Below are 55,595 nucleotides of genomic sequence, written 5' to 3' on the forward strand. Positions count from 1 at the left end.
GCAGCGCCTTCGCCGCCCGCAGCCCCCGGCGCGCTCGCACCGCCCGTGCCCGCAAGCGCGCCCACGCCCGCGCCGCCCGCCACCTCGCCGTACACGAGCGCCTCGGCCATGGCGCGCGCCTGCGCGTCGGACACCGCCACGTCGTCGCGCGTGGCGCTCAGGCGCTGCATGATCAGCCGCCGCGTCTCCTCGTCGGGCGCGAAGTCGGCCAGATCCGGCAGGTCGGCCACGGAGCGCAGGCCGAACTTCTCCAGAAAGCCGCGCGTGGTGCCGTAGAGCACGGGGTTGCCCGGCGTGTCGGCCGTGCCCACCTCGCGCAGAAGCCCCTTCTCCACCAGCGAGTTGATGGAGCTGTCGGAGTTCACGCCGCGCACGCTCGCCACGCCCGCGCGCGTGACCGGCTGCGTGTAGGCCACGATGGCGAGCGTCTCCATGGCCGCCGCCGACAGCTTGCGCGTGTCCCACGACAGCACGTACTTCTCGACCAGCTCGTGGTAGGCCGGGTGCGTGAACAGCCGCCAGCCGCCCGCCACCTCGCGCAGCTGGATGCCGCGGTTCTCGAACTCGAGCGCGTCGCGCAGGCTCACGAGCGCGTCCTCCACCAGCGCGACGTCGCACTCGAGCATCTCGGCCAGCGTGATGGTGCCCACCGGCTCGTCGGTGACGAAGAGCATGGCCTCGACCGCGCCTCTGACCTGGTCAGCTTGAAGTCCTTGGAACATGGGGGCTACTCCTCTCCCACCGACGTGAGCGCGTCCTCGCCCACCAGGCTCAGCTCGCCCGAGCCCTCGATGTAGTCGATTGCGATGTCGCCGAACGTCTCGGGCTGCTCAAGCCGCACCATGGAGCGCTTGTACAGCTCGAGGATCGCCAGAAACGTGACGACCACCACCTCGGGCGGCGTCTCGGCGCTCACCAGGTCCGAGAAGCGCAGGTGCTTGCGGTTCACGATGCGCTGGTGGATGGCGCGCACGTGCACCTCGACCGGGATGGGCTTCGCGGCGATGTGCTCGCTCTCCAGCAGGAACACCTCGCGGCGCGCCATGGCGCGCGCGGCCAGAAGCCCGAGCGCGTCGATGCTCACGCCGGCCAGGAAGTCGGGCATGAGCCCCAGAAAGCTCGCGTCGGGCCCGAAGGGGCGCACGTGCATGCGGCCCTCGGCGACGAAGCGCGCGTGCAGCTCGCTCGCCGCGTTCTTGTACTTCTTGTACTCCACCAGCCGCTCGACGAGCAGGTCGCGCGCCTCGGAGGGCGCGAGCTCCGCCAGCTCGTCGTCGAGCTCGGTGCGGTCGCGCGGGATGAGGCTCTGCGCCTTGATCTCGAGCAAGGTAGAAGCCACCAGCAGGAAGTCGCTCGCCACGTCCAGGTCGAGGCTGTCCATGTGGGACACCTCCTCGAGGTACTGGTCGGCGATCTCGGTGATCGAGATCGCCCCGATGTCCACCTTCTGGCGGCTCACGAGGTAGAGCAGCAGGTCAAACGGCCCCTCGAAGCTGTCAATGCGCACCTTGTACGACATGCGGCCCCCAAGCCCCCCCTAGGCCACGCGGAACGGGAACATCAGGTTCGCCAGGTTGCACGCCGTGAGGTCCAAATACCAGGAGAACGGGTTGAAGTTGAACACGTACGGGACCACCACGACGGCGATCATGAAGATCGGGAACGCGTAGCGCTGGATCTCGTAGTACTTCGGCAGATACTGGCGCGGGATGGCGAGCGCGAAGATCGACGAGCCGTCAAGCGGCGGGATGGGCAGCAGGTTGAAGAACATGAGGTACAGGTTGATCAGCGCGAACATGGGCAAAAACATCAGGTAGAAGTACTGGAACGCCTCGTTTTCCAGAAGGCTCGGCGCCACGCCGAAGAGCGCGTGGGCCACAAGCGCCGCCGCGCCCGCCATCACGAGGTTCGCGCACGGGCCCGCGAGGCCCACGATGAAGTCACCCTTGCGCGGGTCCTTGAAGTACGTGGGGTTGTACGGCACCGGCTTCGCGTAGCCGAAGATGGGCCAGTTGAGCACCATGAGCATGAGCGGCAGAAGCACCGTGCCGAACGGGTCGACGTGCTTCGCGGGGTTGAGCGAGAGGCGCCCGGCGCGCTTGGCCGTGGGGTCGCCGAGCTTGTAGGCCGCGAAGCCGTGCGCCACCTCGTGCAGCACAATCGCCGGCGCGAAGCTCAAGATGGAGCAGATGATGTAGATGAGGTAGTTGGTATCCATGGGGCATAAGTCTAGTCGATGCGCGCGGATGCGGGAACGCGCGCGGGCGCGCATGGGCGAAAATCACACAAGCCCGGGGAAGCCCTGCTGGCGCAGGGCCTCGAAGACCGCGATGGCGGCGGCGTTCGACACGTTGAGCGAGTCGAGGCCCGCGCGCATGGGGATGCGCACGCAGCGCTCGGCGAAGCGCTCGATGAGCGCGGGGTCGAGCCCGCGGCTCTCGCGCCCGAACACCAGGTAGGCGTCAGGCCCGAAGCTCGCCTCGGCATAGCCGCGCGTCGCCGCGCCCGTGAACAGGTGCAGCTCGTCACGTTCGTGTGCCTCGAAGAACGCCTCGGCGCAGGGCCAGCGCTCGATGTCCACGTCGTTCCAGTAGTTGCAGCCCGCGCGCTTGAGGTTGCGCTCGGTGGCGTGGAAGCCCATGGGCTCCACGAGGTGCAGCCGCGCGCCCGCGCACGCGCAGGTGCGCGCGACGTTGCCCGCGTTCTGCGGGATCTCGGGCTCGACCAAGACGACGTTCAGCATCAGGCCCGCTCCGCCTGGCGAGCCATCTCCTCTTCGAGCTCCTCGTTGAGCATGAACCACTCCTCCTCGGCCTCGGCGATGCGCACCTTGAGCTTGCCGTGCTCGGCGACGGCGTCGGACGAGGCGCTCTCGTTGATGTAGAAGTCGGGGTCGGCCATGAGCTCGAGCAGCTCGGCCATGCGCGCGTTGTCGCGCTCGAGCTGCGCGTCGAGCTCGGCGATGCGGCGGCGGTGGTGCTTGAGCGCGGCGTAGGCACGGTTGCGCGCCTCGGCCTCGCGGCGCTTCTGCTCCTTGGACTTCGGCGCGCTCGTCTTCGGGGCCGTGAGCGAGGCGTCGACGGCTTTGGGAGCGCTCGCCTGCGCACCCGCGCCCGAGCCGGCCGAGCCCGCCTTGCCAGCGGAGCCCGCGCCCGCCGAGCTCGCCTTGCCGGCCGCGCCCCCCTTCGCGCCCGTCACAGCCTTCGCGCTCCCCTTCGCGCCCGCGGCCCTGCCGGCCGCGTCGCCGCGCGCGGCGCCCCCCTTCGCCGTGCCCTCGCCCTCGAACACCTCGTCCACCAGCGAGCGGTCAGCCGGGTCGGGGTTGTCGAGCTGCCCCGACTTGTACAGGTAGTAGTCGTAGTCGCCGTCGTAGTCGGTGATCTTGCCCGGCGTCACCTCCACGATGCGGTTCGCCACGCTGCGAATGAGGTGGCGGTCGTGCGTGATGAACAGGATCGTGCCCTCGAAGTGCAGCAGCGCCTGCTCGAGGATGTCGGCGCTCGATATGTCGAGGTGGTTGGTGGGCTCGTCGAGGCAGAGCAGCGGCTTGGGCGCCACGAGCATCTTCGCCAGCGCCAGGCGGCTCTTCTCGCCGCCCGAGAGCACGCCCACCTTCTTCTCCACGTCATCGCCCACGAACAGAAACGCGCCCAGAAGCGTGCGCACCTGGCTGATCGACCAGCCCGGCGCCACGCGGTCGAGCTCCTCGAACACGGTGTTGCCCGCGTGCAGCTCCTCGAGCTGGTGCTGCGCGTAGTAGGTGTGCGACACGTGCACGCCGTACTCGATGCTGCCCGCGTCGGGCGCGAGCACGCCCGCGATCATCTTGAGCAGCGTGGACTTGCCCGCGCCGTTGGGGCCCACGAGCGCCACCTTGTCGCCGCGGTACATCGTGAAGTCGGCGCCGTCGTAGACCTTCTTCTCGCCGTAGTGCTTGCGCAGGCCCTGCGCGCGCACCACCATGTCGCCGGTGCGCGGCGGCTGCTGGAAGTTGAAGCGCACCGTCTTCTTCTCCTCGGGGATGACGATGCGGTTCTCCTTGATCTTGAGGAGCTTCTTCTCGCGGTCCTGCGCCTGCTTGGCCTTGGTGGCCTTGTAGCGGAACTTCTCGACGAACGCCTCGAGGTGCGCGATCTCCTCGTCCTGCTTGGCCTTCTCGGCGCGCAGCCGCTCGATGCGCTCGGCGCGGGCGCGCAGGTAGGCCGAGTAGTTGCCCTTGTAGAGGATGACCTCGCCGTTGTCGATCTCGGCCACGCGGTCCACCATGTTGTCCATGAACGCGCGGTCGTGGCTGACCACGATGACCGTGCCCGCGTACGAGCGCAGGAAGCCCTCGAGCCACTTCACCGACTCCAGGTCGAGGTGGTTGGTGGGCTCGTCGAGCAGCAGCACCTCGGGGTTGCGGATGAGCAGCTTCGCCAACGCGATGCGCATCTGCCAACCGCCGGAGAACTCGCTGGTCAGGCGCGTCATGTCCTCTTCCTTGAAGCCCAGGCCGAACAGCACGCCGCGCACCTTCGCCTCGATGACGTAGCCGCCGAGCATCTCGAACGCGTCGCGGGCGCGGCCCGCCGCCGCGAGCTGCTGGGGCGTGGGGCTCTCGCCGAGCTCGGACTCCAGCTTGTGCAGGCGGCGCTCGGCCTCGAGCACCTCCACCTGCGAGGACATGACCTCGTCGAAGATGGGCTGCACGCCCATCTCGATGGCCTCCTGCTCGAGGTAGCCCACGCGCGCGCCCTTCGCGAAGAGGATGCGGCCCTCGTCGGGCTCGTCCTCGCCCGAGATGATGTTGAGCATCGTGGTCTTGCCCGCGCCGTTGGGGCCCACGAGCGCCAGGCGGTCGTACTCCTCCAGGCGGAAGGTGACGTCGCGGAACAGCTGGCGTCCGCCGTAGGACTTCGAGATATGTTCGGTCTGCAGGATCATGGAGCTGCCTCTGCTTGGTTGGTTCGTTGGCTGGCCAGGCGACGCGGCAGCATGCCGGCACGCCAGGCTGATTTTCGTCGTAAAGGTTGATTATAAGGGTTTTTCGGCGAATGCGAAGCAGACCGTGAGGGCAAGGCCCACCTCCCCCTTCCTCTTCGACGTGCGCAAACGCGCTACGATGCTTTACCATAAGGCGTCGAGAAGAGAAGGCGCCCGCCCGCGCAAAGAGCGCGCGGGCGGGCGCGCACGGGTTGGCGTGGTTCCCGCAGTACGTGAACGCCGATGCGTTCGCCACGCTGCGCGAAGACTGGGGCGCCAACGTCGTGTGCCTGGCGATGCACACGGCCGAGAGTGGCGGGTATTGCACGGACGGCGACCGAGCGGCGCTCCTCGCCCTCGTCGACGCCGGCGTGCCCGCGTTCGTGAGCGAGTGCGGCATCACCGACGCCTCGGGCAGCGGGCATATCGACGGCAACTCGGCTGCAGCGTGGCTCAACCTGCTGAACAGCCGAAACGTGAGCTTCGTCGCGTGGAGCCTCTCGAACAAGAACGAGACGTCCGCTCTCATCGCGCCCGGCGTGCAGGCGACGTCAGGCTGGGCGGAAGCCGACCTCGCAGACGCCGGCCGCTGGTTCAAAGAAGCCCATCGCAAGCTCATGAGAACGAGCAAGCCGGGGCAAGGAGCATTTGCTTGCGACCAAACGCGCCCCGCGCTCACCGTCTCTCACTTGCGGCGGTATAATCACCAGCATGATCAAGCCGAGGGGAAAGATAGTCATCGAGCCCGGCACCAACGTCTGGGAGCACGAGCTGAGAACCGCCGAAGCATTAGCCGCGGCAGGCTATACCGTTATGTTCGTCAAGAAAAGCGAAGTCGATTACGAGAAAACTGCTGACACCCTGATCAACGGAATCCGCTGGGAGTTCAAATCCCCGACCGCAGACAACCTCAAGACCGTCGAGCGAAATCTAAAGCGTGCCCGATGGCAGTCAGGAAACATCGTATTCGACTGTCGCCGCATGAGGAAACTGCCCGACCATGCAATAGAACGCGAAGTACGGAAGCAAGCGCATGCGATACCCCACATCGCAAAACTGCTCTACGTTAACAAGCAGGGCGAAATCATTGACATAAAGTAGACTCGCATCGTATGATAATTCGCATAAAGCGCCGGAAAGGTACGTGAGTTACCTACTCTGGCGCTTTAGCTTTTACAGCCGTCCTACAGAACGGCTTCCGCTATCATGCGGCTTATTTTGTTGACATCCGCTCCGCGTTTGAGATTGATCTTCACGTGGCCCGCGCGCGTCCACAGCTCAACTTCCGCGCTGAGGTCGAGATGCCCTGCGTTCTCAACGCTCCACATATCCACCGACCTCCACGGCAGCGAGTACGTCTCGACCTTCTTGCCCGTGAGACCCTGCGCGTCGCGCACGATGAGGCGTTTGGTGGTGAAAACAGCTATGTCTCGAATCGTCTCAAATGCCGCAACCGCCTGCTCGCCTTCAACGAGCAAGTCCTGCGCGCGCGACGGACTCACCTCGCCCATAAACGTCCACTCCGCAAACCTTGCCAGCTCGTTTGCCATCCCCTTCTCCCTCCTTTATGATGTGCTGCGTTCTCGTGATGTGCTTCAACGCTTAGCTTTTCGAGCTTTCTCCATCCGTCTTAATCTTTGACTTTTGACGCTCTGACCTCTGCATTTTACGTATTGCCCTTCGATGATCGTCGGTCGTCTTCTCCGGCCTGAAAAGCCTGTCGATCAGCGCCTGAGCAATTTCCGAATTGGAGAGCTTTTGGCCAGTTCCGTTTTTTAACGAGATACGCAGCTTGTTTATTACGTCATCGCTCAGAATATGATCGGCAAGATTCTCGCCCGAAAGGGCTATTCGGCGCTGATAGTAGTCTTCTATCTCATGTTTTCTATTGGCCTCTTCGGAGAATAGGTACAGGAGATCGACTTTCTCCGCAGGCTTCATATTCTTGTCGGATATTCTGACCGTGAACACGTGCTTGGTAACGGGTATTTTCCCCTCAAGAGACGTTCTGTATGCTTGCCATTCATCGCCATTGGTCAGTATGATCCAATCTATGCCCTCATCGACAGCATACTGGCGCGCTTGATTCAAATGCGTCTCTTTGAGTTTGAGTCCGATTTGCTTTACCTCAACAACGAACACCGCCTCTTGATCCGTCTTGACCACATAGTCAGCATATCTCGAGCCGATCATCTGCTCAGCCGTAACATTCTCGAACTTATCCCAGCCAAGCTGTTCGCAGAGCATATCCGAGACGATCTTACGAGTGTCCGCCTCTTTATACTCGTCGCGAATCCCGCGCTCAACTATACCCGACATGCGCCTGAGACCCTTCTTTATACGCTCTTTAGCTTTGTCTTGGTATACAGCCATCATGTCCTCCTAATCCAAATGGCCTATACAGCTTGATCGGTTTTCGCTTCGCTTCTTTCACGGTCTCGAATTTCACAAGAGCATGAAATGCCCGATGCCTTGTGTCATCACAGCATTACTGGGTTAAAACCGCAGCTCCCGGGCGATGGCACGAGGCCCATGACGTCTAGCAGATTGCGAGATCGTATCTGCAAACTCGATACGCACGAGTACAAATATCGCAATCGAGAGACGTTGCTTTTTCACGCCACCGCGCGGGCGAGCCCGCCCTCGAGCTGGCCCTAGTACACCATGCCCATGGCTTCGCGCACCTCGTCGAGGGTGGCGTTCGCCAGCTCGTTGGCGCGGCGGTTGCCCTCGGCGAGCACCTCGCGGATGAACTCAGGCCGCACGGCGAGTTCCTCGCGGCGCTCGCGAATGGGGGCCAGGTAGGCGTTCACGGCCTCGGTCACGTACTTCTTGAGCGCGCCCGAGCCGTCGTTGCCGATCCCCTCGGCGATCTCCGCCTCGGTGCGGCCGGTGCACAGCGCCGCCGTGGTGAGCAGGGCCGACACGCCGGGGCGATTCTCCTTGTCGAACGTGATGAAGCGCTCGGAGTCGGTCTTGGACTTCTTGATGAGCTTGGCGGTCTCCTCAGCCGTGGCCGACAGCGCGATGGAGTTGCCGTAGCTCTTCGACATCTTGCGGCCGTCGAGCCCGGGGATCTCCACGGCGTCGGTCAGAAGGCCGTGCGGCTCGGGGAACACGCGACCGTAGCGCTCGTTGAAGCGGCGCGCGATCTGGCGCGTCTGCTCGATGTGGGGCAGCTGGTCCTTGCCGACCGGCACGATGTTGCCCTTGCAGAACAGGATGTCGCACGCCTGGTGCACGGGATAAGTGAGAAGAAGCCCCGTGAGCGCATGCCCGCTCGCCTCCTGCTCGGCCTTCACGGTGGGGTTGCGCTGCAGCTCGGCTTCGGTGACGAGCGACAGGAACGGCAGCATGAGCTGGTTCAAGGCCGGGATGGCCGAGTGCGTGAAGATGATGGTCTTCTCCGGGTCAATGCCGCAGGCCAGATAGTCGATCACCATGTTGTGCACGTTGTCGGCGATGTGCTCGGTGGTGTCGCGGTCGGTGATCACCTGGTAGTCGGCGACGATGATGCGCGTGGTGATGCCGGCGTCTTGCAGGCGCACGCGCTCGCGGATGGTGCCGAAGTAGTGGCCCATGTGCAGGCGCCCCGTGGGGCGGTCGCCCGTGAGCATGGTGTACTTCTCGGGATGCACGGCCAGGTCGGCCTTGATCTCGTCGCTGATCTTCTTGGAGGCCAGGAAGGTGTCGGATGTCATGTCGGATGCCATGTCTGTCTCTCTCTTTCGCCAACGCACGCGACGTCTGGCAGCCGCGCGCGCATGAGTTCAAACCCGGCGAAATAGTATAGCATCGCCGCGCGCTCGCCGCGCCGACGCGCCTTGTCCCGACGCGCCTTGGGTAAAAAATCGCGAGAAAGTGGAGAAAGGGGCTTGCGCTCGAGGTGAAGTGCCGTTATCATAATCAAACGCCGTTGAGATACGGCAGCATATTCGGTCGCTTGGCTCAGCGGGAGAGCATCGCCTTCACACGGCGGGGGTCACAGGTTCAAATCCTGTAGCGACCACCATAAACAGCACGGGCCGGACATTCCGGCCCGTTTCGTTTTCTACGCGCTTCACCCCTCAACGCAGAGATCAGGCTATGTTTCAAAAGAGCGGCCTAGTTAATTTGGCTGAGCCAGAAGATGAGTATTCCCATCCAAAGGAGCACCATGAACACTGCCATGCCGCAAAGGAAGGGGCGAATTGTCTTTCGGCTAACTCCGTGAACAAGACCGAGGTCGAAGAGCTTGTCGCTGAATGCGTAAAAAAGCATGAACAGCAGGTTGCAGCCCAGCATGATGAAGGAGAGAGGGAGCATCTCCCACGGCGAACCGAAGCGGTCAACCTGACCTTGCGCGTTCCAATGCATCGGTATTTCGATGCCCGGCGGGAACTGCGCGATGGCGACAAGGGAGGCAATAGCGGGAGCCGCAATGACAGCTATCCAAAACAGGGCCATGAACAACTTCTTGACGCCCCTGTTCGCCCTCGCATTCATATTCGGACCTCCTTGCCTGCTTGTAAGTAACCATACACTCAGCTTGTACACGAAATTACATTTTGAATGCTTGCGCAAGCTGTCGAAAAGGAAAAGCGCCTGCGAAGCTTGACTGGTGCACTCCGCACTCGGGGAACGTCTACGAGCCTACGGCGTCTGCTCAACCGCCGGATGGTCGGAAGAAGCGGCATCGAGCTCCCGTACGCTCTTAGCAAGGCCAAGCGTAACAGCCAGCAGAAGAATGAAGGCGCCGTCGATCTGGAAGAAAAGCGGCGTGCCGGTGACTTCGGCGACAACGCCTCCGAGCGCCGTGCCTGCGGGGATGGCCAGGCCGTTCATGGCCGTGAAGAGCCCCATCACGCGGCCGAGCTTCTCGTCGGGGATGTTCTTCTGCAGAAGCGTCATGAGGGGCGCGTTGAACCACGCGCAAGCGATGGCCAGCACGCCGATGCACGCCACGAACGCCCAGTAGCCGCCCTCGGGAATGAGGCCCGCCGTCACAGCGCCCGCCCCGACCACGAACGCGGCTACGACGATTACGCGCGCGAGCTTCCTGCGCGGGTTCACGGCCATGAGGACCACCGAGCCGACGAGCAGGCCCACGCCCATGACCGCGGCGATGAGCGACGCTGCAAACCCGTCTCCCTTGAAATGGCCGTACACCATGAGGGGCATCAGCGAATCGATCGGCCCGTACGCCAGCATGCCGAGCGACACGCCGATGGTCAGCACGAGCAAGCCGCGCTGGCCCGCCAGGGTGGCTGCGCCTTCCCTGAGGCTCGCCCACGCCCCCGCCTGCTCACGTGTCCCGTGGTCGCGCGGAATCACCGCAAGCAGCATCGTGACGCCGGCGGCCGCAGCGCCGAAGCCGCCGAGGAGGAGCACGTATTGAAGGCCGAGGCTCGTGTACAGCAGGATGCCGAGCGCCGGGCCCGCGATCATCGAGATGCTGCCGAGCAGCGTGTCCATGCTGTTGATGCGCACGAGGTGGCGTTCGGGCACGAGCAGGGGCATGGTCGCGTTGTAAGCCGGCGTGCGGAACCCCGACACGAAGCCGAACGCGGCGCAGTACAGCGCGACCGCGGCGAAGCTCGGGCCGGCGATGAAGGTCCAGGCTGCTAGCGCCAGGCTGGTCAGCGCCATGAGCGTGTCACAGGCCACGATGATGGCCTTGCGGTTGAGCTTGTCGGCCACGACGCCCCCGAACGGCGAGAGCAGGCCCATGGGCAGAAACGCCAGCACGTAGAGGAACGCGAGGCTCAAAGGAGAGCCCGTCGTCTCGGTCGCGTACCAGATGCCGGCATAGCTGGCGGCGTTGCCCGCGAACATCGAGACGGCGTATCCGCTCCAGATGAGCGCGACGCGTCCGAGCCAATCGGCGGGCAGCGCGTGCCCGCCGGCCGTGAGGTTCGCCGTTAGCGCAGCTTGCTTCGAAGGTTCCATGCTGGCGCCTGCCCCCGTTCGTCTTTTCGTTCGCTCTCAGCCCCCCGTTGACCCACTTGCAAAGCCAACAGGCGGCAGACCGGCAGGCCGGCAAGGTCCGGCGAAGGGAATGCTTTTTCCGGTTTCTCTCCGATCATGCCGCCAATCCAGCCCACGATCTGATACAGTTGGCAGAGCAAAAAGTGACCGCTCGTTCACTATACATGAAAAGCGGCCGTACGTACACCCAGATTTGCGAGGAAAGCAGCGGCCAGAGACACGAAGCAACGGATACTCGACGCGGCGCTCGTCATGGAGCAAGAATCGCCATCGAAAAATGCGGTAGGGTTCTCGCCGAGCAAAGAGGAAGGAATTCGCACTATGGATGTGAATTACGAAACGAAGCCGTCAATGACCTTCATCGGATACCATACGGAGATTCGCCCGGAGGAAGGCTACCAGAAGTGTCCTGAGTTCTGGGACAAGGAGTACGCTGCAAAATACGCAAGGCTTTGGCAGACCATGAAGCCTGAGACGGAAGTTGAAAAGGCGATCCTGGAGAACGGGATCGGCATGTTTGCCATCTGCGCAGAATCCGAAAACGGATTCGAGTATTGGATTGCGGGAATGTATCAGGGCGGTGATGTGCCGCAAGGATTAGAGCTGTATTCCTTCCCCGCAAGCGACTGGGCCGTTTTTACCGCAAAGGGGCCGATGCCCGGCTCGCTGCAGACCCTGAACACTGCAGTATGGCGGGAATGGTTCCCGAACGACGGCCAGAAGCATCGCGCGAACGGAACGGCTACCCTCGAGGTCTACCCTGCCGGCAACCCTCAGTCTCCGGATTACGAATGCGGCATTTGGGTTCCCGTCCAGGGGATGGACGAGGACGCCGATGGGCAATTAGCGGGTCAGAGCGTTATTCGCCCTGGTCTTTTTCTTTGATTTTAAAGCCAAGGGTTAGAAAGGGATGAATTGCTCTCAAAGGATTATCCGCAAAGCTCCACTTCTTCCAGGTAATTCACGCCGGCATCTTGGCAGAGTTTTGCGAGTTTTTTATCGAGCGTCATCAGGGTCGCACCCTTACGACGAGCCAGGCAAAAATAGAGCATGTCGTATACGGGGTGCTTGCGTCTTATCGCCTCAAGGAGCGCCTCGTCGCCGAGTTCCTCAATGGGGACATAGGTATCAACATAGCCGATGGCGATAGCTGCTCGCTTTTGCGCGCATTCCTCAGACATCATTTGAGCAGTGACGTACTTCCAAAATGAATTGCGCACTTCGACGCGAAGCAAGTCGCAGCTTATCAGCTGCTCCCCTTCTTCGAGCAGGGCACGAAGCGCTTCGCCTTTTGGCGTGCTGTTTGCTATTTCGACAGCAGCGCTGGCATCAAGCACGATCACGTTGGGCCTCCGTTTTCCGAATCGCATCCAAATCCCCAACGGCTTCCAGGATTCGATCGGCACGCTCTTCACGCATTAAGCGAATGAGCTCTGCAGCATCGGGAAAACTGGCTGGAATATCGGCTGGCCCAAGTTCGTCAATTCGGTCGTTGAGAGCCCGCCTTCGCTTTGCGCGCTTCCGGCGCTCGCGATCCTCGTCCTCGCTGAGAAGGTCGGCACCATAGGGAGCCGCCCAGAGCGCATCCTTCACAGCCTGTTGAGCCTTGTGCATGCGGAGGAATTCCCTGAGGCCGTAGATGGTCTGCTGGGAAACGCTTCGACACTCCTTGGCTGCGCACTCGCGCAATTCCTCATAGAGATCGTCAGGGAAATCCTTCACTTGCAATGCAGGCATGCTTTTTACCTCCGTTTAACATCCATTTTGCATGAATTATAGATGCTGCACGAGACGAGCACAAGCGAAACGACGTGACCTCGTCACGTCAGGGCTTGACCCGAAAGCACTACAATGGAGACGCCATTACCCTGCCCATTGTAAAACAGTCGTGAGGTGCACTGACCACGGAAAGCCTGGCAAGTCAGCAAGCCGGCAAGGTCCGGCGAAGGGGACGCTTTTCCGGTTTCTCTTCGCTCATGCCGCCAATCCAGCCCACGATCTGATACAGTTGGCAGAGCAAAAAGTGACCGCTCGTTCACTATACATAAAAAGCGGTCGTACGCACAACCAGATTTGCGAGGAAAGCAGTGGCCAGAGACACGAAGCAACGGATACTCGACGCAGCGCTCGTCATGTTCGCGCAACGCGGCTACGAGGGCACGAACATGCGCGAGCTCGCGCAGGCGCTCGGGTTGGGCAAATCGGCCCTCTACAAGCATTACGCCAGCAAGGAGGACATCTGGGCCTCCATGCTCGACGCGCTCGAAGCCCACTACTCCAAGAGCTTCGGCTCCAAAGACAACCTGCCTCCCGTTCCAAGCTCGTGCGACGAGCTCGTCGAGATGTCGATGAAGATGGTCGGCTTCACCATCCACGACGAGAGGATCGTGCTCACGCGCAGGCTCCTCCTTACCGAGCAGCACCGTGACGAACGTGCGAGGGCACTCGCCTCCGAGCACTTCCTGAAAAGGCTTGAGCGCATCTTCACGCACGTGTTTGCGGGTATGATGGACAAGGGCCTGCTGAAGCGCTGCGACCCGCAGCTCCTTGCCCTCGCGTACACCGCGCCCGTGTCGGCGCTCATCATGGAGTGCGACCGCTACCCGGAAAAGGAGCCCGAGATCACAGAGCGCATCCGCACGTTCGCGACCCGTTTCGCCGAAGCGGCCAAGGAGCAGGGGAAATGAGCGAGAAGTATATTGCAGAAACAGGAAGGTGGAAAACGTGGGCGAGTTCCTTTCCGCCGCCCTTCCGCTGGTGTTGACGGGGATCGCGCTGGCGGTTTTGGCGGCAAGCTGCAGCACGAAAGAGCGTCGCAGCCGGGTTAGCGGCGTGAATGTGGCCATGGGGGCGTGTTTTGGCCTGTTGCTGGGCGTGGCGCTGAATTACTGCGGCTTGTGGGAAGACCATGCCATCGGATTCGCCTTCGGCCCCCTGTGGGGCATGGCGCTGGGCGCGATCTACAAAGGTGACCGAACGCGGTGAGCGGCTGGGCGCTATGGTGCGGGACGCCTCAAGCAACAAGGGCTCAAGCCGACAGGCGTCTGGCGTTCCCAAAGCACTCGTCCTCGCCTTCAGCGTCCCTCGCGCGTTGGTGCTTCCCAGCTTCTCGCGAGGCGCACAAGCAGAACCGCCCCGATGGCGAGAAGCACGACCAGAACAGCTACCTCCATGCCGCAGGGCATGAGCACCGACGAGCCGGGAGCCACATCCCGGATCATGAGCGCCTCTTCCGTCGCCCACGGCGCAAGCACCATCCCGAGCACGGCGAACAGCGGCAACGCCTTCAGCAGCGCGGACACGTAGTTGTCGCTGAGCTGCGAGAGGAAGAGCGCGCCCGCAGCGGCAACGAGCCCCCAAGCCACCGTCAGCACCGCGAGAGCCAGCAAGTACTGCCCGTATGTCACGCTCAGCCACGGCACGTAGAAGTGGTTCGCGTAGTTGAGAAGCGGACAGCTCGCAAACGCCAGCGTGCCACTGAGCGCAAGCGGGATGCCCCACGCCGCCACGTTCGCCAAGGCGAGCAGCGCTGCTGACGACATGCCTGCCGCAATCTGCGTGCGCACGCTTTCGCACCCCGCGCGCGACGTTCGCTGGATGACGCGCATGCCGTGCAGCCGATCACGCGTCATCACGGGTATGAGCAGCAGAATCACGCTCAGCACCGTCCACGACGCCAGATGCCCCGCGTAGCTCATGACGCGCTCGAGCATGCCGTGCGGCAGGAACCCGCGCTCGCCTCCTTCGTACGCCGCGAGCATGCGTTGGTCGACGGCAGCCGCTCGCGGCCCAACGAGGCCGCCGCTCCATGGCGCATCGGCGACGTCCGACGCCTCGGCAGCACGCGCAGCAGCAGCCTCCTCCGTCATGTCATAGGATTCCATGAACAACTCAAGCTGCTGAATCGTCGGATAGCTCGTCTCCGAAGCCAACACCTTGGCAAGGTCCGCGTCACGCGGGAAATCCCCCTCGGACGGCCGCTCCGACAGAGCGGCCCGATACGCTGCGTAGCTACCAATGTCCGCTTCAACCGCCTCTGGCAAGTCGGCCACCTGATCGTCGAACGCAGCGATCTCCCTTGCCAGCCGCACGTCGAGCTGCGCGCGCTCCTCGGGCTCCATGGTGGGACCGAACTCCTTGAGCCAGCCTTCGGCCAACGCAGCATCAGCCTGGAAATAAGGGCCGTTGTTCAGGTGGCGCAGATCAAAGCTCGCGACCGTCACCCAGTATGCCAAGCCAAGCGCCGCGATGACCACGACCAAACCCGGACGCCATATCTTGCGCATCTCGCAGAGAAACAGCCTCATGCCATCACGCCCCCTTCTCAGCCCGTCCAGGCGAAGGAGAAGTCCTTCTCCGAGCTATCGTCATACAGATACAGAAACACATCCTCCAAGCATGGCTCGACGGGAACGGCACCGGCAGGCGGACACACCGCGTCTGCGCCGCCTTCGTCACACGCGATGCGCGTGACGACGTGCCCGCCGCGTTGGCGCTCGCTCAAGACCCGCCACCCCGACGGGAGCGGCGCAGGCGAAGCCCGCCCCAGAACCCGCCTCAACGCAGACGGGAGCGGCGCAGGCAGGGGCATCTCGAACACCCTGCCCGCCGCCCGCGCGCATACGCTCGCCGGAGACTCGCAGGCGAACACTCGACCGTCCTTCAGCAAGATGATCTCATCGGCGATGGCCTCCACGTCGGACACGACGTGCGTGGACATGATGACGATGCGATCATCTGCAACCGCGCGCACAAGATTGCGGAACCGCACGCGCTCGCGCGGGTCGAGGCCCGCCGTGGGCTCGTCAAGCACGAGAAGCTGGGGGTCGCAGAGAAGCGCCTGGACAATACCCACACGGCGCAGCATCCCACCCGAGAACTCACACATCTTCCGATCAGCCACGCCCCACAGACCGACCGCGTCAAGCAGGCGGTCGATGTGCGCGTCAGCCTGCGCGCGCGGCATGCGCTGCAACGTCGCGACATAGCGCAGAAATCGTCGCGGCGTGTAACGGGGATAGAAGCCGAACTCCTGCGGAAGATAGCCGAAGCACGCGCGATACCCCTCCCCCAGGCAAAGCACGTCCTCCCCGTTCCACAGGATGCGACCTTCCGTGGGAGCCATCAAGGTGGTCAGCATCTTCATGAGCGTCGTCTTGCCCGCGCCATTTGGCGCCAGAAGCCCGTACACCCCTGGCTCAAAGGCAAGCGAGACGTCTTCGAGCACCGTCACCTCCCCGAAACGCTTCGTCACATGATCGACTTGCAGCACGTCATGCCTCCCTCCACCGGCCGCAGGACGCAGCGCCGCAGCTCACCAACGTAGACAAAAGCCGCACCTGCGGCCACAGCCACAAGCACCGCGAGGGGCACCTGCTCAAGCGCCGACGAAGCCGGCGGAAACGCCACGAGCACCGTGCTCACGAGCGCCCATGCGGCTGGCGGCACAAGATAAGCCCACCTCCCCCGTGCAAACCGCTCGCACACAAGCGCTGCGGCGGCGTACGCGAACAGGCTCGAGCACGCCAGCGCCAGAAGCCAGATGAGCGACGCCTGCTGTCCCGTCGCACTCCACAGAGCAAGCGCAAGCACCACGGATGATGCCGTCGACGCGCCGCCAAACAGCAGCATGCGCAGCGCATCGAATGCCTGCGGAGAAACGCAGCAGGTCAACCGCCACTCGAGCACCTTGCGCATCGCCTCCTTCCAGCGAACGAGTACGCTTGCCAAGGCGTACAGAAGAGGCGAGCAGGCGAAGAGCAGAGGAGCGAGCAGGTCACCCTGCTGTGCGGCGGCGAGAACGGCGGGCGCAAACACGAGCGCCGATGCGACAAGAGCCAGAAAGAGGCAGTCCTCCACGCCGAAGACAAGCTCGTGAACAGGCACCTCATGTAAGAGGCTTGCAAGCTGCGCGCGCAGGCCCATGCGCGCAGGCAGCGCAGCATCCACGATGACGGCGATGCTGCGCTCGCGCTCCGCAGCGCTGGGCAGATCCGCGGCGCCAGGCACGCCTATCGCATCCCACACGCTTTTGACCACAGGATCATTCATGGGGTCCGAACTCCTTCCTCAAGCGAGCCGCCAAACGGTAGTACCGCGCCTTGACGGCAGACTCTGACATCCCAAGCACCTCAGCGATCTCGGGAAACGTATGCTCGGCATACAGCCTCAGACGATACACCGCCTGCGATTCAGCGTCGAGCGCGCAGACGTAGGACTCGATCTGCTCAAGCAGCATGCGATCGCACGCCTGAGCCGCGAAGTCCTGCCCGTCAGACACGTCAACGTCGCCGAGCGGGGCGACGTCGGCGCGCACGCGCCGCCGCGCGTCAATGACCTTGTGCGCGGCGATGCGGTAGAGCCACGTGCGAAACGAAGCGCGGCGGCGGTCGAATCGCGGAAGGGAATGCAGCGCCGCCATGAAAATGCCCTGCGTCAGGTCAAGCGCATCTTCCTTACGCCCACACTGACGAAACGCGAACGCATACACCTCGTCGTAGTACGCGCGCACAAGCTCCTCGGCCGCCTCGCGCGATCCCCGCCGCTGCACGTCGCGGATGAGCTTCCGCTCCCGCGCGCTGCTCAGCCCACGCATGTCGCGAGCATCATGCGCGCTAGACGAGCCCTGCGTGCGCTGCGTGTTGTGCACGTTGCGTAAGCCCTGCACGTCGCGGATGCCCTTCGCGTCTGTCGCCTTCCCTCCCACCGCCTCACCACCTTTCACTCCTATATTCGCAATCCTATATTCGCAATCCGCGCCCTTATCGTTGCAAGATATTCCCACATTCTTCTTTATTTAATAGAACATCTGTATTATTATTGAGTTAAGCTTTTCTAGCAGCTTGCACTTTGCCCTTAACGATACGCACTCTTGGGATCTTGATTAAAAGCGCAGGCTGGCTTTAGGCGTGCCCCCGAAAGGAAGCATCATGGGAAAGTACATCTATGATGCCGTGTTTCACGCTGCAGAAGAAGGCGGCTACTGGGCTGACGCACCTGACCTTCCCGGATGCGTGAGCGAAGGTGACACGATAAACGAAGCTGCGAGCATGATGGCCGATGCGATGAAGACCTACGTAGCATCCCTGCTGCTGCATGGAGACGAGGTTCCCGTCTCTCACATCGGCCACGAAGCCGATGACGGGGAGATCGTCATAGCCGTGTTCTTCGAAACGGACGAGAGCTATGTCATACGCGGCAAAGTTGTGTCAGCCGCCCAAGCCGCCCGCGATCTAGGCGTTTCAGCGGGGCGCGTAACCCACATGATCGACGCAGGGCTGCTTGACGGCTATCGCAGCGGCAGACGCACTTACGTGAGCGTCGAGTCCATCAAGAAGAGGAAAGCCGACCCACGCAGCGCGGGAAGACCGCGAAAAGAAGCCTTGCAAGGATGAGCCCGCGGCCGTGACTGCGCTGAGAACCTCAAACGACTCTCTGATCAGACAACTCACCGCTCAATGCAAGCTTTGCGCTGCTCAACTTGATACGCCTCGGCGATCGCGGAGGGGCCGTCCCACCACAGCTTGAGCGAGTCGTCGTAGAGCTGCGCACCGACGTTCGACGAGAGAAGTCCTAGCAGCGCCTGCGCCGTGCTTGTTTGCTCATACGCGGCAATCTGCTCAGCAGCCATGACGGCCGTGAGGTCAATGGCGCTCTCGATCATCTGCCTGCTCGCCGTCATGTTTCCTCATTCCCCTCAAAGGTCAGGCAACTCAAGGATTTGCTGCTGCGGAAGCAGAACTGGTCAGACAGCCTCTCGGGAAGCAGAAGCCCGATGCATATCTCGTCAGCTTGCTTCGAGCCAAGCGGACCGAACACATCGGCCATATAAGCAGCGATGGTGGCGTTCGTCTGATCGTTGGCTACCTTGCCTACGATGACGTCACAGGGCAGGCACTTCTCGAGAACGAGGGGGAACGCGCCGTCCTTCCGGTGGGCAACAACGCAGTGAAGCCAGGCAGCATCAGCGGAATCGAACGCCATCACGTTGAGCTCTTCCACCGGCGCGTGAAACGTAAACCGCGACACATATCCGCAGGGCACCCCAGCTGCCACGATCTTGTTCGCCTTGGCCTTTCTGAGGGATAGCCTGGCAAAACTTCGGGCCTGCTGAAGCGAAGTGGTGAGGTAGAACCCTCGGCCGAAGTCCTTGTGCAGCGCGCATTTCGAGAGATCCGGATCAGAGACTTCGGTGTAGCTGCCGTGGTAGAGCGACAGGCCGTCAGCGAGCTTGCGCATGTTCCTCGGCCTCCCGTCGGTTGACGTAGGCGGCGACGTCCTCAAACACGGCTTCGTCGCCCTCAAGGTGCAGCAGGTCATAGTTCTGCTCAATGTAGGCTGTCACGTCGTACTTCGCGAAGCGCTGGGATACCTGGCTGAGCGTCGCATCCCAGGTGCGCATGGCGCAGCGAGCCATGCGCACCTGCATGTAGGTTATCTCCCTCTGACGGTCCACGTGCGGCTCCTCTGGATTGACGGCAACGCCCATGACAAAGCCATTCTAAATCAGATGAGCATCGCGTTTCAAATCAAGCGCTGCCTCGCGCATCGGCGCTTCCCGACGCTTCCCATTGTCTCCCACTGTCTCCCACCATCCCGCCATCCTTTACTTCCACATTCGCAGCCTGCGTCCCTATCGTTGCAAGATACTCTCACGCTCTTCTTTACTAAATAGAACATTTGTATTATTATGAAATAGCTCGTTATGGGAACAGATGTCTGATTACGATCCGCAAGCTACCTGCCGTGAAAGAGGGAACGTCTCTCCCTATTACTAAACAATAGTTTATAATATCCACCATCAGGAGGCCATAGTGGTAAAGAGGAAAGACGTGGTGAAATTCTTCAAATCGCAGGGCTTCATCGTCAAGGGCGGCACCAACCACGACAAGCTGGTGCATCCTGACGGAAGGTGGACAACGCTTGGACGACACACCGAGATCGACGACGACACGTTCAGGCTGATGAAGAAGCAGGCAGGGCTCAAGTAGCCCGCCCCTTCGGATGGGAGCAAGCATGCTTCACGTTTACGAGTTCGAGGTGTTCGAGGGAGAGCGGCTTCTGATCGCGGCTCCCTACGATATGGAAGGCGGCACGCAAGGAGCCGACTTCAAGGAGGTCTGCGAGATGGCCGCAGACTGGCTGCAGATCGAAATGGAGCACCGCGCCATGCACGGGCTGCCGTTTCCCGAGGCGACCTTCGACAACGAGCCGCGGCACGGCGGGCGCAACATCGTAGTGGCGGTGAACGCCGGCAAGGAGACGGTGATGCGCGTGACGGCGGCTGAGGCGGCGCGCAGGCTCAGAGTGACTCGCGGGCGCGTGAGCCAAATGATCACGGCAGGGCTGCTCGAGACGTTCGAACTCGATGGACGCACCTGGGTTACCGAGCACTCGGTCGAAGCGCGCCTCGCCGACCAGCCGAGGCCGGGAAGGCCCCGCAAGGAAAAGGTCGAAGCCTGACGAGGAGGTTGCGGCCGTCCCCAAACTACGCCTTGGCGATCTCCCCGGCTACATCTAGCAATCGTCCCCGGCTGCGCCCAGCGGCTGCCCTCTGGCTGCGCCCGGCATGCAACCGCCCCCGGCTGCGCCTCTGGCCAACGCGATATGTGAGCGTGCCGAGAATCACATGGCGCTTACGCTGAAATGGGTTAAAATAGCCAACGCGAAAGCGGGCCTGTAGCTCAACGGTGGAGCAGGGGACTCATAATCCTTTGGTTGTCGGTTCGAATCCGGCCGGGCCCACCACTTCGACGCCGACCGTACCCTCAACCGAGGGTACGCCTGCCTCTAGCGCCGCGAACCCCCCGTGGAGCCGACGCGCCCCTCATCTACGCATCGTCATAATTCGCCCGCTCTCCCCAAAAATACCTCGGGAGAAACCCATTCGGTGCACCCACCATACGCGCCCACGCACGAATCACCTGTGCCGCCAACAAAACACGATCACGGCAAACGAAGTTCGCCGCCACCCCGCAACAACACTCCCCCTTCAAGCGCATATCAAGACATATGCCAGCATGCCTAACGTCGGAAAAAGCAATTGAATCTACTTGTTTTTCATTATAAAATGCGTATGTAATACGTTTTTCTATATTGATGCGGAGATAAACCCATGCCGATGACCATAAGCATTGAGGACGAGCTCAAAGACAGCTTTTCTGCAACCTGCAAGAAAATGGGGCTTACCCCTTCCGCGGCCTTCGGAATCTTCGCCATAGCCGTCGTGAGGGAGCAGAAGATACCCTTTGAGCTGTCAGCCATAAGCAGTGCCGAGCGCAGAGTGCGCGAAGCCGAGCATTGGGTCAACCAAGGGATAGCCCAAGGATGCGCAGAGTACCAAACCGGACAAACCGTCACGCGCGCCGAATCGCGGCAGATGCGCGCAAGCCTGAAAACGAAGCCCGCATGAGCGACGCCGAAGAAAGACCCTCCTATTCCGCCGTCTACGCAAAGTCGTTCAATGACGCCCTGCTTGCACTTCCGGACAACGCCTATGCGCGCATAGAGCACATCGTAGACCTGCTGGAGAATTTTCCCTACCTCGGACGTCCCTACAATCCAACCTACGATGCCGCCCTGCCTCCGATCGAGTGCATGCAGATGCTCGTCAGCAAGACCCGCTACGCGCTTTACTACATGATCGACGAGAAAGCCAAGGAGATCATCTTCTTTTACCTAGGAGACACGCGTCAAGATCCGCTGACCATGTTCTCCGACGTTGAGGCCTAGGGCTCTTGGCCTGTCGCGCATTTGCAAGCTCCTGCGTCACTGGCAAAACGCAGTCGCGGCGGGCGAGGTTTTCGCCTATCATGGTTCCTCGTGACTTCTGAAGCCGCTCCCTTGCGCACGCGAGCCGTTGTCTGTCGCCCACTCATCGCGCGGCAGACGCAAAGCGCGCAAAAGGGAGCGGCACGCGTGAAAGACGAGGCTGTGGAATACCTGATCATCTGCCCGCTCGCGTTCGTGGCGGGCTTCGTTGACGCCATCGCCGGAGGCGGCGGACTCATATCGCTTCCCGCGTTCGTGCTCGCGGGGCTGCCCATGCACGCCTCCCTCGGCACGAACAAGCTCTCGAGCTCGCTCGGCACGCTCATCGCGACCATCCGCTACGCGCGCGCCGGCTACATGGTGCGCGCCTTCGTGCTGGTCGCCGTGCCGTGCGCGCTTGCCGGCTCGTATGCGGGCAGCAACGCCGCGCTGCTCGCAAGCGACACGGCGCTCAAGGTGGTCATGCTCGTGGCGCTGCCCGCCATGGCGGCGTTCGTCCTGCGCACCAAGGACCTCGACTCCTTCGCGCGCACCGCCATCCCGCGCCGCCGCGCGCTCTGCATCACCGCGGCGATCGCGCTCGGCGTGGGGTTCTACGACGGCTTCTACGGCCCGGGCACGGGCACGCTGCTCATGCTCGCGCTCACGGCGCTCGCGCGCCAGGACGTGCGCACCGCCGCGGGGACCACCAAGGCCATCAACCTGTCCACCAACCTCGCCGCACTCGCGGTGTTCTTGGTGAACGGCGTGGTGGTCCTGCCCCTAGGCCTCGCGGCGGGCGCGTTCAACATCGCGGGCAACTACCTGGGAGCGGGCGCGTTCTCGGGCAAGGGCTCGGCCATCGCGCGGCCCATCATGCTCGTGGTGATGGCGCTCTTCTTCTGCAAGGTGATCGCCGACCTCGCCGGCGAGCTCTGCCTGTAGCGCCCCGCGTCTCCCGATCACGTGACGAAGAAGGGTTCAGGGGGACAGGGGCGAGGCCCTTGCCCTACAATGGCGCATGACAGACGAATCGCGCAAAGCCCTTCCGGAAAGGAGACGCCAGCCATGTTCCGTGAGATGAGACGCAAGAAGCAGATGCTGTCGCACGAGGAGTGCGCGGCGATCCTCGCGCGGGGAACCTCAGGGGTCCTGGCGCTCGCCGGCGACGAGGGCTACCCCTACACGGTGCCGCTCAGCTACGTGTTCGACGGCGAGAGCCTCTACTTCCACAGCGCGCTCGCCGGGCACAAGATCGACGCCATCACACACAACGACAAGGCGTCGTTCTGCGTGATCGACCAGGACGATGTGGTGGCTAAGGAGTACACCACGTACTTCCGCAGCGTGATCGCCTTCGGGCGGGCGCACATCATCGAAGACCCCGTGGAGAAGCGACACGCGCTCGACCTGCTGGCGGCGCGCTACACGCCCGACGACGAGGAAGGCCGCCAAGCCGAGGCTGACAAGCTCTTCGACCGCACCTGCATGATCCGCCTCGTCATCGAGCACCTCAGCGGCAAGGAGGCCATCGAGCTCGCGCGCGCCCGCGCGTAACGCGCACCAGCGGCCGACCGCCGCAAGCGACGCACCTGCGCGGGCCGGCCCAATCGCACGACCGCCCGGGGCCGGGCGGCAGCCTGCACGCAGCCCACGTGCGGCCCCCGCACCCGCCGACCGCCGCCCGCCGACCGCCCTCCTACACGTGGTTGTCCAAGTCCAGCTGCATGAGGTGGACGTTCTCGCGCATGCGCTTGGCGGCGGCGCGGCTCAGGCGCTCCTCCTCGTACATCGTCTGGATCTGCTCGAGCTCGAGCTGCAGGGCGTAGCGGCGGATGTCATCGGTGCGGCTGACCGTCTTGATGACCGTCGACACGCTCGGCGTGGCGCTCATGAGCTTGCGCTTGTTGCCCTGGTACTCGAGCAGCAGCGCGGTGGCGTCCTCGGTGGGCACCTCGGTCGACGCCACCTTCTCCTCCAAACGCGCGATGGCGTACGTCGCCGTCTCAACCTGCAGCTTGCGCTGCTCCTCGGCGCGCAGGCTCATGTTGGAGTTGGTGGGCAGCTCGATCAGCATGCTGTGCAGGCCGCGGCGCATGATGGCGCGCACGCGGATCCACAGGTGCTTGGGCGACAGGCGGCCCGCGTGGTGCTCGAGCAGCTGCTCGACCTGCTCGAGGCGCGCGAGGTAGGCGTACCCCACCATGCCCGACACGCCCTTCTGCTCGATCAGCTCAAGCGTGCGCTCGCGCTCCCAGTGCAGCGCCTCGATGCGCAGCCTCACGTTCGGCTCGTCCTCCATGTCGTTGATCTCCTTGATGCGCTCGAGCCGGTCGTTGTACGAGCGGATGACCGCCTGCGTCTCCAGGCGGTTCTGCGGCGTCTGCCGCGAGGTGAGCTCCTCGATCACGCTGCGCATGATCTCCAGGTTGCACTCCACCTCGCGCTTCTTCGCGTCAAGCTCGGCCTGCTTCGCGTCGCGCCTCGGCGCCAGAAGCGGCACCACGAACGTGGCGAGCAGAAGCGTGCACACGATGACGCCGCAAGCCAGGAAGATGATGAGGTCGCGCTGCGGGAAACGGACGCCGGGCGCGATGAACACCGGGATGGTGAACAGGATCGACAGCGTGATGGTCCCCTTCGCGCCGCACAGCGTGGTGATGAGCGAGGTCTTCGCGTCGGCGAGCGTGAAGGAGCGCTTCCCCACCCTCCGCACGAAGGCGTACTCCATGGCCAGGCACCACGCGAAGCGCACGGCCAGAAGGACGAACGTGAGCCCGATCACGTAGCCGACGAGCATGCCGTTGCCGATGGACACGTCGTCCCAGGTGTGGCGCATGGCGTTGGGCAGCTGCGTGCCCAGGAGCACGAACACGACGCCGTTGAGCGCGAAGGTGAGCACGCGCCACACGCTCGACGAGACGATGTTCATGCGCGCCACCGCCGGCCCGATCGTGCGCGGCGAGATGACGTTCACCAGGCCCGCCACCACCACGGCGATGATCCCGCTCACGTGGAGCGCGCCCGAGATGAGGTACACGAGGAACGGCGTGAACACCTCGAACAGCACGTGGAAGGTGGTGTTCTCCACGCCGATGTCGCGCACCTTGCGCACGATGAAGTTGCCCACCGCGCCGAGCACGACGCCCACCACCAAGCCGCCGAAGAACTCGACGAGGAAGTCGGCGGTGGCGTCGAAGAGCGAGAACGCGCCCGTGATGGCCGCGGCGAGCGCGAACTGGAACGACACGATGCCCGAGGCGTCGTTCAGGAGCAGCTCTCCTTTGAGGATGCTCTTCTGGCGCTCGGGGATGTCGATCTGCTTGGAGAGCGACGACACGGCCACAGCGTCGGTCGGGCCGAGCGCGGCGCCGAGCGCGAAGGCGGCGGCCAGGCCGATCGAGGGGATGACGGCGTTCACCGCGAAGCCGATGATGAGCGTGGTGACGACCACGAGCCCGATGGCCAGCGACAAAATGGGCTTCCGGTCGCGCCACAGCAGCACCTTGTCGGCGTGCTTCGCCTCGTCGTAGAGCAGGGGCGCGATGAAGAACACCAGGAACAGCTCCGGGTCGAGCGCGATCTGGATGCTCCCCGAGGCGAACAGCGCAACCACCACGCCGAGCGCGATCTGGATGAGCGGAAGCGACACCTTGGGAACGATCTGGTCGATGACAGACGATACGAGGACGGCGGCAAGCAGCAGCAGCCCGAGCGTGAGCGTTTCCACGCAGGGACCTCCTTCGGGCAGTATGTTTCTGTTTCGTGTTTCGCCTTCATTGTAAGGAAAAAGCTCAGCGTCACCCGCCCTACGCGCCCGAAGGCACGGGTTCTTCAGAAAAGCGTGACCGAAGCGTTACATGCGGAGCGTCGGGGGCGTGATCGGGGCGCTGGGGACGTGATCGGAGTCATAATCGGGGCCGCGGGCTGCGACGCGCGCCAAGCACCCCGCCGCAGCTCCCGCCGCGCCCCCCTCCCCGAGCAGCAAAAAAGCCCCTCGTCGAGGGGCTTTCCGAAATTCGTGGTGCACCATGAAGGACTCGAACCTTCGACCTTGGGATTAAGAGTCCCCTGCTCTACCAACTAAGCTAATGGTGCAAAAGTCGTTCGCGCTCAAAGCGCTTTGCTATTTTAGGCCAAGCGCTGCGTTTGCGCAAGACCCTTTTTCAAGCAATTCGCGCGCTGGGGTGGATGATGGGACTCGAACCCACGATCTCCAGAGCCACAATCTGGCGCCTTAGCCAACTAGGCCACACCCACCATGGCGCAAGGCAATATTATAGGGATGCGACCCTGGCCTTGCAAGAGGAAATTTCGCGTATTTCCGAAGTTTCTGCCCGAACAGACGCAACGCGGCCCCAAACGCGCCCGCCACGCGCTATCATCTAAGGCATCGCAAAACATATCTGCACGCATCCCCTCCGGGGGACCGGCTCGAGAAAGCACCCTATGGAAATCAAGACATCTTCCGACAAGCGCTTCGCGCTGCTCATCGACGCTGACAACGTGTCAGCGCGCTACATCAAGCCCATCCTCAACGAGCTGTCGAAGTACGGCACCGTCACCATCAAGCGCATCTACGGCGACTGGACGCTCACGCTGCACGCCAAGTGGAAGGACGCGCTGCTTGAGAACTCGATCACGCCCATCCAGCAGTTCGGCTACACGCAGGGCAAGAACGCCACCGACTCGGCCATGATCATCGACGCCATGGACATCCTCTACACGGAGTCGGTCGACGGGTTCTGCATCGTGTCGAGCGACTCGGACTTCACGCGCCTGGCGAGCCGCCTGCGCGAGAGCGGCCGCACCGTCATCGGCATGGGCGAGAAGAAGACCCCCACGCCCTTCCGTCGCGCGTGCGACGTGTTCACCACGCTCGAGCTGCTCATCGACAGGCGCGGCAAGAGCGGCAACGCCAACGGCCCCGCCATGTCGAAGGACGAGGTGGAGCAGGCCGTGGTCGACATCATCACCGACAACCAGAACAACGGCAAGTCCACCGGCCTCGGCGAGGTGGGAAGCCGCCTGCTCAAGCGCTACCCCGACTTCGACGTGCGCAGCTACGGCACGAACCTGCTCTCGAAGCTCCTGAGCGAGTTCACGCGCGTGCGCATCACGAAGGACCACAGCTCGGTGACCGTCGAGCTCACCGAGGGCGGCGAGGACAAGCGCGAGGAGAAGGCCGCGAAGGCAGACGAGCGACGCGAGGATAAGGCTGCGAAGGCCGAGGACCGACGCGACGAGAAGCGTCCGCGCCGGTCCTCGAAGACCTCCAAGGCCGCGTCCCAGCAGGCAGCTGAGGAAGCTGCGGCGGCGAAGCCCGAAGAAGGCGAAGGAGCTGGCGAAGTGGCCGCCGAAGCTGTCGGAGCAGCTGCGGAGAAGGGCGCCGAGAAGATTGCTGAGAAGGTTGCCGGAACGCTCGAGGAGAAGACTGGCGAAAAGCCGGCTGAGAAAGCTGCCGGGGCGCCCGCGGACAGGAACGGCGAAAAGCCAGTCGAGAAGGCTGTCGGAACGCCCGCAGACAGGAGCGGCGAAAAGCCGACCGAGAAGCCGGCGGCCCCGAAGCGCAGCCGCCGCGGGCATCGCGTATCGGCCAAGGCAGCCGCCAAGGTGGAGAAGCCCGAGGCCGCGCCCGATATGACGGAGCCGGCGGCCACGCCTGCGGCCGAGCTCGCGACAACAGCGTCAGAGTCGACCGCACCCACATCGGGGCCGACTACATCCGCGGTCGAGCTGACGACCCCCGCACCTGAGCCGACGTCGGCTAAGCCGAAGTCGCCTGCCAAAGCAACTCGCAAGTCGCCCGCCAAGGCAGCCCCCCAGCTTGCAGCCGAAGCAGCTCCCCAGCCCACGCCGCTCGAAACAGCTCCCGCCCCTTCGGCCGAAGCCGCCCCTGCTCCCAAGCCCGCAGCCGAAGCCGACTCCCCCGCCCCCGCCAAGAAGCCTGCGCGCAAATCGCGCCGCCGTTCGGGCAAGAAGACGACGGCTGCGTCCGAGACGCCGCAGGACTACATCCGCCAGCTCGTGCGCGAGTCCGGCGCGACGGGCATCGAGCTTGCTCAGATCAGCGAGTCCGTGCGCGCGAAATTCAAAGACTTCAAGGTACGCGACCTCGGCTTCTCGCAGCTGCGCCAGTACGTGAGCAGCATCGACGACTTCTCCATCGAGAAGATCGGCAAGAGCATCATCGTCAAGCTCGCCGAATAACCAGCATCGGAGCCCCGCAAGGGGCTCCTGCATCATCTGGGAAACACTAGCGAGGTACAACCCGCTTCCCCTTGTAACAGAGCAAACTAAGGACGCAAAAAAGCGGCCCCTCGGGTTGAGGGGCCGCTTCGCTATCTGAGAGCAGGAGGTGCGCTGGTTCGTGCGCGTCCGTCAGACGGCAGGCTGCGCAAGCGGCAACACACGGACGGCAGGCGCACGCCCGCCGTCCCCCGCCGTTACATCTTCTCGGGGGCGGAGACGCCGAGCAGGCTCAGCGCCAGGGCCAGCACGATGCGGGTGGCGTCCACGAGCGCCAGGCGCGCCTCCTGGAGCTGCTTGTCCTCCACGAGCACGTGGCAGTTGGTGTAGAACTGGTGGAACAGCGCCGCGAGGTCCTGGCAGTAGTGCGTCAGGCGGAAGGCCGCGCGATCGCGCGCCGCGAGCGCCACGAGCGAGCCGAAGTCGGCCATCTTGCGCATGAGCGCCAGCTCGGATGCGTCCGTGAGCACCGAGAGGTCCACGTCGGCCGGGATCACCTTCGCCGCCAGCTCGTCCGTTGAGACCTCCCCCGCCTCGGCGGCCGCGGCCACGTCGGCCGGGGCGGCCTTGCGCAGGATCGAGCAGATGCGCGCGTGCGCGTACTGCACGTAGTACACCGGGTTGGAGTTGTCCTTCTTCTTCGCCACCTCGATGTCGAAGTCGATGGGCTGGTCAGACGAGCGCGACAGCATGAGGAAGCGCGTGGCGTCCACGCCCACCTCGTCGATGAGCTCCTCGAACGTGATCATCTCGCCCGTGCGCTTCGACATGCGCACCGCCTCGCCGTTGCGGAAGAGGTTCACCAGCTGGCCGAGCATGATCTCGAGCGCGCCGGGCCAGCCCCACGCGGCCAGCATGGCCTCGCAGCGGGCGATGTAGCCGTGGTGGTCGGCGCCCCAGATGTTGATGAGGTGGTCGAAGCCGCGCTCCATCTTGTTGTAGTGGTAGGCCACGTCGCTCATGAAGTAGGTCATCTCGCCGTTGGCCTTGATGAGCACGCGGTCCTTCTCGTCGTCGAACGCGCTGGACTTGAACCAGGTGGCGCCGTCCTTCTCGTAGATGTAGCCCTTCTCGTCCATCGCCTTGAGCGAGCGGGACACGGGCGTCTCGCCGTTCTCGTCCTCCTCGTAGAGCGAGCGCTCGGAAAACCAGCGGTCGAACGTGGTGCCGAAGCCCTCGCAGATGCGCTTCTGGTCCTCGAGCATCATCTGGTAGGCGCGCTCGCGGAAGTTCACCATGCGCTCGCGCGGGTCGGCGTCGAGCCACTTGTCGCCGTCCTCGTCGATGATGACCTGCGCGATGTCCTTCACGTAGGCGCCGGCGTAGCACGCCTCGGGCATCTCCGCGTCGCACCCGAGCAGCTGCTGGTAGCGCACGGCCACGCTCTCGCCGAAGTTGTCCATCTGCACGCCGTGGTCGTTGACGTAGAACTCCTCGTACACGTCGTAGCCCGCGTGGCGCATGACGCGCGCCGTGGCGTCGCCGAGCGCCGCCCAGCGGCCGTGGCCCACGTGCATGGGGCCGGTGGGGTTCGCCGAGATGTACTCGAGGTTGATCTTGCGCTGCCCCTCGGGAATGGTGCCGCGGCCGTACTCGCCGCGCACCTCGCGCACCTCGCGCACCACGTTCTGCAGCACGCTGTTGGACAGGCGGATGTTGATGAAGCCGGGGCCGGCGATCTCGATCTGCGCGATCATGTCGTTGGCCGGCACGTGGTCGACGATGATCTGAGCGATCTCGCGCGGGTTCTTGCGCGCGAGCTTGGCCGAGCGCATGGCGACGGTGGAGGCCCAGTCGCCGTTGGACTCGTCGCGCGGGCGCTCAAGCGCTGCCTCGGGCGCGCTGTCGAGCTCAAGCGAGCCGTCCTCGCGCGCCGCGGCGATGGCCGCGTCGATGATCTGCTCCAGTGATTCGCGAATATCCATAGTGTCGTCTTCTCCAAACTCGTTCGAGGGCAGCCGCGCCGTCCCCTGCCGCGCGACGCGCCCGCCTACGTGGCGCGCCCCGCGAGACAGCGCGCCGCCGGGATGATGGTCCTTCGGGGTGGCGCTACTGCTGGGGCAACGCGCCCGCTCGGGCGGCGCGGCGGCCTGAAACCGCAAGTGGGCTGATTCTACCATCTTTCACCTGCCCATGCGGGCGTTTTGCCGCCGCAGCCCCCGCATTCGCCATTCGTTCACAACTCCCCGCCGCAGAGGGCCCGCGAGGCGGGGGTGAAGCGGCAGCCGAGCCGCCCGTCCGCTACCTTCCGCCCTGCGCGCAGGACCTCAGCCGCTCGACCGCGCCGTCAAAGCAGCTCGCCATGCCCGCGATGGAGCTCGCCGATATGCCGTTCGAGCGCGCCGCCTTGCGCCAGCCTCCCAGCACGCGCGCCATGTTCGCGCACGTCGCGCGCGCCTCCTCAACGCTCACGCGGAAATACTCGCACACCGACACGGCCACCTGCGGAAGCGCCTCGATCGCCTCGTAGTCGAGCGCCGTGTTCAGGTACTTGAGCTCGTCGCCCGGCGTAGGGTTCACGTCGAACGAAGGAGCGAGGCGCCACCCTCGCCCATCATGCAAGAAGCCGTAGTTCCGCAGGTGGTTGTCAACGTTGCCTATCGCGCAGCTGAGCAGAGCGCGCCGCCAGAGCTCGGGAAGGTCCTCGCCGGGAGCCGACCCGTTCTCTTCCAGAAACTCAACCAGGTCGAGGTAGGAGTACCGTTCGCCATCCGTCCCCTGAACCGCCGTCAAGCCGCTGATGTACGGGATGCGGCGCTCGCCTTCGCGGTCAAAGCGCTCAAGGAGCAGCACAGAGCGGCCCGACACGCGCAGAATCCGCGCGGGAGGGACGCGCATGCCCGCGCGCCGCGCCAAATGCGCCGCCACGTTCTCCCATGCGCACACGTCCTCGTCGGGAAGCTCATCGGCCTTGGGGAACTTGGCCACGTTGAGCACGCCCCTCTCGTCACGCACCGAAGCCTTCGGGCGCGCGCCGCCGAGGCTCGACCCCGCCGCGAGGAGATCGCGCACGTCGGCGTCCATGTCACGCGCGGCGCGATCAGCCGAGGTCAGCAGCGCCGGTATGCTCACCTCGCGCGGAACGCCCGAGGCGCTTGGCGCGAGGGCAATGCCCTCTTGCCAGAAGCGCAGCGCTCCCTGCCGCGTCTCGTCGCTCACGCCGGCAAGCAGATCGCCCTCGAAGAGAGAGCGAGCCGCACGGCCCTCCTCGCGCGCCGTCGCGCGCTCTGCCCGCAGCATGAGGTTCCGCCCCCAGCGATCAGGCATGCAGTCCTCGAACGCGCGGAACATCGGCGACGAGCCCGCATGCAGCGTGCCCGCAGCAAGCGGCATGCTCGGATCAAGGGCGATGGCGCGCGGCAGGGCGAGATACGCCGCGTCGTACGTGAAGCTTGCCGACTCAACGCCATGTCGCACGTGGGTATAGAGCCGCCCTGCCAGCACGTCCTCCCCGCAGAGCTGAACGGTGACCGCGAGCTCCATCACTGCCCCCTCACGCGCTTGGGCACGTCGTCGTAGGCGCGCAGCTTGCCCATGGGGGTGTTGAGCGGGTCGGTTGCCTTCTCCACGTAATCGAGGAGCCCCAGGATGCGCGCCACGCGCAAGAAGCTCTCGAAGCTGCCGGCGCCTTCGTTGAGCAGCTTGCGAACCGTCGGCACGGAGAGGCCGGCGCGGTCAGCCAGAAGCTCCACGGTTATGCGCTGCTGGCGTCGCGCAAGGTCTAGGTTGCGCGCCACGTTGCGCATCGCCCGATTGACGGGAAGCGGCGTCCTGGTTGGCATGCGGCGTCTCCTTTATAGAAATAAACGTTTCCTCCTGAGATTATAGATGAAATGTTCATTTCTGTTAATTTGATAATAGAACTACGATGCGGGGCGCCGGGGCGGGACGGGACGGGGTGGGACGACGGGGCGGGGCCCACTCCCTTCCCTACATGCGAAGATGCGCCCGGTTTCCCAGGCGCATCTTCTAGTGCTCGGACATGAGGCTACGGTTCCTAGTGCCCGAGGGGTACTCACATGGTCATCGGGATGGCCAGCATGGCGACGGTGAGGATGATCGCGCACGCCACGCCCAGGACCACGAACAGCTTGCCGCCGAACTTGAGCCAGGTGCCGTACTCGATCTTGGCGAGCGCCAGGCCGCCCATGATGGCGCCGGAGGTGGGGGTGAACAGGTTCACGAGGCCGTTGCCCGCGCTGAAGACCATGATCATGGTCTCAACCGAGAACCCGAGTTCCCCGGCCAGGGGGCCCATGATGGGCATGGACACGGTTGCCATGCCGGAGGAGGACGGGATCAGGAAGGACAGCACGATGTAGAGCAGGAAGGACAGCGGTGCGAAGATGATGGCCGACACGCCGGCGAGCGCGTTGGCGGCGTTCTCGAGGATCCACATGCTCAGGCCCGTCTCGCCCATGAGGACGGTGATGGAGCGGGCCAGCGCGATGATGAGGACGACCGACATCATGTCAGCAGCGCCGTTGATGAACGCCTTCACGAAGCGCCTCTCGGAGAGTCCGCCGATGATGCCGATCACGAGCGCCATCAGCAGGAACCAGGTGGAGGCCTCGTCGAAGTACCACTGGCCGAGCGGCAGGCCCGTCAGGAACGACGACCAGCCCTCGGTGACCTGCTCCTCGGCGACAGCCGTGCCGGAGACGTCGCCGTCAAGCGTCAGCGCGGTGCCGGTGGCCTCGTCGTACACTGCGGCGATCTCCTCGCCGTCAACCGCCGTCTCGACTTCCTCGTAGGTCGCGCCCGCGTTGAACACGTCGACGCCGAGGTCCTCCCACGGGATGAAGCTGACGATCATGATGACGAACGTGAAGGCGAACACCACGAGCGTCCACTTCTGGCGGCTGGTCATGGCCGGGGCGTTGCTTGCCGCAGCCTCTTCCTCAACATGGCTGAACTCGGCGTGCATGGTCTCCTGCTCCTGGAGGGACAGGATCGTTGACCCCTTGTCGGCCTTCACCTTCTTGGCGTAGCGCATCACGAACACGATGGAGATGGCCAGCGTCACGAGCCACAGCACGGCGCCGAGGCCGATGATGATGCCCTGGTTGATGACGAGGCCGGTGGCGGACAGCGAGTCGATGGCCGCGCCGACGGCGAACGGGTTCACCGTGGAGCCGAGGACGCCGCAGCCGGCGCCGAGCAGGACCACGGCCGCGCCGACGAGGCTGTCAAAGCCCGCGGCGACCATGGTGGCGGCGAGCAGGAGGTAGAACGGGACCGTCTCCTCGCACATGCCGTAGGTGGTGCCGCCGATGGAGAAGATGAGCATCAGAATGGGGATGAGCACGAGCTCGTTGCCGTGCAGCTTCTTGACGAGCGCTGCGATGCCGGCGTCAAGCGCGCCGGTCTCGGTGACGATGCCCAGGAATCCACCGAGGATGAGCACGAACAGGCAGACGGGCAGGGCGTCGGTGAAGCCCTTCACGGGCGCGGTGAGCACGCCTGAGAGCGTTGCGCCCTCGACGCCCTCGACGCCGACGGCGCCCATGATGATGGTGATAACGGCCAGTGCGACGAGCATGATCAACAGGATGGTAAACGAGGATATGCTTCTCTTCTTGCGATCTTTCTTGGTCTCGGAAGTCATGATATCCCCTCCTTTTCTCAATAGAGGTTGAGTATGGGTCGCACCACGGCTCCCTTAAGCCGTGATGATGGTACCGGTTTCCCCCTTGAGGCCCGCAGCGGCGCATTCGAGCGAGGTGATGAGGGCGCGTCCCTCGGGATGCGCCTCCAGGTACTCGATGCATGCCTGGACCTTCGGGAGCATCGACCCGGGGGCGAACTGCCCCTCGTCGATGTACTTGCGCGCCTCGGCGACGTTCATGACGTCGATGTCGCGCTGGTCGGGCTTGTTGAAGTTGATGGCCACCTTCTCGACGGCCGTGAGGATCACGAGCATGTCGGCTTTGAAGTCGGCTGCCAGCTTGGCGCTCGAGCGGTCCTTGTCGATGACCGCGGGCACGCCGTGGTAGCTGTCGTCGCGCTCGATGACCGGCACGCCGCCGCCGCCTGCGGCGATGACGATGTAGCCGTCGTCCATGAGATCCCTGATGGCGTCAAACTCCACGATGCGCTGGGGCTTCGGCGAAGCGACCACCTGGCGCCAGCCGCGTCCGGCGTCCTCCTTGTAGGTGTAGCCCGTCTCGGCCGCGCGCGCCTTCGCCTCCTCTTCGCTGAGGAAGGCGCCCACGGGCTTCGTGGGGTTCTCGAACGCCGGGTCGTCGGGGTAGACGACCGTCTGCGTGACCACGGACGCCGTCGAGCGCATGATGCCGCGGCGCTTGAGCTCGCCGAGGATCGCCTGGGACAGGTGGAAGCCGATGTAGCCCTGGCTCATGGCACCGCACTCGGGGAAGGGCATGGCCGGCGTCTTACCGTCGTGGGTGCTTGCGTAGTCAAATGCGTTGTTGATCATGCCGACCTGAGGACCGTTGCCGTGGGACACCACGACGTTGATGCCCTCGGCCACCATGTCGACGATATGGATGGCCGTGCTCTTCACGAGCTCAAGCTGCTCGGCCGGCGTGTTGCCCAAAGCGTTGCCACCCAATGCAATGACTACGCTTTTGCCGTCGCCTTTCTGATAGGCCATTGAAATCACCACTCTCAGGTCGAATTTGGGAACAGGGACCCAGGGGAGGCCCCCTAAAGCCTCCCCGACAGGTCAGGGGGTACTAAAAGCTAAACCAGCTGGTCGTTCGTAAAGCGGGACGTGCAGGTCGTTCGCAACGCAGAACGTGCAGGTCGTTCGTAACGTCAGCGAGGGTTCCTGCGGTGCCTGGAATAGCCCCGCCTTGGGGCCAAGTGGGCTTCGCCCACGCCGCGCCCCAAACAAGGGGCTAGGCCAGGTGCCGCAGGAAGCCGCAGCGTCGAGCAGTTCCGCCCGTTCCGCAAGGACGGGCGGAACCTACCTACTTCAGAGTTGCGTACATGACCGCCTTGATGGTGTGCATGCGGTTCTCAGCCTCGTCGAACACGCGCGACTGCTTGGACTCGAACACCTCGTCAGCCACCTCCATCTCGGTGACGCCGAACTGCTCGGCGATCTCGGCGCCGATGGTGGTCTTGGTGTCATGGAACGACGGCAGGCAGTGCATGAAGATGGCGTCGTCGGAGGCCATGCCCATGACCTCGGCGGTCACGCGGTACGGCTCGAGCAGGCGGATGCGCTCGGCCCACAGCTCGGCGGGCTCGCCCATGGACACCCAGATGTCGGTGTAGATGACATGCGCGCCGGTGCAGGCTTCCTCCACGTCCTCGGTGAGGGTGATCGAGCCGCCCGTCTCCGCGGCGATCTCACGGCAGGTCTCCACGAGGTCGCTCTTCGGCATCTGCTCAGCCGGGCCGCAGGCCACGAAGTGCAGGCCGAGCTTCGCGCACACCACCATGAGGGAGTTGCCCACGTTGTTCTGGGCGTCGCCCATGAACACGAGCTTCAGGCCCTTGAGGCCCTGCGGGAAGTTCTCCTCCACCGTGAGCATGTCGGCGATCATCTGCGTGGGGTGGAAGTCCGTGGTGAGGCCGTTCCACACCGGGACGCCGGCGTTGGCGGCCAGCTCCTCCACGATGGACTGGTCGAAGCCGCGGTACTCGATGCCGTCGTACATGCGGCCGAGTACGCGGGCGGTGTCCTCGATGGACTCCTTCTTGCCCATCTGCGAGCTGCCCGGGTCGAGGTAGGTCACGCCCATGCCGAGGTCATAGCCGGCGACCTCGAAGGAGCAGCGGGTGCGCGTGGACGTCTTCTCGAACAGCAGCACGATGTTCTTGCCCTCAAGGTAGCGATGCGGCACGCCTGCGCGCTTCATGTCCTTGAAGTTCTTGGAGAGCTTGATGAGGTAGCGGATCTCGTCAGGGGTGAAGTCAAGCAGCTTCAGGAAATGACGACCACTCAGATTAACAGGCATGTTGGTTCCTTTCGGTAGAACATGGAAAAAGCGAGGGAGTGCCGGCCGCTGGCGGGGAGACCAGCAGCCGGCACAGGGGAAGGTTACTCGTCTTCACGCCACAGCGGCATGGACATGCAGCGCGGGCCGCCACGACCGCGGGAAAGTTCGGCAGACGGCACCTGGATGGTGCGGATGCCCTTCTCCTCGAGCAGGGCGTTGGTGACGTCGTTGCGGTCGTAGACCACCACGGTGCCGGGGCGCACGCACAGCGTGTTCGAGCCGTCGTTCCACTGCTCGCGCTCGGCCGCGATGCGGTCGCCGCCGCCGCACGGGATGAGCTCGACGGGACGCCCGACGTACTCCTCGAGGATGCTCTCGAGCGTGCCGTTCATCTCCTTCACCTTGATGCCGCCCTGGCCGTCGGACTTGATCTCGAACACCGTGAGCGGGCCGAGGATGCCGGGGTGCACGGTGAACTTGTCGTAGTCGATCTGCGTGAACACCGTGTCGAGGTGCATGAAGGCGCGGGAGTTCGGGATGTTGAACGCCAGAATGGTGTCGATGGGAGAGTCGGACTCGAAGATGTTCTTCGCGATGCCGTCGATGGCGTCCGGCTCGGTGCGCTGGGAGATGCCGATGGCGAGCACGTGCTCGTTGATGTTCAGGATGTCGCCGCCCTCGATGTGGAACGTGTTGTAGCGGCTGTAGTACTGCGGCACGCCCTGCAGGTCAGGATGGTACTTGAAGACGTACTCGCCGTAGATGGTCTCGCGGTTGCGGGTGACCGAGTACATGCGGTTGATGGACACGCCGTTGCCGATCATGGCGAACGGGTCGCGCGTGAAGTACAGGTTCGGCATGGGCGCCACGACCATCTTGGAAGCCTCGCTCACCAGGTCAACCAGCGAGTTGGACTTGTCGGTGTGAAGCTCGGTGAGGTTGATGCCCTCCATGGTCTTCAGGACGAGGTCCTTGTTGGCGGGGTAGTTGTCGTTCAGGTAGTCGAAGATGATCTTCTGGTAGCGAGAGGTGCGGATGCCGGCCTCCTCGATGAACTGCTTGAGGAACTTCTCGCGCAGCTCAGGGTACAGGTCGAGCACCTCAGCCATCAGGTCCTCGAGGTAGACGACCTCGACGCCCTCGTCGCGCAGGGCCTGCGCGAACGCGTCATGCTCGGCCTGGGCGACCTGCAAGAAGGGGATGTCGTCGAAGAGCAGCTCTTCGAGGGTGTTCGGGGTAAGGTTCAGGAGCTCCTTGCCCGGACGGTGCAGCAGAACTTTCTTCAGGGGCATGATCTCGCTTCTAACGTTCACACCAGCCATGAGAATCCTCCTGTTCGTGTGTCTGAATGATTGCCTTCGCCAAAGCGCAAGGCTTCGCGCATCCGTTCGCACGCTTTGGTGCTACAAACGTCTCACGGAGCGCACAGAAAAGCAACGGAAGTTGCTGTTTGTTAAGAGGACGGAAATGAACTCGGCACCTGCAGGTTGCCGGGCCGTCATCCAGCGATTTCTCGGTGCTTCCCTTCCTGCGGCCCTTCGGCCGCTCGGCCTTCACTTGCACCTCAGCTGATTGCATACCTGTATTCTACGCACCTTGCGACCCAAAATATATGTCAATCGTAGCCATATATGACATGATTTTTGGTGTATGGTAGCCATATGGATTCTGGACGAAGGAGCGAGCGCGATGCAGTTTCCCCTCGACGTGATCACCGGGTACTTCGACGAGAACGACATGCGCGTGACCAAGCACCCCCGGCACCCCAAGGACCTCTTCTCGTGGGTGTCGGCCTTCTGCGACGACGACGCGCCGGGCATAGGCGTGGCGGGTATCGAGGGGAAGCCCGTCTACGTGGTGGAGTCCCGCGGCACGCTGCCTGAGAACGCGTGCTGCGTCATCGTGTCGAAGCCGGGCGAGAGCATATCCTCCTCCCCCGCCGGGGCGCGGGCTGACGACATCTGCGTCGAGTCCGCCCTCGAGCCCGCCGTCATCGCCGACCGCATCCAGCGCTACCTCATGGGCATCATCCAGTGGAACGACGTGATGGGCGACATGATCGAGAGCGAGTGCATCTGCCAGGACCTGCTGAAGGCGTCCGAGCCGGTACTCAAGAGCTACGTGGGGCTTTCGGACTCCACGTACTCCTACATCGCGCACACGCCCAACATCGCCCCCATCGACGACACGAGCCGCTACTTCATCGAGAACAAGTTCTACAGCTCCGACGCCCTGAGCAAGGCGCGCGAGAAGGGGCTGGTGCGCACGTGGGCGCACCAGGACTGGACGACCGTCCACAACGAGCCCAACGAGATCACCTCGCACCCCTCCATCGAGCGCGTGTTCCGCCTGAACGACGCCTACGCCGCGCACCTGGTGATGGTGTCGGAGAAGCCGATCAGCACCGCGCAGGTGTTCCTGTTCAACCTGCTGGCGAAGCGCGTGGAGATGTGCCTCACGCACCACTGGCGGCTCGAGAACCCGCTCGAGCAGCGCTACACCTACTTCCTGAAGGAGCTCCTCACCGGCAACACCTACGACGGCTCCTACCTGGAGGAGCGCGCGCTCCTCCACGGGCTGCCGCTGACGGGCCTGTTCGAGATGTGCCTGATCGACAACACGTGGCGCGCCGGCTCGGCCAGCTACTTCGCGAAGAAGGTGCTCGAGACCGACCCCAACTGCAAGGTGGCGTTCGAGGGCTCGCGCGTGGTGGTGCTTCTGTGCACGCCCGAGCCGCGGCGCGGGCGCATCGCCGGCATGGAGGAGCGCCTGTTCGAGCTGGCGGGGCAGATGCGCCTGGAGGTGGGCGTGTCGGACCGCTACGAGCACATCGACCAGAGCGCGCTCGCGCTCGAGAAGGCGCGCATCGCGCTCAAGTACGGACACCGCCGCTCGCGCCGCTACACGACGTTCGACCAGGGGCTCACCGCCGAGGGGGTGTTCCGCTTCCGCCGCTACTTCCCCTACTTCGTCACCGACCCGTTCAGCCGCAGCGAGAAGTTCGTCGCCAAGCTCCTCTCCTCGCCCAACCCGCTGTCGATGCTGCGCGAGGCCGACCGCGAGCGCGGCACGAGCGACTTCGAGATCCTGCGCACGTATCTGTACTGCGAGGGATCCATCAAGAAGGTGTGCGACATCATGCACATGCACCGCAACACGGTGAGCTACCGCCTCGACAAGATCCGCGACGCCATCGCCACCGACCTGGAGGACCCCGACATGCGCATGTACCTGCGCACGCTCTACCTCCTGAACGAGTGATGCCGACGAGAACGAAGGCGCGGGGCGGACGGGAACGGGAGCAGGACATAACCCTTCGCTGCGACCATCTGGGACTACGGGGGCGCAGCCCGTTATCCCTCCTCGTCTCTTGCTGCTCCCGTCAAGCGAGTGCGATCAGCTCATTGTCGATTGCGCGACGAACGAACTCCGACCGACTGACTCCCGCCTCCCGTGCCATACGGTTGACGGCCTGGAGACGGGATCTCGGGATCTTGAGAGAGATGGTGTCCATCGGCTCCTGCTCGAGCGGACGCCCTGCCATCACCCTGCTCGTGTCGTAATCGCTCAAATCGCCAGCCTCTACCTTGGCGACGATTTCCTCTACCTCGCCCATCGTTAGCCCAAGTTCGCTGCAAATCTGCTCGTCATTCATCGTTGTCATCGTTTTCCCCTCCCAAGGCCAAGCTCCCTCTTGATGCTTTCTCGCGGAGGTGTCTGTCCGTGTATGACGACCCATATGCCTCCGCTTTTCCTGACTACTACCAGCTCGACCAAGCGTCCCTTGCTGTCCGCCCCGATGGCGACGTACCTGTCGGGATCACCCGTAAAGGCAGGCATGCACTTGATGCAGTTATTCCAAGCATCCGCTGCGTCCTGCTTGCTCACGTCTGGATGACGCTCTGGGACCCTATCAAGGACTATCACTCGCTCCAACATACCCTCATTCTCGTTGATACGATTTGGTATCACCAAATTGTATCATTTTCGTTTATACCCCTTCATGCTCATACGCAAAAACGCCCCGTTATGTTGAGGCTGGGGAACAAAGGGGACATGGCCTGTTGTCCTCCAGCGCGCTGCGTCGAAAGCAGGCGAAGGACAGCTATCTACGCCCCCGTTGCCCTCCATGTCCCCCGCGCCGTTCTTCTCTTCGCTGCAAAACGCAAGCAGGCCAGCAGCAAAAAGCCACTGGCCTGCGAATACTCTGGTGCGCCCAGTAGGAATCGAACCTACAACCTACGGATTAGAAGTCCGTTGCTCTATCCGTTGAGCCATGGGCGCAGATGACGGCGTTGCCGCCGCCAACGTATTATAGAGCAACCGTCGGCTTACAAGATAGTAAGGAATTCGTTCTTTCGGCGCAAAGGGGCGCCCGCATGTCCGATAATGCTGAGGGAGGAGCATAGGAATGCAGTTGAGCGGGCGCGCGGCGCCCGGGAAACGGAGCCCGTCATGGCTTATCTCGAGAACCACCAGCTGTACTACAAGAAGTCCTGCCCCTTCTGCGTGAAGGTCCTCCGCTTCATGGAGGACAACAAGATCACGCTCGACCTGCGCAACACCCTCGAGCCCGGCATCCAAGACGACCTCGTGCGCATAGGCGGCAAGAAGCAGGTGCCGTGCCTGGTGATCGACGGCAAGGCGCTCTACGAGTCCGACGACATCATCGCGTACCTGCGCACGCACGTCGGCTAGGACGCGCCAGCTGCCAAGAGCAGCCCCCAGCTCAGCGCCAGCCTCCGACCAGCAAAAAACGCGGCGCCCCGTCCGGGACGCCGCGCCTGTCAGCCATAAGTCGCCGGCGACAGAGCTTGCCAGGCGGCCTGCGCCAGCTAGAACCGCGCCAGGCTAGAAGTAGTTGTGCGGGTTCACCGCCACGCCGTTGACCTCAACCTGGAAGTGCAGGTGCGCGCCGAACGACTGGCCCGTGTTGCCCACCAGCCCGATGTTCTGCCCGCGCGAGACGGTCTGCCCCGGCGACACGAACACGGCGCTCGAGTGCATGTACTTGGTCACCATGCCGTTGCCGTGCGCGATCACCACCCAGTTGCCCGCGCCGCCGTTGTAGCCGCCGTCGTTGGTGGCGTAGATCACGGTGCCGCTCTCGGCCGCGTAGTAGGGCGTGCCCTCGGGCGCGGCCATGTCGGTGCCCTTGTGGAACGAGTTGTCGAAGGCACGCCAGCCGTACCCGCTCGACGTGCTCGCCGCCGGGCACGGGTTGGACAAGGTGCCCGACCCCACGACCACCGACGAGCCCGCTGACGCGCCCGCGAAGCTGTTGGAACCCGAGCCGCCCGAGTTGGCCGCGCTCATCTGCGCTTGGCGGGCCGCCTCAGCCGCTGCCGCCGCCTCGGCCGCCTGGCGCGCCGCCTCAGCCTGAAGCTCGATCTGGGCCTGCATCTCAGCCACCTCGGCCGTGATGCTGTCGGCCTCGACCTTCAACGCAGCCTGCGTGCTCGCGATCTCGTTCTTCAAGTCGAGCGACTTCTGCATCTGCTCGGAGGCGATGCGCTCCTGCTCGGCGTACTCGGCGTGCGCGGCCTCAGCTTCGGCGCGCACGTCCTTGGTCTCCTGCACGAGCGCCGCGTCCTGGCTCGTGATGCGCTCGATCATGTCCCAGCTGGTGAGGAACTCCTCGAAGGAGGAGGCGCCGAGGAGCACGTCGAGGAGCGAGGAACTCCCGCCCGTCTTGTACATGCTGTTGGCGCGGTCGCCCAGGCGCTCCTGCAGCTCGGCGATGCGCGCCTCGGCGGCGTCGATGCGCGCCTGCGCCTCGTCCATGGCCTCCACCGCCTCGTCGTGGGCGACGACGGCGTTCTCGTAGTCGACGTTGGCCTGGTTGAGCTCGGTTTGCAGCGCGTCGATGCGCACGAACAGCGCGTCGGCCTCAGCTTGCAGCGCGTCACGCTCGGCCTCGCTCACCGCGAAGGCCGATGACGCGGGAACGCACGCCAGCGACAGGCTGGCAGCTACCACGCAGAGCCCGATTCGCCTGAAGACGGGGGTGCGTCGTGTGTTTTCGTGGGTCATATGCACCTGCTCTCTCGTTACGGTTTCGCAACGCAGCCCATCATAGCAGCAACCTCACGACCACACATCGATTAAACCGAAGCCCCATAACGCCAGATGAGAGATAAGGAAGGAGAAGGAGAAGATGGAGCGGGCGACGGGAATCGAACCCGCGTCAGGAGCTTGGAAGGCTCCGGTTCTACCATTGAACTACGCCCGCAATCTGAGGACGGATTATAACCCAAGATCCCGGAAAGCCAAAACGAGACGGCGAATAATTCCACTGAGCGGCCAAATCGCCCGCAGTTCTTGAAGAACACGCGGTTCCTGCAAGCCAGCGCATAGCAGGGCGGAGATGATTCACACGCCAGCATGCCGCAGCCTGGCAACTCCGGGAAGCAGAAGCAGGCCAGAAGCTGAGATGCGCTTCTGGCCTGCGAGTTTACTGGTCGGGATGACAGGATTCGAACCTGCGGCATCCTGCTCCCAAAGCAGGCGCGCTACCAGACTGCGCCACATCCCGATTGCTTGGCAGCGAAGGTGATTATAGCAGAACTTACGCCAGCTGAGACTTCAGCTCGCGCAGCGCGTTGCCGCGGTGCGAGATGGCGTTCTTCTGCTCCTGGCTCACCTCGGCCAGCGTGAGGGCGCCCGCGAACTCGTCGGGGAAGAACAGCGGGTCGTAGCCGAAGCCCTCGCTGCCGCGCTCCTCGTACCCGATCCGGCCCTCGATGGTGCCGCGCGCCACGCGCTCGGTGCCGTCGTCGTCGACGAACACGAGCGTGCACGCGAAGCGCGCCGTGCGCTCCTCGTCCGCCACGCCGTCGAGCTCGCGCAGAAGCTTCGCGTTGTTGGCCGCGTCGTTTCCGTCCTCGCCCGCATAGCGCGAGGAGTACACCCCCGGCGCGCCGCCGAGCGCGTCAACCTCGAGCCCCGAGTCGTCCGCGAGCGCCGCCACCGCGCCGCCGCATGCCTCGCGCGCCGCGCGCGCCTTGATGCGCGCGTTGCCCTCGAACGTGTCCGCGTCCTCAACAGGATCGGACTCGACGCCCATCTCGCGCAGGGTCTTGAACTCCCAGCCCTCGAAGTCGAGCGCCGTGGTGATCTCGGCGACCTTGTGGGCGTTGTTCGTGGCTATGACGACCGTCTTCATGGATGGCTCCTTCTTCGCTTCCCGCGCCGGCGGCGCGGCCCTTAGAACTCAACGTGGCCCACGTGCTCGACGGGGCTCGACAGGACGCGCGCGCCGAAGCGGGCGAACTCCTCGACGTCGCTTCCCGAGGTGAGGAACAGGCGCTGCGCCTGGTTGCCCGGACGGGCGAGCGCGCCGCGGCGCTTGAGCAGCTGCTGCACGTCGCGCGCCGTCTCCTCGGCCGAGGACACCAGCGTGACCTCGCGCCCGATGACGCCGCCGATGAGCGCCTTGAGCAGCGGGTAGTGCGTGCACCCCAAGACCAGCGTGTCGACGCCGCAGCGCCGCAGCGGCTCCAGGTACTCGCGCGCGATCTTTTCGAACTCGGGGCGGATGTAGACCTTCGACGCCTCGGACATGTAGCTCTCCACCGGGCCCTCGGCCATCTTGATGCCCAGCTCGGCGATCTCCACGAACCGCGGCGTGGCCGTCGAGAACACGGTGATGCCCGCGTCGAGGTGCCGGATGGCCTCCGAGTACGCGTTCGAGGCGACCGTGCCCTTCGTGGCGATCACGCCCACCTTGCGGTTGCGCGTGATGCGCGCCGCCGCGCGCGCGCCGGGTTCCACCACGCCCACGATGGGCACGTCGAACGTGCGCTGGGCGTGCGCGAGACCCGCCGCCGTAGCCGTGTTGCACGCGATCACGATGAGCTTCACGCCGCGCCCCACCAGATACGAGCAGATCTGCTGCACGAAGCCGTCCACCTCGCGCAGATCGCGCGGGCCGTAGGGACAGCGCGCCGAGTCGCCCACGAAGATGACGTTCTCCTGCGGGAGGCGGCGGCAGAGCTCGCGCACCACGGTCAGCCCGCCGTAGCCGGAGTCGAATATGCCGATGGGTGCGTTGTCGTAGCGCGCGGGCTCAGCTGCCGCGGCGCCTCTGATCTCGTCGTTGGTGTCCATGGCCGCTAGTATACCCCCTCGCGCCGCACGCGGGCGGCATCAGGCGGCCCTCCGTAAAGAACCCACGGGCGACGTGCGCGCCCAAGCCGCGTCAGCTACAATCAGCACGGCGCGGCGAGAGGCCGCGCGCGAGGCCGGCGGGCAGGCGAGCCACGAGGACCGGCGGGCGGGCCGCGAAGACGCCGCACATGACGAGGAGGCACCCATGGCAAAGCAAGCGCACGACCACAAGACCAACGCCATGCGCGTCCTCGACGCGGCGAACGTGGCGTACGACTTCCGCATGTTCGACTGCGAAGGCGCGCCCTCCGGCGTTGAGGTGGCCGCGATGCTCGGGCTCGACCCCGACCGCGTGTTCAAGACGCTCGTCACGCAGGGGAAGTCGGGCGGCTTCTACGTGTTCATGATCCCCGTGGCCGCCGAGCTCGACCTCAAGAAGGCCGCGAGCGCCGCCGGAGAGAAGGCCGTCCACATGATCAAGTCGCGCGAGCTTCTGCCGCTCACCGGCTACGTCCACGGCGGGTGCTCGCCCATCGGCATGAAGAAGCTCTTCCCCACCTTCGTCGACGAGACGGCGCAGCTGTTCGAGCGCATCATGTTCTCAGGGGGCCGGATCGGCTGCCAAGTGGAGCTTGCCCCCGACGACCTGGGAAGCGTGGTGCCCTACGAGTACGCCGACCTCACCAGTGAACCACTACCACGTCGCCCTTCTCGATGATGCCGTAGAGCGCGGCGGCGGCGTCGAGCGAGATGTTCACGCAGCCGTGGCTGCCGTAGCCCTGCTGGTAGCGCGAGCCGCCGAACGCCGCCTGCCACGTGGCGTCATGCAGCCCGATGGCGTTGCCCACGAACGGCATCCAGTACGAGACCTGCGTCTCGTACTCCGGCTTGCCCGTCTTGGGGTCCTTCTCGCCGATGAGCATCGAGGGGCTCTCCATGCCCCACGTGATGTACCACACGCCGGGAGGCGTGCCGTGCTTGCCGTCGGGCGTGCCGGTGACCACGGCCGTCTCCCACACGCAGGCGCCCGAGTCGTCGTAGAAGCGCGCGTACTGCTCGGAGAGGTCGATGTCGCAGTAGCGCGCACCCCAGTCCCTGCTGCCGAGCTCGGAGAATCCGTTGCCGCTCTGCAGCACGGGGATGTCGATGTCGCCCACCGTGCCCGCATGGACCGCGTCGGTCACGAGCGTGCGTAGCGCGTCGCCGTCGATCTCCCAGCCGTAGCTTCCGCCCGACACCGTGACCGCCTTGCCGTCGGCGCGCGTATAGGAGCGCTCGCTGCCCACCGTGTTGCACTGGGCGCTTATCTGGTCGATCCACGCCGTGAAGGCCTCGTCGTTGAACACCACGGTTATCTCAGGGCTCACCGTCACCCATGACGCGATGAGCGCCGGGGTCACCTCGGCCACGAGGTTGCCGTCCATGTACAGGTCGAGGTCGGCCTTGACCATGCCGTCGGCCTCCTCGACCGCCGCAGCCAGGCGCGGGTCGTCCTTGAACACCGTGGGCTGGAGCAGCACCTCGGGCGTGAGCGTGATCTTCGGCTCGAGCTGCATGGCGCCTTCGGTGATGGCCTCGATCACCTTCTCGGCGTCGAGGGCCGTCCCCGCCACCTCGGGCACGATGGCGAAGGTGCCCTTCTCGGCGTCGAAGGCGATGGTGGCGTCCGTGGGGAGCACGGCGCCTTCGTTCACCTTCGCGACCTCGGCGTTCACGGCGTCAGCGAGCGCGGTAGAGCCGTACGAGGCGACGAGCGACTCCGTCTCGTCATGCGCGGAGAGCACCTCGACGGGCCACGCCCATGCGTTCACGTCGGCCATCATGCTCTCGGTGATCTTCTCGGCGTCGAGCGTCATGCCGGCTTCCTGCGAGGTGAACGTCATGTCGAGGCCCTGGCCCACCACGCGGAAGCTGTAGTCGCCGACCAGGTCGTCGAGCACGGCGTGCACCTCTTCGGGCGTCTTGAGCGAGATGTCCACGTCAGCCACGTACGTGTTCGGGAAGAACCGCCCCGAGAACACGACGACGCCCGCGGCGTAGGCCGCCACGAGCAGCGCCACGAGCACGCCCATGGTGATGCCGAATACCTTGAGCCCCTTGCGCTTGCGCTTCTCGTCGTTCTCCTCCAGGGAGAACGCCGGGGCCATGCCGCCTGGGAGAGGCTGCTCGACCGAAGGGGCGCTCTGCTCAGGAGCTGTGTGTTTGCCTGCTGCGTGCTTTGCCATAGAATCGCTCTCGACCTCGAATTAATATCGGTATCATTGTAGCGAATCGCGGGCTTAAACTTCCCTTAACTTTCCCTCCGTTGCATACGCTCGGCAAACCGACGCAAATTCCGTCATCTACGCCGCCTGGGAGGGATGCGACTACGCCCTTTAAGATCTACTGAACATGTCCTCTCGGACATCTCACTCCTCCCTCTGTTTACTTCAGCTGCATGCTATACCATTGTCCTGAAGCCCATATTTTAAAAAGTCACATCTTCCCGCCAAAAGTCTTCTCAACAAACTCCGCGAGCTTGCCTTCCTTGGCCAGGGCGGCCGAGTCGGCACACACGAAATTGCTGTCAAGCCACTGCCCGTGCTCTCCGTCATATCCCAAGATGAAGTGCGTCGCAATCTGGTAGATGATCTCTGTTGGGGCTATGCCGAACACCTGCTTGGAAAGAATATGCTTAAGCCGCTCGTCATCGTCGGGGAACAACTCGCGCATCCTCTCGGAGTTGTATAGCCGCGTAACGATCTCGGTAATGTACAGCCCTGACTTCATGTACAGGTCGGCAAAGGTATGCGTAGGGTCGTCGAAGCAGCCGGGATTCTCCTGCTCGAACAGGTCCACCATCTGCTTCACCACGCGCTTCGGCGTATAGATCTGGTTCGTCTTCTGCGGCGGCACGTAGTCGAAAATGTCTTCGGTCTGGCCCTCGTCGAAGTAGTCAGCCAACCTCGTGCGCAGCGCAATGAACTCCTGCACGGAATCATCGAAAACCACCGGGTCGAACAGGTTGCCGTCGAAGTGCTTGATTTCGCCGTCTTCCTCGTAGGGGCCGCCGTCGCGCAGAAAGCGAAACTCGTCAACCGTGATGGACGTGACCCCTTTGAACACATCGGGTGGGATGATGATGTCGAAGTTCGCAAGCGTAGTGCCCTTATCGCCGTAAGCCATAAGGAAGCTGGGGATCGTGCGGGAAAACCCGCGCAGATGATCGCGTATGCCCGTCTCTATGTCGCGCTTGGCAGCCTCCTTCTTGGCGGTCTCAACCTCGCGCACGATGGTTGCACCCGCACTCTCCACCAGCACGGGCCTGCTCGCCTCCAACCGTCTGCGCAGCCTGTCTGCGACCTCACGCATACGTTCGTCATGCTCGGCGTTTATGGCGTCCATTGCCTCGTCAGTCTCGGCCTCGGCAAGAGCATCCGTACGCGATTTCTCGATGATACTGCGCTGGATCTTGTAGTCGCCGACCTCACGGTTGAGCGTCATGTCGGCATCTGCCTTTATCTTGCGTTCGATGCGCTTCTGCTGGGCGCTCTTGAGCTCGCTTCTGTAGCTCTGCTTTGCTGCTTCCACCAAAGGCTCGGTAACGTCATGTACGAATGCCTTGGAAAGCCCGCGTATCAGCTCGTCCTCGTCGGTGCTGCGCTCGTCCTCCATCTTAATCACCCAATATTCGATGGAACCCTGCAGCTCCTGTTCCACCTTGCCGTAGACCTTATCTCCGAACAAATCGCTCGCAAGCCCGATGGCAACCTCCTGCGGAATGTTCACGTCTCCGTTCTCGTCAAGTGAAAGCTCGTCGGCGGTTTCAGGTGTAATGTCCAGATTGTTGTTGGGTGCCTTGCAAGGCTCGAAGTTCTGTATGAGCTCCACCACCGCCGCAGGCGCACGAAATACGTTCGATATGTTCTGGAACAGAAAATCGCTCATGAAGCCGCGCCGCACCACCTCGGTGCTCCGTATCTTGCGCGGCACCGAAAGCACCTGCGCAGCATCAAGCTCCACCATCTGCCCGTCTTCGTCCTCGCCAATGACGGGGAAGAAGTTCAGCAGTTCCTTGATGTGCGCCTTTCGCGTGTCCAAATCGCCGCGCGCGCCGGAGGTATCCGAATACAGGTCATTGGCGAACTGTTCGAAGATGGTCAGCGTGCGGGCTGGATCGAAGTCGAACACATAAGCGTTCTCCTTGCGCAAGTACTTGCCGTTATCGTAGAACAAACACGGGTTCTGCGCGCGGAAAGCCGCCTGCATGTAAAGAGCGGGGCTCTTCATGTTGGAAAGCATCAGCACGGCTGTCCACTCGGGAATTGTGACACCCGTGGTCAGCTGTCCGACCGAAAGAGTGATCGTCTTCTCGTGCGTGGCTATAGCCGACCGCACTTTGTCGAAGCTCTTGGCTCGCTCGTCATCGTTGTCGATCTTGCCATCTCCCGCAGCGAGCACAATCTCGTACTCGCCGAATACGGGGTGCTTGCGCAGCTTCTTCGCCAAGGCGCGCGCCGAATCAACGAAGTTCAACATCCACAGCGTGTGTTTCAACTCACTTCTCAGCTCCGGCGTACTGAAGGGAAACTTCAGCTGGGCGGTCAAAGCCTCCAGGAAGCGGTCAACGTCATCGTTGTGGATGAAATTGCCCGCCGCGGTGGTGGCGAAGAACTCGTTCAGGTCGAAGGCGTACTCGACCGACTTCCCGTCGATGTCCGCCCCGACGGCGACCTTCTCCTCCATGATGTCGCTCATCTTGTAGGTGAACATGTTGAGGCGAGGCAGGTTTGCGTAGGGGTTTGGCAGCTCGGCATCATCAGGCCACGCCTCTTTCGCCTTCTGCTCGTCGGCGTATGTCCAGTTATAGATGGCATTCTGAGGGAACTTGTCGTTGGCGAGCGCCTTGAAGGGTGTGCCCGAAAGGTGCAGCGTGAACTTGCGGTCGATATGGTCAAAGGCAACGTCCGTCAGATACGTGTCAACGCCCTCATGCGCCTCGTCGATGATCAACACATCCCATCCGCCGTGAATCTCGGTCAGCCACTTGTACTTGTCGTAGTCGCCACCGAAATAGAGGGATCCTTTAAGGTCTTGCAGGCTCACGAAGGCGATAAACTTGTTACAAGAGTTTCGATCATTGCGACGCATGGCCATGAACTCCTGCTGCGTCATCACGTGCGGCTTCTTCGCCAGAGAGGTAGCCTCGCTGATGAAGCAGTACCCGCTCTGTTCGCCGAGGAAGCGCACGTAATCCTCATACCAGCTGTTGGCGATCGCGGGCCGGTTGGTAACGATCAGCACGGTCTTGGCATCCATCTGCTTGCAAAGGTCGTAGGCGGTAAGCGTCTTGCCGAACCTTGGCTTAGCGTTCCAAAGGAACTCAGCGCGCTCGTGCAGACGCGAGTAATCAAGCGCTTCCGCAACGGCTTGCTTTTGCTCGGCGCGCAATTGGTAGGGCACAGCCTCCGGTAGCGGTATCTCGCCGCGCTTTATGCGGAAGTCAATGAAGCGCCCATGGGATTCCTTACCGCTGACGCAGAACCACTCGGTTCCAGGCTTGTCCTTGTATCCCAATTTGCGAAGGTAAGCGTGGAAGTCATGATCTGTGAATGTGTCACCCGTGCCATCTTCGTAAATGGCGTTGCCTTGCCATTCCTTATGCCAAGATATATCAGCCGTGTGGGTCTGCTGCTTGATGCGAGTATCGACGTCTTGTTCGGTGTAGCCGATCTTCGTCCAGCCGTCGTGTGCCGCTATCTCGGGCGTGGTGTAGGCGTATATCTGCGGGATCGCCCGCGATGTACTTTTTATGAGACCGGAAACGTCATACGTCATTCGTCCTGCTGCCTTTCTTCGAACCTACGGCGTTCTTCCTGTATGTACGCCTCTAGCTCTTCGGGCTTCGGGATTGTCGTCTCGTATTTGGAGGCGAAGATGTTCTTGTCATCTGCCAATAGGGAGTATCGCGCTACTGTTTCGTTTTTCTCCGAACAAAGCACAATGCCTATCGTGGGATTATCATTCGACCCTCGCTGAAATTTGTTATACAGACGGACGTAGGTATCCATCTGCCCTATGTCTTGATGAGTGAGTTTGCCAGTCTTGAGATCGATCAGAACGAAGCAGTTCAACAGATAGTTGTAGAACACAAGATCGATGTAGAAATGGTCGCCGTCAAGGTCGATGTGCTTTTGGCGGGCAACAAACGCGAAGCCGCGTCCCAATTCCAACAGGAATTCCTGCAAATTACCGATGAGTGCCTGCTCGAGCTCGCTTTCGCGAAATTGAGCATCTTGATTTATGCCAAGGAACTCCAGCACGTAAGGGTCACGGATGATGTCTTCCGGGCGCTTCGGGGGTTCCTTTTCGAAGACCTCCGCTATAACTTCCGGCCGTTTGCTCTCTTGCGTTGCTAAAAGCCGTTCGTAATAGAAGCTGTTGATCTGACGTTCAAGCTGACGTGTTGACCAATTAGAGTCGACACATTCATTCATGTACCACAGTCGCTTGTTCGCATCTTTGACTTTTATAAGCTGGCGATAATGCGTCCAGCTCAATTGTGGACGCAGCGCGTCGAGAATCGGAAAAGCAAGGTAGAAGTTACGCATATGCCACAAATTCGTCGGATCGAAGCCTTTTCCGTAGTCACGAGTAAGGCGAGCGGAAAGCTCCTTTACAAGCTCTCGTCCGTACGTAGACCGCTCTTCCCCGCCCTGAGCCTCAACTATGCTTTTGCCAACTTCCCAGTAAGCCTTCACCATTTCAAAGTTGACAGCATGGTAGGTTCGGGCGCGCGCCTCTTCAAGAATGCCGCGAACTTGTGAATAGAGCCCGTCGAGCTCAGCATGTTCCAAGGCTTTTCGCTCCGACAACGAAGAGCCATGTTTCTCTGCGGGCTTCATCTACGACATCTCCTTGACGTGGGTCTCGATGAACTTGATCTCTTCATCGGAGAGACCGTATTTCTTATAGAGCTGCTGGTCGCTATAAATATGATCGTAGGGTTGCTCCGGAACGAACGCGTATACCTTTCGCGTGGCATGCTGGGCGGCTTTGCGCAACGAGACAAGAAAACGGAAGAATCGCGTTCGAATATAGCTTGCGAGGCTTTCCGCCTCCTCCCGGGCATCAAAAACACCAGCTATTACATACGTCTCTGTACAAGCCGTCCCGGGCGCCACAACCTTCGGTCTCGAAAGGAACATCTTGTCTACTGATGCGCTAGTGCCCGATACGGCATTCATGAAAACTTTCCACTTATCTATATGCTCTTGCCCGAGCGGTATATCAGAACGCTCAACATAGCCGATTCGTTGGGATTCGTACAACTTGACAGGATCGCGAATGCCCTCAGGCGTCTCTGCGCCATGGAAATTGGTTTGTAACCCAAAAGGCTTGCGTGGCGATACCCTTTCACTCAACGAAGGTTCACCTAAAGCAACTACCTTTCGCACTATAGGGACCGCCTCGTTTCGTCTAATGAGCACGTCGAATTCATCCAGGTCGCGAGTCGCCGATGGCCCTGAGGGCTTTCCTCCCTCCATAGTTTGAATCCTGCAGGGACCTTCATACTGGCTGTCCCAGAGGAAGAAAGAGACTCCACCGCGAATCTTAACGTTAGGAAAGGGTTCGTAAAGTCGGGGAAAGTCGACGATGTCCCTTACATGATGCTCGGATAGCATTTTCGCGCGAAATTCGTCAAGCCCCTTTCCCCCAGAAAACCAACGGGATGGGGTAACCAACTCCACTCGGTCACTTACTTTCATCGCCTCTTCGGCGAACGAATGATATGTAGGAGTAGCAGATGCCTCATAACCGCCATCCATTTCCTGATAAGGCGGGTTACCAATTACGCCGTAGAACATCTTCATGCCAGCCGCCTTCCTTGTCTTCGTCGAAACGTACGTCTGCTGCTTCTTCGCCCGCCAGTCATAGATCACGCAAAACTGCGCCTGTGCGTCTTTCTCTTCTTCCAGGAAATCAAATACGCTCATCTGAAACTGATCTCCGACAGGCTTGTCACTAGGCACCGTGCCTCTAAGCCCATCCATCTGCCAAATATTCCAGCTTATTATCTTGGCAGCCCGCAAGGCTTCTTTCTCGCTTGGGAGCTTGCCCCAAGCATGCTGCAGCGCTTCAGCGAACGCCTGAAGCACGTTGATGCGGGCTATCAGCAGGTTGTCTCCTTGGTACTCGTATCCATAGGTGGCTTCAAACGCGCGATACGCCCATTTCAGCCACTCGTCATAGTCGGTCGCATTCTCCGTTACAATGCGCAACTTGCGATCCAAAAAACCTACTCTGTCCACCACGGCTATGGCTTCGCCCGTCAGCATGTCATAGCGAGTGGTTATGAATGGCGCTTCTCCGCAGGTGATCTCAAGGCGTCGCTGATCAACGAAGTCCTTCCAGGTGCCTGGCGCGTTATCGAAACTGATGCTATTGGCGCTAACCCGCCAGCAGCGGCCTTCGCATGTACTGAAAACGCCCTCGCGGCCGAACCAGTCATCGTCCATGTATCCGTTCATCTGGTTAACCAGCCAAGCGGGCGTGAACACCTCCGCGTGCGTCTTGGTGCGCTGGCTTTGCTTTTCCAAGGCCTTGGCAATGCGAGGCTTGATAACGCCACTGTTCGTGCCGCTGATTTTGGGAATGGTTATCTCGTTGTGACTTAAGTATTGCTCGCCTAAGGCTTCGTATTCATCGTCTGCCCAAATGATGTTCTTGCCAGTTGTGCGGTCGATCAGGAGGGTTTTTAGCACACTCGCTGGGTACATCGCCTCGATGCTCTCAACGAATCCTATGTTGCCAATAGGCGTATTCTGCTCCATCTATCACTTAGCCTTATATATATTCCTGATATTATCTTGCAAAAAGGCCACCTTGCTGTCCCACAAAGCGGCCTTCATACAGGTTTTCTGTGTGCTACTGACAGATTTCCTAGATCAGCATTTTACCAAGTGCCTCTCGTTTCCATCAACCGCTCAAAAAGAATAGCCGCCCCCACCTAGCAGCGAGAGCGGCTCCTCTGCACATTGAATAGGGCAATGTGAGGTAGCCAGCCGGTTGCGTCGGTGACCACCTGCCCGTATTCTAGCACGCTTCCCGCCCCCTGAGTGCGCGAATCACGAGCCCGTTGTAAAGCAAGAGACGCTTCAGGGAAGGCCCTCGCGCAAAAAAGCGGGCCGCCTCGGGCGACCCGCTTCGCTTTCTGGAGCCGGTGACAGGAATCGAACCCGCAACCCACTGATTACAAATCAGTTGCTCTACCGTTGAGCCACACCGGCGAAGTCACGCCCAAACGGCGCGCCTGCGTATTGTACGTCAACGGGCACGTTTAGGGAAGCCCTCGGCGCCCGCGCCCGACCTCGTGCCCGGCGCCACCTGGCGCCGTGCTCGCTCCCGCGCCTGACGCTGCCCACACCCGCGACCCGCGTCAGCAGCCCGCGACCCGCGCAACCCGCGCCCGGCGCCCTTACGCCTTCGCGCCGTACTGCTCGTAGTAGGCGTCGAGCGCGGCCTTCACGGCGTCGTCGATCACCACGCGCCCGCCGACCTCGCGGTTGTGCAGAAGCTCGCACACCTCGGCCATGCTCACGATGGAGGCCACGGGGAAGCCGTACTTCTCCTGCACCTCCTGCTGCGCGGTGACCACGCCGCCCTTGCCCACCTCCATGCGGTTGAGCGACACGATGAGGCCCTTCACCTCCACGTCGGCGGCGGCCTTCAGGATGGGGTACGTCTCGTCGATGGACTTGCCCGAGGTGGTCACGTCCTCCACGATGATCACGCGGTCGCCGTCACGCAGGTCGGCTCCGAGCAGGTTGCCCGCGTCGGCGCCGTGGTCCTTCGCCTCCTTGCGGTTGGAGCAGTAGCGCACCTCGCGCCCGTAGAGCTCGTGGATGCCCATGGCCGTGATGACCGACAGGGGGATGCCCTTGTAGGCCGGCCCGAACACCACGTCGAAGTCGAGCCCGAAGTTGTCGTTGATGGCCTGCGCGTAGTACAGGCCCAGGCGGTGGAGCTGGTCCCCCGTGACGTAGGCGCCGGCATTCATGAAGAAGGGGGACTTGCGGCCGCTCTTCAGCGTGAACTCGCCGAACTTGAGCACGTCGCTCTCCACCATGAACTCGATAAACTCCTGCTTGTAGGCCTCCAAGGAACCCTCCTCACCTCGTCGGGAGCCGCGAGCGCGCCTCCCCTTACCAATGCCCTCCATAATACTACGACTGAGCCGCGCGCTTGCCGGGTCGTGCTAAGATGGGCGGCGAACAATTTCTCGAAAGGACGCGCACGCCCCATGCAGACCTACATCGCCCACTACCGATCCCCCAACGCCTCGGCCAAGCGCGCCAAGGGGCTCTTCGAGTTCGCCAGCGGGGCGCGCATGGGCACCAAGGCCAACATGCACGACGCGCGCGTGCGCATGCTCGAGATATTCGGGTCGGACGCGGTGTCGTGGACGATCGACAAGGTGGAGCGCAAGCGCGCGACCGAGACGCACAACGACGGCCAGCTCGAGCTGGACTTCCGCGCGCCGAAGCCCGAGCGCAAGCGCAAGGTCAAGCGGGAATACTGGTAGGCGCCCGCCGTGAAGGAGACAGGCATGAAGAAAAAGAACGTGAAGTTCCTGAAGGCCCTCGTGGAGACGCCCTCGCCGACGGGCGCCGAGGAGCCGGTGGCGCAGCTCGTGCGCGAGCGCCTCGCGGACGTGGCCGACGAGGTCCAGACCAACACCATGGGCTCGGTGCACGCCGTGCTCGAGGGCGCGGGGTGCGCGCCCACGCTCATGCTGGCGGCCCACATGGACGAGATCGGCCTCATGGTCACCTACGTCAGCGACGAGGGCTTCCTGTCCGTGGCTGCCGTCGGCGGCGTGGACGCGGCCATCCTGCCGGGCATGCGCGTCGACGTGCACACGCACGCGGGGACCCTGCGCGGCGTCGTGGGCCGCAAGCCCATCCACCTCATCGAGGCCGACGAGCGCAAGAGCGTGACCCCGCTCTCGAAGCTCGTGATCGACCTGGGCCTCCCGGCGAAGGACGTGCAGGAGACGGTGCGCGTGGGCGACGTCATCACCTTCGGCGTGGGCTTCGAGCGCTTCGGGAAGGGCATGGCCGTCTCGCGCGCCTTCGACGACAAGTGCGGCGTGTGGGTCGCCTGCCGCGTCATGGAGAGCCTCGCGCGCGCAGGGCGCCCCCGCGGCACCTTCGTCGCCGCGGCCACCGTGCAGGAGGAGATCGGCACGCGCGGCGCCATGACGAGCGCCTTCGGCGTGAACCCCGACGTGGCGCTCGCGTTCGACGTCACGCACGCCACCGACTACCCCGGCATCGACAAGACGAAGTACGGCAAGATCACCTGCGGCGACGGCCCGGTGATCGCGCGCGGCCCCAACATCAACCCGCTCGTGTTCGAGCGCTTGGTGGCCGCCGCCGAGGCCGAGGGCATCCCGTACCAGCTCGAGGCCGAGCCCTCCGTCACGGGCACCGACGCGCGCGCCATCCAGGTCACGCGCGCGGGCATCCCCACGGGCCTCGTCTCGGTGCCGCTGCGCTACATGCACACGCCCACCGAGGTCATCGCGCTCAAGGACCTCGAGAACACGGTGCGCCTCATCACGCGCTTCGCGCTCGACCTCGACGAGGACGCCTGCTTCGT

General features: G+C 62.9%; 53 protein-coding genes, 8 tRNA genes and 1 pseudogene (1 of these 62 running past the window's edge). 20 read left to right on the forward strand and 42 right to left on the reverse strand.

Annotation, left to right across the window (positions count from 1 at the left end; all coding sequences use genetic code 11):
- From scpB to abc-f, 5 genes are all read right to left on the reverse strand, one after another.
- Positions 1 to 722, reverse strand: a 722-nt coding sequence (scpB, locus tag HRL41_RS02555) for an SMC-Scp complex subunit ScpB (protein WP_172135408.1), incomplete at its 3' end; no start/stop codon positions are given.
- Between the two features lie 5 nt (positions 723 to 727).
- Positions 728 to 1,519, reverse strand: coding sequence for a ScpA family protein (locus HRL41_RS02560; protein ID WP_172135409.1), 792 nt, complete (start codon positions 1,517 to 1,519; stop codon positions 728 to 730).
- Between the two features lie 18 nt (positions 1,520 to 1,537).
- Entirely contained in the window at positions 1,538 to 2,218 is a 681-nt protein-coding gene (locus HRL41_RS02565; protein WP_172135410.1) for a site-2 protease family protein, read from the reverse strand.
- A gap of 63 nt (positions 2,219 to 2,281) precedes the next feature.
- Entirely contained in the window at positions 2,282 to 2,743 is a 462-nt protein-coding gene (locus HRL41_RS02570; protein WP_172135411.1) for a tRNA (cytidine(34)-2'-O)-methyltransferase, read from the reverse strand.
- Complete coding sequence (gene abc-f, locus HRL41_RS02575) at positions 2,743 to 4,926, reverse strand: ribosomal protection-like ABC-F family protein (RefSeq protein ID WP_172135412.1); 2,184 nt, start codon at positions 4,924 to 4,926, stop codon at positions 2,743 to 2,745. Before abc-f ends, HRL41_RS02570 begins: the two co-directional genes overlap by 1 nt.
- 335 nt (positions 4,927 to 5,261) lie before the next feature.
- Here abc-f and HRL41_RS12405 point away from each other — a divergent pair.
- Positions 5,262 to 5,465 (forward strand): annotated as a pseudogene (locus tag HRL41_RS12405) (cellulase family glycosylhydrolase); the annotation flags it as partial.
- Between the two features lie 148 nt (positions 5,466 to 5,613).
- Positions 5,614 to 6,066 carry a hypothetical protein gene (locus HRL41_RS12070; protein WP_253904659.1) on the forward strand — a complete coding sequence of 151 codons (453 nt, stop codon included), beginning with the start codon at positions 5,614 to 5,616 and terminating at the stop codon, positions 6,064 to 6,066.
- An 83-nt stretch (positions 6,067 to 6,149) separates the two neighbouring features.
- On the opposite strand, the gene HRL41_RS02590 is transcribed toward HRL41_RS12070, so the two are convergent.
- From HRL41_RS02590 to trpS, 3 genes are all read right to left on the reverse strand, one after another.
- On the reverse strand, positions 6,150 to 6,515 hold the full coding sequence (locus HRL41_RS02590) for a PH domain-containing protein (protein WP_172135414.1): 366 nt from the start codon (positions 6,513 to 6,515) through the stop codon (positions 6,150 to 6,152).
- A gap of 52 nt (positions 6,516 to 6,567) precedes the next feature.
- Positions 6,568 to 7,338 carry a DpnII family type II restriction endonuclease gene (locus HRL41_RS02595; protein ID WP_172135415.1) on the reverse strand — a complete coding sequence of 257 codons (771 nt, stop codon included), beginning with the start codon at positions 7,336 to 7,338 and terminating at the stop codon, positions 6,568 to 6,570.
- A gap of 281 nt (positions 7,339 to 7,619) precedes the next feature.
- Positions 7,620 to 8,666, reverse strand: coding sequence for a tryptophan--tRNA ligase (gene trpS / locus HRL41_RS02600; protein WP_172135461.1), 1,047 nt, complete (start codon positions 8,664 to 8,666; stop codon positions 7,620 to 7,622).
- Positions 8,667 to 8,902: 236 nt separating this feature from the next.
- Between trpS and HRL41_RS02605 the strand changes: the two genes are divergently transcribed.
- Positions 8,903 to 8,977: transfer RNA gene (locus tag HRL41_RS02605), tRNA-Val, on the forward strand.
- Positions 8,978 to 9,069: 92 nt separating this feature from the next.
- Here HRL41_RS02605 and HRL41_RS02610 read toward each other — a convergent pair.
- On the reverse strand, positions 9,070 to 9,411 hold the full coding sequence (locus tag HRL41_RS02610; RefSeq protein ID WP_172135416.1) for a DUF1648 domain-containing protein: 342 nt from the start codon (positions 9,409 to 9,411) through the stop codon (positions 9,070 to 9,072).
- Between the two features lie 186 nt (positions 9,412 to 9,597).
- Entirely contained in the window at positions 9,598 to 10,893 is a 1,296-nt protein-coding gene (locus HRL41_RS02615; protein WP_172135417.1) for an MFS transporter, read from the reverse strand.
- A gap of 360 nt (positions 10,894 to 11,253) precedes the next feature.
- Between HRL41_RS02615 and HRL41_RS02620 the strand changes: the two genes are divergently transcribed.
- On the forward strand, positions 11,254 to 11,817 hold the full coding sequence (locus tag HRL41_RS02620; protein ID WP_172135418.1) for a GyrI-like domain-containing protein: 564 nt from the start codon (positions 11,254 to 11,256) through the stop codon (positions 11,815 to 11,817).
- A gap of 44 nt (positions 11,818 to 11,861) precedes the next feature.
- Here HRL41_RS02620 and HRL41_RS02625 read toward each other — a convergent pair whose 3' ends face one another.
- Both HRL41_RS02625 and HRL41_RS02630 read right to left on the reverse strand, forming a co-directional pair.
- On the reverse strand, positions 11,862 to 12,275 hold the full coding sequence (locus HRL41_RS02625; protein ID WP_371808785.1) for a type II toxin-antitoxin system VapC family toxin: 414 nt from the start codon (positions 12,273 to 12,275) through the stop codon (positions 11,862 to 11,864).
- On the reverse strand, positions 12,262 to 12,669 hold the full coding sequence (locus HRL41_RS02630; RefSeq protein ID WP_172135420.1) for an argininosuccinate lyase: 408 nt from the start codon (positions 12,667 to 12,669) through the stop codon (positions 12,262 to 12,264). The genes HRL41_RS02625 and HRL41_RS02630 overlap by 14 nt, the downstream gene beginning before the upstream one ends.
- A 350-nt stretch (positions 12,670 to 13,019) precedes the next feature.
- On the opposite strand from HRL41_RS02630, the gene HRL41_RS02635 reads away from it, so the two are divergent.
- Together HRL41_RS02635 and HRL41_RS02640 are read left to right on the forward strand one after the other, a co-directional pair.
- Positions 13,020 to 13,619: a TetR/AcrR family transcriptional regulator gene (locus tag HRL41_RS02635; RefSeq protein ID WP_172135421.1), complete on the forward strand. Its 600-nt coding sequence runs from the start codon at positions 13,020 to 13,022 to the stop codon at positions 13,617 to 13,619.
- Between the two features lie 37 nt (positions 13,620 to 13,656).
- Positions 13,657 to 13,917, forward strand: coding sequence for a hypothetical protein (locus tag HRL41_RS02640; protein WP_172135422.1), 261 nt, complete (start codon positions 13,657 to 13,659; stop codon positions 13,915 to 13,917).
- A gap of 89 nt (positions 13,918 to 14,006) precedes the next feature.
- Here HRL41_RS02640 and HRL41_RS02645 read toward each other — a convergent pair whose 3' ends face one another.
- The 4 genes from HRL41_RS02645 to HRL41_RS02660 form a co-directional block, all read right to left on the reverse strand.
- Positions 14,007 to 15,194, reverse strand: coding sequence for a hypothetical protein (locus HRL41_RS02645; RefSeq protein ID WP_172135423.1), 1,188 nt, complete (start codon positions 15,192 to 15,194; stop codon positions 14,007 to 14,009).
- Between the two features lie 62 nt (positions 15,195 to 15,256).
- The gene (locus tag HRL41_RS02650) at positions 15,257 to 16,204 is read right to left on the reverse strand and encodes an ABC transporter ATP-binding protein (protein WP_172135424.1); all 948 of its coding nucleotides are present in this window, start codon (positions 16,202 to 16,204) and stop codon (positions 15,257 to 15,259) included.
- Positions 16,183 to 16,983, reverse strand: coding sequence for a hypothetical protein (locus HRL41_RS02655; RefSeq protein WP_172135425.1), 801 nt, complete (start codon positions 16,981 to 16,983; stop codon positions 16,183 to 16,185). Before HRL41_RS02655 ends, HRL41_RS02650 begins: the two co-directional genes overlap by 22 nt.
- Positions 16,976 to 17,638: a sigma-70 family RNA polymerase sigma factor gene (locus HRL41_RS02660; protein ID WP_216662473.1), complete on the reverse strand. Its 663-nt coding sequence runs from the start codon at positions 17,636 to 17,638 to the stop codon at positions 16,976 to 16,978. The genes HRL41_RS02655 and HRL41_RS02660 overlap by 8 nt, the downstream gene beginning before the upstream one ends.
- A gap of 223 nt (positions 17,639 to 17,861) precedes the next feature.
- On the opposite strand from HRL41_RS02660, the gene HRL41_RS02665 reads away from it, so the two are divergent.
- On the forward strand, positions 17,862 to 18,326 hold the full coding sequence (locus tag HRL41_RS02665) for a type II toxin-antitoxin system HicB family antitoxin (RefSeq protein WP_172135426.1): 465 nt from the start codon (positions 17,862 to 17,864) through the stop codon (positions 18,324 to 18,326).
- A gap of 53 nt (positions 18,327 to 18,379) precedes the next feature.
- On the opposite strand, the gene HRL41_RS02670 is transcribed toward HRL41_RS02665, so the two are convergent.
- The 3 genes from HRL41_RS02670 to HRL41_RS02680 are packed head-to-tail and all read right to left on the reverse strand — an operon-like array spanning position 18,380 to position 19,387.
- Positions 18,380 to 18,613, reverse strand: a complete 234-nt coding sequence (locus HRL41_RS02670; protein ID WP_172135427.1) for a hypothetical protein — start codon at positions 18,611 to 18,613, stop codon at positions 18,380 to 18,382.
- Positions 18,610 to 19,170: a DUF3990 domain-containing protein gene (locus HRL41_RS02675; RefSeq protein ID WP_172135428.1), complete on the reverse strand. Its 561-nt coding sequence runs from the start codon at positions 19,168 to 19,170 to the stop codon at positions 18,610 to 18,612. The genes HRL41_RS02670 and HRL41_RS02675 overlap by 4 nt, the downstream gene beginning before the upstream one ends.
- A complete protein-coding gene (locus HRL41_RS02680; RefSeq protein WP_172135429.1) occupies positions 19,154 to 19,387 on the reverse strand; it encodes a DUF3791 domain-containing protein in 234 nt (77 codons plus the stop codon). Before HRL41_RS02680 ends, HRL41_RS02675 begins: the two co-directional genes overlap by 17 nt.
- A gap of 379 nt (positions 19,388 to 19,766) precedes the next feature.
- On the opposite strand from HRL41_RS02680, the gene HRL41_RS12075 reads away from it, so the two are divergent.
- The 7 genes from HRL41_RS12075 (at position 19,767) to HRL41_RS02715 (ending at position 23,238) form a co-directional block, all read left to right on the forward strand.
- The gene (locus tag HRL41_RS12075) at positions 19,767 to 19,922 is read left to right on the forward strand and encodes a type II toxin-antitoxin system HicA family toxin (protein WP_371808786.1); all 156 of its coding nucleotides are present in this window, start codon (positions 19,767 to 19,769) and stop codon (positions 19,920 to 19,922) included.
- Positions 19,923 to 19,947: 25 nt separating this feature from the next.
- Positions 19,948 to 20,394 carry a DNA-binding protein gene (locus HRL41_RS02690; RefSeq protein ID WP_172135431.1) on the forward strand — a complete coding sequence of 149 codons (447 nt, stop codon included), beginning with the start codon at positions 19,948 to 19,950 and terminating at the stop codon, positions 20,392 to 20,394.
- 210 nt (positions 20,395 to 20,604) lie between these two features.
- Positions 20,605 to 20,679, forward strand: a tRNA-Ile gene (locus HRL41_RS02695).
- Positions 20,680 to 21,046: 367 nt separating this feature from the next.
- Entirely contained in the window at positions 21,047 to 21,343 is a 297-nt protein-coding gene (locus HRL41_RS02700; RefSeq protein WP_172135432.1) for a type II toxin-antitoxin system RelB/DinJ family antitoxin, read from the forward strand.
- Positions 21,340 to 21,663 (forward strand): hypothetical protein, encoded by a 324-nt coding sequence (locus tag HRL41_RS02705; protein WP_172135433.1) that lies wholly within the window; start codon positions 21,340 to 21,342, stop codon positions 21,661 to 21,663. Before HRL41_RS02700 ends, HRL41_RS02705 begins: the two co-directional genes overlap by 4 nt.
- 186 nt (positions 21,664 to 21,849) lie before the next feature.
- On the forward strand, positions 21,850 to 22,626 hold the full coding sequence (locus HRL41_RS02710; protein ID WP_371808787.1) for a sulfite exporter TauE/SafE family protein: 777 nt from the start codon (positions 21,850 to 21,852) through the stop codon (positions 22,624 to 22,626).
- 123 nt (positions 22,627 to 22,749) lie between these two features.
- A complete protein-coding gene (locus HRL41_RS02715) occupies positions 22,750 to 23,238 on the forward strand; it encodes a pyridoxamine 5'-phosphate oxidase family protein (RefSeq protein ID WP_172135434.1) in 489 nt (162 codons plus the stop codon).
- Between the two features lie 142 nt (positions 23,239 to 23,380).
- Here HRL41_RS02715 and HRL41_RS02720 read toward each other — a convergent pair whose 3' ends face one another.
- The 3 genes from HRL41_RS02720 to HRL41_RS02730 form a co-directional block, all read right to left on the reverse strand.
- Entirely contained in the window at positions 23,381 to 25,411 is a 2,031-nt protein-coding gene (locus HRL41_RS02720; RefSeq protein WP_172135435.1) for a cation:proton antiporter, read from the reverse strand.
- A gap of 292 nt (positions 25,412 to 25,703) precedes the next feature.
- Positions 25,704 to 25,779 (reverse strand) — tRNA-Lys (locus HRL41_RS02725).
- Between the two features lie 85 nt (positions 25,780 to 25,864).
- Positions 25,865 to 25,941: transfer RNA gene (locus HRL41_RS02730), tRNA-His, on the reverse strand.
- Between the two features lie 189 nt (positions 25,942 to 26,130).
- On the opposite strand from HRL41_RS02730, the gene HRL41_RS02735 reads away from it, so the two are divergent.
- Positions 26,131 to 27,891 carry an NYN domain-containing protein gene (locus HRL41_RS02735; RefSeq protein WP_172135436.1) on the forward strand — a complete coding sequence of 587 codons (1,761 nt, stop codon included), beginning with the start codon at positions 26,131 to 26,133 and terminating at the stop codon, positions 27,889 to 27,891.
- A gap of 236 nt (positions 27,892 to 28,127) precedes the next feature.
- On the opposite strand, the gene argS is transcribed toward HRL41_RS02735, so the two are convergent.
- The 7 genes from argS to arcA all read right to left on the reverse strand — a co-directional run bounded on the left by argS (position 28,128) and on the right by arcA (position 37,165).
- Complete coding sequence (gene argS, locus HRL41_RS02740) at positions 28,128 to 29,855, reverse strand: arginine--tRNA ligase (protein ID WP_172135437.1); 1,728 nt, start codon at positions 29,853 to 29,855, stop codon at positions 28,128 to 28,130.
- 316 nt (positions 29,856 to 30,171) lie between these two features.
- Complete coding sequence (locus tag HRL41_RS02745) at positions 30,172 to 31,413, reverse strand: type II toxin-antitoxin system HipA family toxin (RefSeq protein WP_172135438.1); 1,242 nt, start codon at positions 31,411 to 31,413, stop codon at positions 30,172 to 30,174.
- Positions 31,413 to 31,712 carry a helix-turn-helix transcriptional regulator gene (locus HRL41_RS02750; RefSeq protein ID WP_172135439.1) on the reverse strand — a complete coding sequence of 100 codons (300 nt, stop codon included), beginning with the start codon at positions 31,710 to 31,712 and terminating at the stop codon, positions 31,413 to 31,415. The genes HRL41_RS02745 and HRL41_RS02750 overlap by 1 nt, the downstream gene beginning before the upstream one ends.
- A gap of 233 nt (positions 31,713 to 31,945) precedes the next feature.
- Positions 31,946 to 33,538, reverse strand: coding sequence for a YfcC family protein (locus tag HRL41_RS02755; protein WP_172135440.1), 1,593 nt, complete (start codon positions 33,536 to 33,538; stop codon positions 31,946 to 31,948).
- A 54-nt stretch (positions 33,539 to 33,592) separates the two neighbouring features.
- Positions 33,593 to 34,546 (reverse strand): carbamate kinase, encoded by a 954-nt coding sequence (arcC, locus tag HRL41_RS02760; protein ID WP_165170550.1) that lies wholly within the window; start codon positions 34,544 to 34,546, stop codon positions 33,593 to 33,595.
- A 319-nt stretch (positions 34,547 to 34,865) separates the two neighbouring features.
- Entirely contained in the window at positions 34,866 to 35,861 is a 996-nt protein-coding gene (gene argF, locus HRL41_RS02765) for an ornithine carbamoyltransferase (RefSeq protein ID WP_165170552.1), read from the reverse strand.
- A gap of 83 nt (positions 35,862 to 35,944) precedes the next feature.
- Complete coding sequence (gene arcA, locus HRL41_RS02770; RefSeq protein ID WP_165170554.1) at positions 35,945 to 37,165, reverse strand: arginine deiminase; 1,221 nt, start codon at positions 37,163 to 37,165, stop codon at positions 35,945 to 35,947.
- 367 nt (positions 37,166 to 37,532) lie between these two features.
- Here arcA and HRL41_RS02775 point away from each other — a divergent pair, with 367 nt between their 5' ends.
- A complete protein-coding gene (locus HRL41_RS02775; protein ID WP_172135441.1) occupies positions 37,533 to 39,104 on the forward strand; it encodes a CdaR family transcriptional regulator in 1,572 nt (523 codons plus the stop codon).
- 121 nt (positions 39,105 to 39,225) lie between these two features.
- On the opposite strand, the gene HRL41_RS02780 is transcribed toward HRL41_RS02775, so the two are convergent.
- Both HRL41_RS02780 and HRL41_RS02785 read right to left on the reverse strand, forming a co-directional pair.
- The gene (locus HRL41_RS02780) at positions 39,226 to 39,507 is read right to left on the reverse strand and encodes a ribbon-helix-helix protein, CopG family (RefSeq protein ID WP_172135442.1); all 282 of its coding nucleotides are present in this window, start codon (positions 39,505 to 39,507) and stop codon (positions 39,226 to 39,228) included.
- Between the two features lie 544 nt (positions 39,508 to 40,051).
- Positions 40,052 to 40,127 (reverse strand) — tRNA-Arg (locus tag HRL41_RS02785).
- Positions 40,128 to 40,298: 171 nt separating this feature from the next.
- Between HRL41_RS02785 and HRL41_RS02790 the strand changes: the two genes are divergently transcribed.
- Positions 40,299 to 40,541: a glutathione S-transferase N-terminal domain-containing protein gene (locus HRL41_RS02790; RefSeq protein WP_172135443.1), complete on the forward strand. Its 243-nt coding sequence runs from the start codon at positions 40,299 to 40,301 to the stop codon at positions 40,539 to 40,541.
- Between the two features lie 153 nt (positions 40,542 to 40,694).
- Here HRL41_RS02790 and HRL41_RS02795 read toward each other — a convergent pair whose 3' ends face one another.
- The 5 genes from HRL41_RS02795 to murI all read right to left on the reverse strand — a co-directional run bounded on the left by HRL41_RS02795 (position 40,695) and on the right by murI (position 43,952).
- The gene (locus HRL41_RS02795) at positions 40,695 to 41,876 is read right to left on the reverse strand and encodes a murein hydrolase activator EnvC (protein WP_172135444.1); all 1,182 of its coding nucleotides are present in this window, start codon (positions 41,874 to 41,876) and stop codon (positions 40,695 to 40,697) included.
- Between the two features lie 125 nt (positions 41,877 to 42,001).
- Positions 42,002 to 42,075, reverse strand: a tRNA-Gly gene (locus tag HRL41_RS02800).
- 226 nt (positions 42,076 to 42,301) lie between these two features.
- A tRNA-Pro gene (locus tag HRL41_RS02805) sits at positions 42,302 to 42,378 on the reverse strand.
- A gap of 33 nt (positions 42,379 to 42,411) precedes the next feature.
- Positions 42,412 to 43,008, reverse strand: coding sequence for an RdgB/HAM1 family non-canonical purine NTP pyrophosphatase (gene rdgB / locus HRL41_RS02810; protein ID WP_172135445.1), 597 nt, complete (start codon positions 43,006 to 43,008; stop codon positions 42,412 to 42,414).
- A gap of 41 nt (positions 43,009 to 43,049) precedes the next feature.
- Entirely contained in the window at positions 43,050 to 43,952 is a 903-nt protein-coding gene (murI, locus tag HRL41_RS02815; RefSeq protein ID WP_165170586.1) for a glutamate racemase, read from the reverse strand.
- Positions 43,953 to 44,157: 205 nt separating this feature from the next.
- Between murI and ybaK the strand changes: the two genes are divergently transcribed.
- Complete coding sequence (gene ybaK / locus HRL41_RS02820) at positions 44,158 to 44,670, forward strand: Cys-tRNA(Pro) deacylase (RefSeq protein ID WP_172135446.1); 513 nt, start codon at positions 44,158 to 44,160, stop codon at positions 44,668 to 44,670.
- On the opposite strand, the gene HRL41_RS02825 is transcribed toward ybaK, so the two are convergent.
- The 6 genes from HRL41_RS02825 to pyrE all read right to left on the reverse strand — a co-directional run bounded on the left by HRL41_RS02825 (position 44,633) and on the right by pyrE (position 54,093).
- On the reverse strand, positions 44,633 to 46,177 hold the full coding sequence (locus HRL41_RS02825; RefSeq protein WP_172135447.1) for a L,D-transpeptidase family protein: 1,545 nt from the start codon (positions 46,175 to 46,177) through the stop codon (positions 44,633 to 44,635). The two genes, ybaK and HRL41_RS02825, sit on opposite strands and share 38 nt — an antisense overlap.
- A 250-nt stretch (positions 46,178 to 46,427) precedes the next feature.
- On the reverse strand, positions 46,428 to 49,769 hold the full coding sequence (locus HRL41_RS02830) for a DEAD/DEAH box helicase family protein (RefSeq protein ID WP_172135448.1): 3,342 nt from the start codon (positions 49,767 to 49,769) through the stop codon (positions 46,428 to 46,430).
- Complete coding sequence (locus HRL41_RS02835) at positions 49,766 to 50,836, reverse strand: YhcG family protein (protein ID WP_172135449.1); 1,071 nt, start codon at positions 50,834 to 50,836, stop codon at positions 49,766 to 49,768. Before HRL41_RS02835 ends, HRL41_RS02830 begins: the two co-directional genes overlap by 4 nt.
- Complete coding sequence (locus HRL41_RS02840) at positions 50,837 to 52,765, reverse strand: Eco57I restriction-modification methylase domain-containing protein (protein ID WP_216662474.1); 1,929 nt, start codon at positions 52,763 to 52,765, stop codon at positions 50,837 to 50,839.
- A 381-nt stretch (positions 52,766 to 53,146) separates the two neighbouring features.
- Positions 53,147 to 53,221, reverse strand: a tRNA-Thr gene (locus HRL41_RS02845).
- A 188-nt stretch (positions 53,222 to 53,409) separates the two neighbouring features.
- The gene (pyrE, locus tag HRL41_RS02850) at positions 53,410 to 54,093 is read right to left on the reverse strand and encodes an orotate phosphoribosyltransferase (RefSeq protein WP_165050841.1); all 684 of its coding nucleotides are present in this window, start codon (positions 54,091 to 54,093) and stop codon (positions 53,410 to 53,412) included.
- Between the two features lie 141 nt (positions 54,094 to 54,234).
- On the opposite strand from pyrE, the gene HRL41_RS02855 reads away from it, so the two are divergent.
- Together HRL41_RS02855 and HRL41_RS02860 are read left to right on the forward strand one after the other, a co-directional pair.
- Positions 54,235 to 54,516, forward strand: a complete 282-nt coding sequence (locus HRL41_RS02855; protein ID WP_172135450.1) for a hypothetical protein — start codon at positions 54,235 to 54,237, stop codon at positions 54,514 to 54,516.
- A 24-nt stretch (positions 54,517 to 54,540) separates the two neighbouring features.
- Positions 54,541 to 55,595 carry the 5' portion of a M42 family metallopeptidase gene (locus tag HRL41_RS02860; RefSeq protein WP_172135451.1) on the forward strand. 154 nt of this gene lie beyond the right edge of the window, so the window shows 1,055 of its 1,209 coding nt (coding positions 1-1,055); it begins with the start codon at positions 54,541 to 54,543; the stop codon falls past the right edge of the window.

This window comes from Adlercreutzia sp. ZJ473 (assembly GCF_013185065.1).
GTDB lineage: Bacteria > Actinomycetota > Coriobacteriia > Coriobacteriales > Eggerthellaceae > CAAEEV01.

What these genes read in the sequence shown, in the direction of transcription:
- HRL41_RS02655 (WP_172135425.1), bottom strand. Translation starts at nt 16,983, where the DNA reads ATGAATGATCCTGTGGTCAAAAGCGTGTGGGATGCGATAGGCGTGCCT.
- HRL41_RS02700 (WP_172135432.1), top strand. Translation starts at nt 21,047, where the DNA reads ATGCCGATGACCATAAGCATTGAGGACGAGCTCAAAGACAGCTTTTCT.
- HRL41_RS02675 (WP_172135428.1), bottom strand. Translation starts at nt 19,170, where the DNA reads ATGCGCAAGCTCGCTGACGGCCTGTCGCTCTACCACGGCAGCTACACC.
- ybaK (WP_172135446.1), top strand. Translation starts at nt 44,158, where the DNA reads ATGGCAAAGCAAGCGCACGACCACAAGACCAACGCCATGCGCGTCCTC.
- HRL41_RS02750 (WP_172135439.1), bottom strand. Translation starts at nt 31,712, where the DNA reads ATGCCAACCAGGACGCCGCTTCCCGTCAATCGGGCGATGCGCAACGTG.
- HRL41_RS02780 (WP_172135442.1), bottom strand. Translation starts at nt 39,507, where the DNA reads ATGACAACGATGAATGACGAGCAGATTTGCAGCGAACTTGGGCTAACG.
- HRL41_RS02835 (WP_172135449.1), bottom strand. Translation starts at nt 50,836, where the DNA reads ATGAAGCCCGCAGAGAAACATGGCTCTTCGTTGTCGGAGCGAAAAGCC.
- HRL41_RS02630 (WP_172135420.1), bottom strand. Translation starts at nt 12,669, where the DNA reads ATGCCTGCATTGCAAGTGAAGGATTTCCCTGACGATCTCTATGAGGAA.
- HRL41_RS02570 (WP_172135411.1), bottom strand. Translation starts at nt 2,743, where the DNA reads ATGCTGAACGTCGTCTTGGTCGAGCCCGAGATCCCGCAGAACGCGGGC.
- HRL41_RS02620 (WP_172135418.1), top strand. Translation starts at nt 11,254, where the DNA reads ATGGATGTGAATTACGAAACGAAGCCGTCAATGACCTTCATCGGATAC.
- HRL41_RS02610 (WP_172135416.1), bottom strand. Translation starts at nt 9,411, where the DNA reads ATGGCCCTGTTTTGGATAGCTGTCATTGCGGCTCCCGCTATTGCCTCC.
- HRL41_RS02795 (WP_172135444.1), bottom strand. Translation starts at nt 41,876, where the DNA reads ATGACCCACGAAAACACACGACGCACCCCCGTCTTCAGGCGAATCGGG.
- HRL41_RS02840 (WP_216662474.1), bottom strand. Translation starts at nt 52,765, where the DNA reads ATGGAGCAGAATACGCCTATTGGCAACATAGGATTCGTTGAGAGCATC.
- HRL41_RS02715 (WP_172135434.1), top strand. Translation starts at nt 22,750, where the DNA reads ATGTTCCGTGAGATGAGACGCAAGAAGCAGATGCTGTCGCACGAGGAG.
- abc-f (WP_172135412.1), bottom strand. Translation starts at nt 4,926, where the DNA reads ATGATCCTGCAGACCGAACATATCTCGAAGTCCTACGGCGGACGCCAG.
- HRL41_RS02705 (WP_172135433.1), top strand. Translation starts at nt 21,340, where the DNA reads ATGAGCGACGCCGAAGAAAGACCCTCCTATTCCGCCGTCTACGCAAAG.
- HRL41_RS02615 (WP_172135417.1), bottom strand. Translation starts at nt 10,893, where the DNA reads ATGGAACCTTCGAAGCAAGCTGCGCTAACGGCGAACCTCACGGCCGGC.
- HRL41_RS02825 (WP_172135447.1), bottom strand. Translation starts at nt 46,177, where the DNA reads ATGGCAAAGCACGCAGCAGGCAAACACACAGCTCCTGAGCAGAGCGCC.
- trpS (WP_172135461.1), bottom strand. Translation starts at nt 8,666, where the DNA reads ATGACATCCGACACCTTCCTGGCCTCCAAGAAGATCAGCGACGAGATC.
- HRL41_RS02830 (WP_172135448.1), bottom strand. Translation starts at nt 49,769, where the DNA reads ATGACGTATGACGTTTCCGGTCTCATAAAAAGTACATCGCGGGCGATC.
- HRL41_RS02790 (WP_172135443.1), top strand. Translation starts at nt 40,299, where the DNA reads ATGGCTTATCTCGAGAACCACCAGCTGTACTACAAGAAGTCCTGCCCC.
- arcC (WP_165170550.1), bottom strand. Translation starts at nt 34,546, where the DNA reads ATGGCCTATCAGAAAGGCGACGGCAAAAGCGTAGTCATTGCATTGGGT.
- HRL41_RS02560 (WP_172135409.1), bottom strand. Translation starts at nt 1,519, where the DNA reads ATGTCGTACAAGGTGCGCATTGACAGCTTCGAGGGGCCGTTTGACCTG.
- HRL41_RS02665 (WP_172135426.1), top strand. Translation starts at nt 17,862, where the DNA reads ATGGGAAAGTACATCTATGATGCCGTGTTTCACGCTGCAGAAGAAGGC.
- HRL41_RS02565 (WP_172135410.1), bottom strand. Translation starts at nt 2,218, where the DNA reads ATGGATACCAACTACCTCATCTACATCATCTGCTCCATCTTGAGCTTC.
- HRL41_RS02775 (WP_172135441.1), top strand. Translation starts at nt 37,533, where the DNA reads ATGCAGTTTCCCCTCGACGTGATCACCGGGTACTTCGACGAGAACGAC.
- HRL41_RS02595 (WP_172135415.1), bottom strand. Translation starts at nt 7,338, where the DNA reads ATGGCTGTATACCAAGACAAAGCTAAAGAGCGTATAAAGAAGGGTCTC.
- murI (WP_165170586.1), bottom strand. Translation starts at nt 43,952, where the DNA reads ATGGACACCAACGACGAGATCAGAGGCGCCGCGGCAGCTGAGCCCGCG.
- argS (WP_172135437.1), bottom strand. Translation starts at nt 29,855, where the DNA reads ATGGATATTCGCGAATCACTGGAGCAGATCATCGACGCGGCCATCGCC.
- HRL41_RS02590 (WP_172135414.1), bottom strand. Translation starts at nt 6,515, where the DNA reads ATGGCAAACGAGCTGGCAAGGTTTGCGGAGTGGACGTTTATGGGCGAG.
- argF (WP_165170552.1), bottom strand. Translation starts at nt 35,861, where the DNA reads ATGCCTGTTAATCTGAGTGGTCGTCATTTCCTGAAGCTGCTTGACTTC.
- HRL41_RS02670 (WP_172135427.1), bottom strand. Translation starts at nt 18,613, where the DNA reads ATGACGGCGAGCAGGCAGATGATCGAGAGCGCCATTGACCTCACGGCC.
- HRL41_RS02735 (WP_172135436.1), top strand. Translation starts at nt 26,131, where the DNA reads ATGGAAATCAAGACATCTTCCGACAAGCGCTTCGCGCTGCTCATCGAC.
- HRL41_RS02755 (WP_172135440.1), bottom strand. Translation starts at nt 33,538, where the DNA reads ATGACTTCCGAGACCAAGAAAGATCGCAAGAAGAGAAGCATATCCTCG.
- HRL41_RS02690 (WP_172135431.1), top strand. Translation starts at nt 19,948, where the DNA reads ATGCTTCACGTTTACGAGTTCGAGGTGTTCGAGGGAGAGCGGCTTCTG.
- rdgB (WP_172135445.1), bottom strand. Translation starts at nt 43,008, where the DNA reads ATGAAGACGGTCGTCATAGCCACGAACAACGCCCACAAGGTCGCCGAG.
- HRL41_RS02745 (WP_172135438.1), bottom strand. Translation starts at nt 31,413, where the DNA reads ATGGAGCTCGCGGTCACCGTTCAGCTCTGCGGGGAGGACGTGCTGGCA.
- arcA (WP_165170554.1), bottom strand. Translation starts at nt 37,165, where the DNA reads ATGGCTGGTGTGAACGTTAGAAGCGAGATCATGCCCCTGAAGAAAGTT.
- HRL41_RS02855 (WP_172135450.1), top strand. Translation starts at nt 54,235, where the DNA reads ATGCAGACCTACATCGCCCACTACCGATCCCCCAACGCCTCGGCCAAG.